This window comes from Mycobacterium sp. AMU20-3851 (genome assembly GCF_043974665.1).
Lineage (GTDB): Bacteria > Actinomycetota > Actinomycetes > Mycobacteriales > Mycobacteriaceae > Mycobacterium.
In genome coordinates this window covers 510,024-565,558 of sequence record NZ_CP146371.1, presented here as the reverse complement: position 1 = coordinate 565,558, position 55,535 = coordinate 510,024, and the positions used below count along the sequence as shown (strand labels likewise).

Sequence of the window (55,535 nt, the reverse complement as noted above, 5' to 3'; positions counted from 1 at the left end):
TTGAGCTTTCCGTCGGCCAATGTCACCGACGGGTTCTCCGGCAGGGATACGCCCGGCTCGTTCAACGCCGCGCTGAGGACCGCGCCCCCGCCGACATCGGCCAGGTAGCGGTCCTGCTGCGCCTCGGCGGCCAGCTCCAGCAGCGGAACCAGACCCAGCCCGAGGGTGGCGAGCGCCGGACCGACGGTGCCGTGTCGCCCGATCTCGGTCAGCGCGGTCGCCACCTCGGCCAGTCCCAGCCCGTCACCGCCGAGCCGTTCCGGCACGGCGAGTGCGGCAACGCCACCGGAAACCAGTGCATCCCAACTGTTTTCCCGCTCCAGCACCGATGTCACCACGTCGGCGACAGCCTGCTGCTCCGGGTTCGGAGTGAAGTCCACCCGAATCTCTCCTTGGTGTGAGTGCCGACTACTTGGCCGCGGCGCCGGTGTAATCCATCTGCCAGTGCTTGATGCCGTTGAGCCAGCCGGACTTCAACCGCTCCGGGTCGCCGACGGGCTTCAGGTCGGGCATCACGTCGGCGACCGCGTTGAAGATCAGGTTGATGGTCATCCGGGCCAGGTTGGCCCCGATGCAGTAGTGCGCACCGGTGCCGCCGAAGCCGACGTGCGGGTTCGGGTCACGCAGGATGTTGAACTCGTGCGGGTTCTCGAAGACCTCTTCGTCGAAGTTCGCGGAGCGATAGGACAGCACGACCCGCTCACCCTTCTTGATCTTCTGGCCGCCGAGTTCGGTGTCCATCAGCGCGGTGCGCTGGAATGCCGAAACCGGTGTCGCCCAACGGACGATCTCATCGGCCGCGGTGCCGGGGCGATCCTTCTTGTAGAGCTCCCACTGCTCGGGGTGCTGGGCGAAGGCGATCATGCCGTGGGTGGTGGAGTTACGGGTGGTCTCGTTACCGGCCACCGCGAGCATGACCACGAAGAACCCGAATTCGTCGTCGGAGAGCTTCTCGCCGTCCAGATCGGCCTCGATCAGCTTCGTCACGATGTCCTCGGTCGGGTTCTTGGACCGTTCCTCGGCCATCTTCATGGCGTAGGTGATCAGCTCGAAGGAGGACATCGCCGGGTCGATGTCGGCGTACTCGGGGTCCTCACCGGCGGTCATCTCGTTGGACCAGCGGAACAGCTTGTCGCGATCGTCCTGCGGCACACCGAGCAGCTCGGCGATGGCCTGCAACGGCAGCTCGCTGGCGACCTGCTCGACGAAGTCACCGGTGCCGGCGGCCAGCGCCGTCTCGGCGATCTTGCGGGCCCGGGCGCGCAGTTCGTCCTCGAGGCGCCCGACCGCGCGCGGGGTGAAGCCACGGGAAATGATCTTGCGCAGCCGGGTGTGCTGCGGGGCGTCCATGTTCAGCAGGACGGCCTTCTGCAGGTCGATCGCGTCGCGGGTCATCTCCTGCGGCCACACCGGAATGGCACCGTCGGGTGAGCTGCCGAAGATGTCGCTGTTCTTGGACACCTCCTTGACGTCGGCGTGCCGGGTGACGATCCAGTACCCCTTGTCGCCGAACCCACCGGTGCCGCCGGGCACGTCCACCCAGTGCACGGGCGAGGTCTTGCGAAGCTCCGCCAGTTCTTCAACGGGGACGCGTTCGAGGTTCAGGGTCGCGTCGAGCGGATCGAAGCCTTCAGGGAGGTTCGGGCTGGCCATGCAGGATCTCCTTGCGAAAGTCGGGGCACGGGTCGGGCGACAACAATTCCTTCTAGTGCCACTTGCGACCATTGAAACACGCCTCCACCGCAGATAAAAGGCACGGTGGCATCGTCGCTTGTCAGAGTAATGAAACGTGTTCTAGCCTGACGTCATGGGTAATCCTGTCATCGTCGAAGCCACCCGCAGCCCCATCGGCAAACGCAACGGATGGCTGTCCGGACTGCACGCGACCGAGCTGCTGGGCGCGGTGCAGAAGGCTCTCATCGAGAAGGCCGGCATCCCCGCCGGCGACGTGGAGCAGGTCATCGGCGGCTGCGTCACCCAGTACGGCGAACAGGCCAACAACGTCACCCGGCAGTCCTGGCTGGTCGCCGGCCTGCCCGAACATGTCGGCGCCACCAGCGTCGACTGCCAGTGCGGCAGCGCCCAGCAGGCCAACCATCTGATCGCCGGGTTGATCGCCACCGGCGCCATCGACATCGGCATCGCCTGCGGTATCGAGGCGATGAGCCGGGTGGGTCTGGGCCAGAACGGCGGCGGCTCGCGGGCAGCCTCGTGGGATATCGACATGCCCAACCAGTTCGAGGCCGCCGAGCGGATCGCCAAGCGCCGCGGCATCACCCGTGCCGACGTGGACGCCCTGGGCCTGGCCTCGCAGACCAAGGCCAAGCAGGCCTGGGCCGAGGGCCGGTTCGACCGGGAGATCTCGCCGATCTCCGCCCCAGTGCTCGACGAGAACAAGCAGCCGACCGCGGAGTTCGCGCCGGTGACCCGCGATCAGGGTCTGCGCGACACCACGGCCGAGGGCCTGGCCTCGTTGAAGCCGGTACTCGACGGCGGGATTCACACCGCCGGTACGTCCTCGCAGATCTCCGACGGCGCGGCCGCCGTGCTGTGGATGGATGAGGACAAGGCCAAGGCCCTGGGTTTCACGCCGCGCGCCCGCATCGTGGCGCAGGCCAACGTCGGCGCCGAGACCTACTACCACCTCGACGGCCCGGTGCAATCCACCGCGAAGGTGCTGGAGAAGGCCGGCATGAAGATGGGCGATATCGACCTCGTGGAGATCAACGAGGCGTTCGCGTCGGTGGTGTTGTCCTGGGCCCAGGTGCACGGCGCAGATCTGGACAAGGTGAACGTCAACGGCGGTGCGATCGCACTCGGACACCCGGTCGGATCCACCGGCGCCCGGCTGATCACGACCGCTCTGCACGAACTGGAGCGCACCGGCAAGAGCACCGCGCTGATCACCATGTGTGCCGGCGGAGCTCTATCCACCGGCACCATCATCGAGCGGATCTGAGTCTTGGCCACCGAAGCCGAGCGCATCGCCGCGGCACAGTCCTATATCGACGCCCTGGCCACCCATCGGGCCGACGCCGTCCCGTTCGCCCCGGACTGCATCCGCATCGAGATGGGACTCAAGACGGGGCGTTCCGGCGATCATCTGCGCCGCAGTCTCAACAACGGCCCGCAGTTCAAGCTGATCGAGGAGTGCACCGCGCCGGAGTACAGCGTCGACGGCGACCACATCCGGGCCCGCTTCGACGTGCTGACCAAGCCCCGACTGTTCGGCCGCCGGGTCTGCTCCCATGTCGACGAGACATTCCTGATCCCGGTTGCCGATACGACGGCCACCATCCGCCACATCAACGCCAAACTGTCGCCCTTCATCGGCCGTTAGGGTCAGGTCATGCCGGAGACTCCCCGCCCGCTCAACGCCAAACAGGTCGAACGACTCAACGCGTCGTCCACCGGGACCGTCATCAAGTGGATGTCGCGCGCCCAGACCTGGATCTTCAAGAAGTCGGGCGGCAAGCTCGGCAACAAATTCCTGCGCGGCGCCGAGGTCGGCATCCTGACCACCACCGGGCGCAAGTCCGGCGAGCCCCGCGACAGCCCCTTGCTGTTCCTGCAGGAGGGCAGGCGCATCGTGCTGGTCGCGTCGCAGGGCGGCCGGGCCACCAACCCGATGTGGTACCTGAACATCAAGGCCGACCCGCGGATCTCCTTCCAGACCAAGAAGGAACGTCTCGAGCTGGTGGCCCGCGAGGCGACCGACGCCGAGCGCGAGGAGTACTGGCCCAAGCTGGACGCGATGTACCCCGACTTCGCCAACTACCGCTCCTACACCGATCGCAAAATCCCGATCCTCATCTGCGATCCCGCTTAGCTCGCTAGGGTGATCCGATGGTCGTGGGATCACCTCGCAGACTGACGACGTCCCTGCTGGCGGTGCTCACCGCGGCGCTGTTGTGGGTGGCCGCAGCCATCCCCGCGGCGGCGTTGACGGTGACCTTCGTGCGGCACGCCGAATCCCAGGGCAACGCCTCCGGGATCATCGACACCTCGGTGCCCGGTCCGCACATCACCGAACTCGGTGTCCTGCAGGCGGATGCAGTGGCCGCCGCGCTGGCCGCCGACGGCAGACCCTATGACGCCATCTACACCTCGAACATGGTGCGCACCAGCGAGACCGCACAGCCGTTCGCCGCGCTCACCGGCCTGACCCCCGTCGCGCTGCCCGGCCTGCGCGAGATCGGTGCCGGCTTCTTCGAAGGCTCCTCGGAGAACTCGGGGTTGGGCCGCATCGGCTACGCATTGAGCCCGGCGTTGTGGACCCTCGGTGCCCGCTCGCTGCCGATCCTGGGCGGCGGCAACGGTAACGCGTTCGATGCCCGCGTGGACGGCGCGCTCAAGGTGATCGAGGACAGCGGCGCGCAGAACCCGGTGGTCTTCTCGCACGGCGCCACCATCATGTTCTGGACGATGATGAACGTCGACAATCCCGACCTCGGGCTGATGCTGCGCCACCGGCTGGACAACGCGCAGGCCGTCGTGGTCGAGGGCAGCGCCGAAGAGGGCTGGACACTCAAGAGCTGGGCCGGCATGCCGGTGGGACCGGCCTCGCTGAGCACGAAGTTGTTCGTCAACGTGCGCGACCTGGTGGTGGCACCGCAGACCGCGGTCTACAACGTGGTACGGGCCTTCGGCACCGGGGATATCGCCAAGATCGCCACCGCGATCCGCAACGGAGTGGGCGCGGTGGTGCAGGCGCCGATCAAGTTCACCGTGGCGGTGGTCCGCGATGTGGTGGACGCGCTGCGCCCGGCACCGGGCCCGGCCGCCCCGCAGCCCGCCGTCGGAGCCGACCTGTCCACGATGTCTGCCGCCGGGACCGAGTCCCGGCAGGCCAAGTCCGAGGTGACCGAATCCGCACAGGACGCCGCACCGGTGCAGGAACTCCGGACCAGCCGGACCGCGAAGAAGCCCGCCCGGCTCGGCTCGTCGACCACCGAAATCGACGGTGCCGTCGACGAACTCACCGACGATGCGACGGTGACCCGGCTGGACGTGCAGCGGGCCGGCCGACCCGGGCTCGAAACTGCCGAGAGCCGCGAGACGATCGACTCACCTGAGACCGGGGCCGAGGACACTGCCGAGACCGCCGGCTCCGACGACAAGGCAGCCGACGCCGTCGGTTCGGACAGTGCCGAGGGCACCGGCTCCGAGAAGGACGCGGCCTGACCCCGCATCCGCAGCGCCCACCATCCGGCTTCGGGGTGAGCGCGGGCATCGCGCGGGCCGTCGCCGCCATGCTCGGCGTGACATCCGCCCTGCTGTGGTCGATGTGTATGTACATCGTTGCGCGGTCCGGTTTCTCGTCCGATCCGGCCGCCGATCCGCATGGCTACGCGCTGATGTTCGGTACCGTCATCGGCATCATGGCCGGCCTGCTGTTCGCGGTGGCACTTCCGGCGGCTTTCCCGGATACCCGGCGTAAGCGGGTCTCGCGGGTATGCCTACTGCTGTTCGCCGGCCCGACCGTAGCGCTCTACCTGGCGCTGGCGCTTTCTTGATCCGTGCGGTCGAGTTTGTCCCGGACCGAATCGGGCAAACCTGGGCTGCATGGTCGACGTCCGAAATTCAGGGCTGCTGGCGTGGTCGATGAAGCACTTCGCCAAGGCCCACGTCTGGGTGTACCGGCGCACCCGCGGCCGTCTCGGCGCGCGCCTGCTCTGGCTGCCGGCGGCGCTCATCACCACCACCGGCCGCCGGACCGGACAGCCACGGGTGACCGCCACGCTGTGCCTGCGCGACGGTGAGCGGGTGGTTCTGCCCGCGTCGTTCGGCGGACGTGACCACGACCCGGCGTGGTACCTGAACATCCGATCCGATCCCCGGGTGCACGTGCAGTACGGCCCCGACCGCTGGGATATGACAGCCAGGGACGCCACACCCGCGGAGCGAAAACGGTACTGGCCCAGGCTGACCCGGATGTACCCGCCGTATCGCGGCTACCGCGAGGCCGCCGACCGCGTCATCCCGCTGGTGGTCTGCGAACCGCGCTGACCTTTGCGAGATCAGGCGCCGAAGACCGGCAGCGGTGCACGCGACTTGGCCAGCAGGTCGCGCACCACCGGGCCGAGTTCGGCCGGGTCCCACTTGGCGCCCTTGTCGATCTCGCCGCCGCGGTTCCAGCCCTCGGCCACCCGGATGATGCCGCCCTCGACCTCGAAGATCTGGCCGGTGACATCGCGGGATTCCACACTGCCCAACCAGACCACCAGCGGGGAGATGTTCTCCGGGGCCATCGCGTCGAACTCGGAGTCCTGGGTGGCCATCATGTCGGCGAACACCGTCTCGGTCATCCGGGTGCGGGCCGAGGGCGCGATGGCGTTGACGGACACCCCGATTCGGCCCATCTCGGCGGCGGCGACCAGCGTCAGCGCGGCGATGCCCGCCTTGGCGGCGCTGTAGGTGGCCTGCCCGACGCTGCCTTGCAGACCTGCACCGGAGCTGGTGTTGATGATGCGGGCATCGACCGGGTTGCCGGCCTTGGACTGGGCACGCCAGTACGCCCCAGCGTGCTTCATGGTGGCGAAGTGGCCCTTGAGATGCACGGCGGTGACCGCGTCGAACTCCTCCTCGGTGGCGTTGACGAACATCCGGTCCCGCACGATGCCGGCGTTGTTGACCAGCACGTCCAGCCCGCCGAACGCGTCGACAGCGGTCTGGATCAGCCCCTCGGCCTGGCTCCAGTCCGCGACATTGGCACCGCTGGTGACGGCTTCGCCACCGGCAGCGAGGATCTCGTCGACGACGCTCTGCGCGGCGCTGCCGCCACCCGCCGGCGAGCCGTCCAGGCCGACACCGATGTCGTTGACCACGACGCGTGCGCCCTCAGCCGCGAAGGCGAGCGCGTGTTCACGCCCGATACCGCCGCCGGCGCCCGTCACGATGACTACCCGACCGTCGAGCAAACCCATTGCTGTTTCTCCTTGTTCGTCACTTGATGTCGGCAGTGGTGGTGCTCAGGTAATGCGGCGGCTCACCGCCGCCGTGCACCTCCAACGAGGCACCACTGATGTAGGAAGCAGCCCCCGAGGCAAGGAACGCTGTCGCCCAGCCGATGTCGGCAGGCTTGGCCAGCCGTCCCAGCGGCACATTCTTGGAGATGGCCGCGATGGAGTCGGCGTCGCCGTAGAACAGTTCGGACTGTTCGGTCTCGACCATGCCGACGACCACCGAGTTCACCCGCACCTTGGGCGCCCATTCGACGGCGAGCGTCGCGGTCAGGTTGTCGATCCCGGCCTTGGCCGCCCCGTAGGCGGCGGTGCCCGGTGTCGGCCGGTGGCCGCTGACGCTGGAGATGTTGATGATCGCGCCGCCGGAATCCTGGTTCTGCATCACCGCGTTCGCGTGGGTGGACACCGACAGCGCACCGATGAGGTTCAGTTCGATGATCTTGGTGCTGAATTTGGCCGAAGCCTCCGCGGCCGGCACATACGGGGAGCCGCCGGCGTTGTTGACCACCACGTCGAGGCGACCGTGTTCGGCCACCACCGCGTCGATGAGGGCCTTCACCGAGTCGTCGTCACGGATGTCGCAGGAATGGAACTCGTACGGCGAACCCTCCACCGGGCGGCGCGCGCAGGTCACCACCGTGGCACCCTGACCGGCAAAGACGGCGCTGATACCGGCACCGACGCCGCGCACACCCCCGGTCACCAGGACCACCCGGCCACCCAGTTCCAGATTGATTCCAGCCGTGTCACTCACTGTGCTAGCGTACCAAGCAAGTGCTTGCTTAGGTAGCGACCCTCTCAGGAAGTGACTGATGATCACCACCACGACAGTCGAACCGGGCATCGTCTCGGTGACCGTGAACTACCCACCCGTCAACGCGATCCCGTCTCGGGGATGGTTCGAACTCGGCGATGCCATCACCGCCGCGGGCCGTGACCGCAGCACCCACGTGGTGATCCTGCGCGCCGAAGGACGCGGCTTCAACGCCGGCGTGGACATCAAGGAAATGCAGAACACCGAGGGCTTCACCGCCCTCATCGACGCCAACCGCGGCTGCTACCACGCCTTCAAGGCCGTCTACGAGTGTGAGGTTCCCGTCGTGGCCGCCGTGAACGGCTTCTGTGTCGGCGGCGGCATCGGTCTGGTCGGCAACGCCGACGTCATCGTCGCCTCCGACGACGCCAAATTCGGCCTGCCCGAGGTGGAACGCGGTGCCCTGGGCGCGGCGACCCACCTGTCCCGGCTGGTCCCCCAGCATCTGATGCGCCGGTTGTTCTTCACCGCGGCCACCGTCGACGCCGAGACCCTGCACCACTTCGGGTCCGTGCACGAGGTGGTGCCCCGTGCCGACCTCGACGAGTCCGCATTGCGGGTGGCGCGCGACATCGCCAGCAAGGACACCCGGGTGATCCGGGCCGCCAAGGAGGCGCTGAACTTCATCGACGTGCAGCCCGTCACCGCCCGGTACCGGATGGAACAGGGCTTCACCTTCGAATTGAACCTCGCAGGCGTCTCCGACGAGCACCGCGACGCGTTCGCCGGCACCGATAAGGGATCCAAATGACAGACAAGAGAACGACACTGGACGAGGCCGTCGCCTCGGTCGAGAGCGGGATGACCATCGGCATCGGCGGTTGGGGTTCGCGGCGCAAGCCCATGGCCTTCGTCCGCGCGCTGCTGCGCACCGACGTCAAGGATCTGACCGTGGTCACCTACGGCGGACCGGACCTGGGTCTGCTCTGCTCGGCCGACAAGGTCAAGCGCGTCTACTACGGCTTCGTCTCGCTGGATTCGCCGCCGTTCTACGACCCGTGGTTCGCCAAGGCCCGCACCACCGGCGCCATCGAGGCCCGCGAGATGGATGAGGGCATGCTGCGTTGCGGCCTGCAGGCCGCCGCCCAACGGCTGCCGTTCCTGCCGATCCGCGCCGGCCTGGGCAGCGATGTACGTACCTTCTGGGGTGACGAGCTCAAGACCGTCAAATCCCCCTACGACGACCAGGAACTCATCGCCATGCCGGCGCTGAATCTGGATGCGGCGTTCGTGCACATGAACCTCGGCGACGAACGCGGGAACGCCGCCTACACCGGTATCGACCCCTACTTCGACGATCTGTTCCTGATGTCCGCCGAAAAACGCTTCCTATCGGTCGAGAAGGTGGTGTCCACCGAGGAGCTGGTGAGCTCCGTTGTGCCCCAGCAACTGCTGATCAACCGGATGATGGTCGACACCGTCGTCGAGGCACCCAACGGCGCGCACTTCACCACCAACGAGCCGGATTACCGCCGTGACGAGAGGTTCCAGCGGCACTACGCCGAAGCCGCCGGTTCGGACGAGACCTGGGCCGAATTCGTCCAGACCTACCTGTCCGGCAGCGAAGCCGACTACCAGGCCGCCGTGCGCAAGTTCACCGAGGACGCCAAGGAGGCCGCAAAGTGATGTCCGTGACCCGTGCCGAGGTGTGCGCCGTCGCGTGCGCCGAATTGTTCCGTGACGCAGGCGAGATCATGGTCTCCCCGATGACGACCATCGTGCAGATCGGTGCCCGGCTGGCCCGCCTGACCTTCTCCCCCGACATCGTGCTGACCGACGGGGAGGCGCGCATCATCGCCGACACGCCGGCCATCGGCGCGCCGGCGGCCATCGAGGGCTGGATGCCGTTCAACCGGGTTTTCGAAACGCTGGCCTGGGGCCGACGCCATGTGGTGATGGGCGCCAACCAGATCGACCGTTACGGCAACCAGAACCTGTCCGCGTTCGGGCCCATCCAGCACCCGACCCGGCAGATGTTCGGTGTCCGTGGCGCCCCGGGTAACTCCATCAACCACCCCACCAGCTACTTCGTGGGCAACCACTCCAGGCGGGTGTTCACCGAGCAGGTGGACATCGTCTCCGGAATCGGCTGGGACAAGGTCGATCCCGCCAATCCGGCCTACCGGTTCGCCGACATTTTCCGGGTGGTCAGCAACCTGGGCGTGTTCGACTTCAACGGCCCCGACCATCAGATGCGGGCGCTGTCCCTGCACCCGGGGGTCGAGCCCGATCAGGTCGCCGAGAACACCTCCTTCGAGGTACACGGGCTGGATTCCGCAGAGACCACCCGGTTGCCCGACGCCGAGGAGCAGCGCCTGCTGCGCGAGGTGATCGACCCGAAGGCGCTGCGGGACAAAGAAGTCAAGGTCTAGACATGGCCAAGCTGGTTACGCCGCTGACCGAACTGGTCGGCATCGAGCACCCGGTCGTGCAGACCGGGATGGGTTGGGTTGCCGGAGCTCGGCTCGTTGCGGCGACCTCGAATGCGGGTGGGCTGGGCATCCTGGCCTCGGCGACGATGACGCTTGCCGAACTCCAGACCGCGGTCGCCAAGGTCAAGGCCGCCACCGACAAGCCGTTCGGCATCAACATCCGGGCCGACGCCGGGGACGCGATCGACCGCGTCGACCTGCTGATCCGCGAAGGGGTCAAGGTCGCATCCTTCGCGCTGGCCCCCAAGCCCGATCTGATCGCCAAGCTCAAGGACGCCGGCGTGGTGGTCATCCCATCCGTGGGGCTGGCCAAGCACGCCAAGAAGGTGGCGAGTTGGGGCGCGGACGCGGTGATCGTGCAGGGCGGTGAAGGCGGCGGTCACACCGGCCCGATCGCCACCACCCTGCTATTGCCCTCCGTCCTCGACGCCGTCAAGGACACCGGTATGCCGGTGGTGGCGGCCGGCGGGTTCTTCGACGGTCGCGGCCTGGCGGCCGCGCTGTCCTACGGCGCGGCCGGCGTCGCCATGGGAACCCGGTTCCTGCTCACCTCCGATTCGACGGTGCCCGACGCGGTCAAGCAGCGCTACCTGGACGCCGCGCTGGACGGCACCGTGGTCTCCACCCGGGTGGACGGTATGCCACACCGGGTGCTGCGGACCGGCTTGGTGGAGAAGCTGGAGAGCGGGTCCCCGGTGCGCGGATTCGCCGCCGCGGTGGGCAATGCGCAGAAGTTCAAGAAGCTGTCCGGGATGACCTGGAAGTCGATGATCACCGACGGTCTGGCCATGCGCCACGGTAAGGACCTGACCTGGTCGCAGGTCGTGATGGCGGCCAACACCCCGATGCTGCTCAAGGCCGGGCTGGTGGAGGGCAACACCGAGGCCGGTGTGCTGGCCTCGGGTCAGGTGGCGGGCATCCTGGACGATCTGCCCTCGTGCGCCGAACTCGTGCCGGCCATCGTGGCCGACGCGGTGGCGCAGCTGCGTTCGGCATCGGGTTATATCGCCGACTGAGGCAGTTCACCCGGCGTGTTTTTCGGGTATGGGAAACCCATGCCAGACCTCGACCTCGCGCAGTGGTTCCTCACCGCGCAGGAGCGCGGAAACACGTCCACCCGAATACCCGCCTGGAACACCGGCAATCTGGCCGAACCCCTGATCCACGGCGCGACGTACTTCGACCGGCTCGCGACGGAGGTCGAGGAGCTGCAGGCGGGCGACTACCTGTTCTTCACCGACTGGCGTGGTGATCCCGATCAGCTGCTGCGCGACCGGGGCCCGACCATCGCCGAGCTGTTCTGTCGCGCCGCCGAGCGCGGTGTCGTGGTCAAGGGGTTGGTGTGGCGGTCGCACCTGGACACGTTCGCCTACAGCGAGGAGGAGAACCAGCACCTCGGCGAGGCGATCGAGGCCGCCGGCGGCGAGGTGCTGCTCGACCAGCGGGTGCGATTCGGCGGTTCGCATCACCAGAAACTGGTGGTGCTGCGCCACCCCGCTGCCCCCGAACGCGACGTCGCATTCGCCGGCGGTATCGACCTGTGCCACTCCCGCCGGGATGATGCGTCGCATCGCGGGGACCGCCAGGCGGTGCGCATGGCGCAGAACTACGGTGAGCACCCGCCCTGGCACGACGTGCAACTGCAGGTGCGGGGACCGGCCGTCGGCGCGCTGGACACCTCGTTTCGGGAACGCTGGGACGACCCCGCCGCGCTCGACATGCTCAACCCGATCGCGTACCTGCGTGACCGACTGCGCGGCGCCGATCTGCAAGCCGGCGCGCTGCCCGACCAGCCACCGGACCCCCCACCGTGCGGACCGCATGCGGTGCAGGTATTGCGCACCTACCCCGACGGGCATTTCGAGTACGACTTCGCACCGAAAGGCGAACGCAGCATCGCCCGTGGTTACAGCAAGGCGCTGCGCCGCGCCCGGCAGTTGATCTATCTGGAAGACCAGTATCTGTGGTCCAAACGGGTCGCCAACCTCTTCGTCCGTGCGCTGGCAGACAATCCCGACCTGCACCTGGTGGCGGTGGTACCCCGCTACCCTGACGTGGACGGACGGCTGGCGCTGCCGCCGAACCAGATCGGTCGGCATGAGGCCATCGCGGCCTGCGCCGAGGTGAGCCCGGACCGGGTACACGTGTTCGATCTCGAAAACCATTCGGGTACACCGGTGTACGTGCACGCCAAGGTGTGCACGGTGGACGACACCTGGGCCAGCGTGGGTAGCGACAACTTCAACCGGCGCTCCTGGACGCATGACAGCGAGTTGTCGTGTGCGGTGATCGATTTCGAAGGTGTATTCGCCCGCGATCTGCGGATGCGGCTGTTGCGTGAGCATCTGGACCGCGCCGAGGACGGTAGCGAGGACGGCGGGCTGGCCGACCCGCTGACGGCGGTGGCCGAGATCGAACAGGCCGCCGCGGCGCTGGAGGCCTGGCACGCGTCGGGCCGCCGGGGAACGCGGCCACCGGGGCGGCTGCGTCCGCACCGTCCGGAGCAACTGGGCCGGCTCACCCGGCTGTGGGCGGCGCCGGCCTACCGGATGATCTATGACCCCGACGGGCGGAACGTCCGCGACCGGATCCGGGACCGTTGGTGATCGTCGCGAATCGGCCACGGTGGCTCTGCGGGGTTCCTACACTCGGGGCGCATGAAGACCAACGCGGCGATTCTATGGGAGTACGGCGGCGACTGGACGGTCGAGGAGATCGACCTCGATCCACCGGGTGACGGTGAGGTGCTGGTCTCCTGGGAGGCCACCGGTCTATGCCACTCCGATGAGCACATCCGCACCGGTGACCTGCCGGCCCCGCTGCCGCTGATCGGCGGGCACGAGGGTGCCGGCATCGTGCGCGAGGTCGGTGCCGGCGTGGTCGGCCTGGCCCCCGGCGACCATGTCGTCGCCTCCTTCCTGCCCGCCTGTGGCCGCTGCCGGTTCTGTTCCACCGGCCACCAGAACCTGTGCGATCTGGGCGCCATGATCATGGCGGGCACCCAACTCGACGGCACCTACCGTCGGCACATCAACGGCCAGGACGTCGGCGTGATGGCGCTGGTGGGCACCTTCTCCCAGTACGGCACGGTGCCCGAGGCGTCGATCGTCAAGATCGACGACGACATCCCGCTGGGCCGGGCCTGTCTGCTCGGCTGCGGTGTCACCACCGGGTGGGGTTCGGCGGTCAACACCGCCGACGTGGCGCCCGGTGACACCGTCGTCGTGATCGGCCTGGGTGGCATCGGCAGCGGCGCCGTCCAGGGAGCGCGGCTGGCCGGGGCCGAGAAGATCGTGGTCGTGGAGCCTGTAGAGTCCAAGCGGGACTTGGCTTTCCGGTTCGGCGCGACTCACTTCGCGACCTCGATGGAGGAGGCCACCGCCCTGGTCGCCGACCTCACCCGCGGAGTAATGGCCGATTCGGCCATCCTGACCGTCGGACTGCTGGAGGGCTCCATGCTGGAGGAGGCCGCGAACATCATCCGCAAGGGGGGCGCGGTGGTGATGACCGCGCTGTCCACGATGGCCGACAATCAGCCGACCCTCGGCATGATGATGTTCACCCTGTTCCAGAAGCGACTGCTGGGCAGCCTTTACGGAGAAGCCAATCCGCGTGCGGACATCCCGCGGCTGCTGTCGCTGTACCGCGAGGGCAAGCTGCTGCTCGACGAGACCGTCACCCACGAGTACAAACTCGCAGAGGTCAACGAGGGCTACGAGGACATGCGGGCGGGCCGCAACATCCGCGGCGTGATCGTGCACGACCACTGACTCACGGGCGGAACAGGATTCCGTCGTCCGACGCGGCCTTCATCAGCTGCGGGATGGTGAGCTCGCCGTAGCCGGTGTGCACCGGTCCCCGCCTCGAGCCCAGGAACGGGACCACGCCGGGATCGGATTTGACGTCCAGCTGATATGCCTGCACCCCGGGCAGGTGGTACTGGAAGAAGTTGCCCAGGAAGTCCAGCAGGAAGATAAGGTTGCCGATCAGCGTCCTGCCCCACAGCTTCGACGCGTTGTACAGCGGGATCGCGGCTGCCGGATCACCGATCAGGACGATCGGCCCGTAGTGCGGCTTGCTGCCGCCGCCGGGAACGTAGGGCGGCATGAAGGGCTGCAGATACGGCAGATCGGTGGCCATGGCGGTGGCGGAGCTGCCGTAGGTGCCGATGGTGACGAACATCGAATCGGCACCGTTGCCCGGGACCCGGGAGTTCATGCCCGGGGCCTCGAATCCGATGCCGGCCAAGCCGATCCGCTGCGCCACGAACTGAGCTTCCCATCCGCCGAGCGAATGCCCGGTGACGAAGATGTCATCGTCGGTGTAGCCCTGCAGCGCGGCCTCCGCGCGAACCCGTTCGGCGAATTCCAGGGCGTCGTAGAAGGCCGGTGGGGTGGTGCGGGTGAGGATCACCTGCACATCGGCGACGATCTGGGCGATGGTGATCAGCGGGTTGAACAGCAGGTTGGTGCCGCCCGTGGTGCCCTGGTAGGCGATGATCAGCTGTCCTGCCGGCGTCACCCAGGTGTTGGCGACCATGCCGGAGAAGAACCGGGAGGCCGAGAGCTGAAATCCGTTGACGGTGAACGGAACCAATCCACCGGGCGTGGTGCCGAGCCCGTAGGCCGCCGTGGACGCGTTGAGGAACTGTTCCACCGTGGGTGTCGGCCGGGTGGTCGGACCGGTGTAGGTCATGGTCGGCACGACGGGTTGGACGGCGGGGGTCCGGTGCAGCCCGATCAGTTTCTCGATCTCGCGGAAAACCCCGAAGATCAGATCGTTGACGACGTTGAGGCCGTTGGGCAGGCCGTGACTGTTGGCGGAGGTGGTCAGGCTGAACACCTGCAGTACCGCGTTGACCAGACGGCCGGGCAGTTGCAGCACCTTGGCGATGGGCGACAACGGTTTCGGCGGGGTGGGTGCCGTCGGGGTGGGCAGTGTCGGGGTGGGCAGCGTGGGGTCGATGGCGGTGGAAACGACGGCTGCGGCGGCGGTCGGCAGTGCGGGCGCGGGTGCGGTAGCCACCGCGAGGCTCGGAACCTCGAGCGTCAGCACCGCGCCCGCCGGTGCCGGCAGCCGTGCACTGCTGATGCCCGTGCGGTGGGCGCGGACGGATCTCAGCAGGGGGCGGTCGAGCGGCCGTGTTTCGGCGACGGGTGACTCGGGCGCCGCAACGTCGGTGACGGTCTCGGACACCTGTTCCGCACCGGCCCCACCGGCGGAGCCGGAATCAGCCTGCGGCTCCGCCGAGTTCGGCGCTTCGAGTTCCGGCTCGCCGCTGACGATCTCGACGGCACGGTCCCGGCCCGATCCTCGGGTGCCGGCCTTCTTGGGTGCGGTCCGGGGCGGTTTGGTGAGTTTCGGGCCCGCGTCGGCGCCGCCGTCCTGCGCATCCGTGCCCGCGGCAGCCGAGCCGGGCGCGGGACTCGCCGATTCCGAGGCTGCAGAATCGGTTTCGCCGGTGTCCGCCCACGCCGCGCCGTGCACCGGCGCGAACACCAGTCCCGCGGAGATGGCCACCGCAGCCGCTCCGTACCCGAACGGCCTGACCTTCGTCACACGCATCTCCTACCGGCTCCAGCGCCACCCAAGCTCTGACAATGCTTGATGTCAAAGTGAGAGTAGCGCTGGAACCGGTGCGGGATTGCGTTTTTCGGCTAGAGACGCTCGATGATGGTGACGTTGGCGGTGCCGCCGCCCTCACACATGGTCTGCAGGCCGTAGCGGCCGCCGGTGCGCTCCAGCGTGTTCAGCATGGTCGCGAACAGCTTGGCACCGGTCGCGCCGAGCGGGTGACCCAACGCGATGGCGCCGCCGCTGGGGTTGACCTTGGCCGGGTCCGCACCGGTCTCCTTGATCCAGGCCTGGACCACCGGGGCGAACGCCTCGTTGATCTCGACGGTGTCGATGTCGTCGATGGTCAGGCCGGTCTTCTCCAGCGCGTAGTGAGTGGCCGGGATCGGGCCGGTCAGCATGAACACCGGATCGGCGCCGCGGGCGCTGATGTGGTGAATACGGGCCCGCGGGGTGAGATTATGCGCCTTCACTGCGCTTTCGGAGGCCAGCAGCACCGCGCTGGCACCGTCGGAGATCTGGCTGGCCATCGCCGCCGTCAGGCGGCCGCCCTCGACGAGGGTCTTGAGCCCGGCCATCTTCTCCAGCGTGGTGTCGCGGGGGCCCTCGTCGATGGTGAACCCGGCCCCGTCGACCTGGACCGGGATGATCTCGTTCTCGAAATGCCCGGCGCGGATTGCCTCCTGCGCGCGCTGATGACTGGTCAGTGCGAACTGCTCCATGTCCTCACGGGAGAGGTTCCACTTCTCGGCGATCATCTCCGAGCCGCGGAACTGGGAGATCTCCTGGTCGCCGTAACGGTGCAGCCAGCTCTTGGATTCGTTGGTGGGCGAGGTGAACCCGAACTGCTCGCCGACGATCATCGCCGAGCTGATGGGGATCTGGCTCATGTTCTGCATGCCGCCGGCCACGATGACATCGGCGGTGCCGGACAGGATTGCCTGCGCGCCAAAGGAAATGGCCTGTTGGCTGGATCCGCACTGGCGATCCACTGTGACACCGGGGACCTCTTCGGGGTACCCGGCGGCCAGCCAGGACAGCCGGGCGATGTTGCCAGCCTGCCCGCCGATCGCGTCCACGCAGCCGGCGATGACGTCATCGACGGCACTCGGGTCCAGATCGGTGCGCTCGAAGAGCCCGCGCCAAGCCGCCGCCCCCAGGTCGACCGGGTGCAGCCCGCTCAGCGATCCGCCGCGCTTGCCGACCGCTGTACGGACGGCATCGATGACGTACGCCTCAGCCATGTGGTTCTCCTTAGTGGGATTCTGCTTTGTCGGATTCTGCGGTTATGCCACCGAGCACGATGGCCAGATACTGTGCGCCGACTTGTTCGGCGGTGAGGGGTCCGCCCGGCTGATACCAGCGGACCGACACCCAGGTGGTGTCGCGGATGAACCGGTAAACCAGGTCCACGTCCAGGTCGGGCCGGAACGAGCCGTCGGCGATGCCCTCGTGCAGCAGATCGATCCACATCTTGCGCTGCTCGCGGTTGCGGTCGTCGACGAACCCGAACTGGGGCAGATCGGACAGCCGCTTGGCCTCGTCCTGGTAGATGACCACCTGTGCATGCCGGTGTTCGATGGCCTCGAAGGAGGCCATGAACAGGCCGGTGAGCCGGTCCAGCGGGGTGGACTCGGCGGCCAGGATCTGCTGGTACCGCTCGAACAGCCAATCAAGGAAGTCCTGCAGAACTTCCAAGACCATTTCTTCCTTGGACTTGAAATGGTGGTACAGGCTGCCCGAGAGGATTCCCGCCGAATCCGCGATGTCGCGGACGGTGGTCGCCTTCAGTCCGCGCTCGGCGAACATCGTCGCGGCAAGCTTCAAGAGCTCGTCGCGACGGCTGGCCGGTTGCGTCATTCGGCCAGCTTACCAACCAAGCACTTGCTAGGTCGAGCGGTCCCCAGGTTTGCACGCCGCCCGGGCTCCAAGCCGCGCTCCACCGCTCGGCTGCGATGAAATGTGATTTGTGTCACAGTTTGCTGCGCCGCCCCCGCCGCGCCCGGCGATCGAGCGGTGGTCGACCCACCTCAACTCGCAACGAGCTTCACAGGACAGCAACGCAGCGGAAATATGTTCGAGCCCCACCGGTCCGCCACTACCGACGCGGCGGTACGACTCAGCTAAGAAGGGCCGCTCGGGCCGCCACATCGGGTCCGTCGAAGCATCCGGAGAACAGGCCGAAAAACGCATAGTCAGCTAACTCTTTGCGTTTGCGTGAATTTCAAGCTTTGGCAGATGAAGACGCCTATTGTGAGCGTGCTGCGAACCAACAGCGAACGATCGACCCCAGGGGGATCCATGGAAATTTCAGCCCGTTCCTATCTCACTGCCGGGGTGGCGTTCACGGCGGCAAGCGCGATCGCGCTGACACCGCTGGCCATCCCCACCGAGGGGCGCACCATTGCCCTGCCCAATGTCTCGACCGCCGAGGTCCAACTCAGCGCCGTCATCAACCCCGCTGCCGTCGATGCGCTGATCACCGCGCTGCGGAACGGGTTGGCCGAGGTCACGGTCGGTATCGACAACATCACCGCACAAACCGCGATCGGCCTGAACAATGTGCTCACCCGGACGCAGGCACTCAACACCGGTCTGTGGAACAGGCTCATCGAAGCGGCCGGCCCCGGCGCGTTGGGTGCCCTGGTCACGGCCCTGGGTAGCTACTCCGAGGCGAGTCTGGCGCTGACCGCGTCCAGCATCGAGGGTGCTGCCGGCTCGTTGCTCGTGCTGCCCGGCGATATCACCGACATCATCGGCAGCACGCTGATCGGTTCGCTGAACACTGCGCTGTACGCCATCACCGATGTGATCAACAATCCGCTGAGACTCGCGAGTTACACCGGCCTTCTGGCCGGCGTGGTCAACATCGTCGGCGACATCCTGGTGGCACAGGATCCGAATTACAGCACCGGACTGCTCCCCGGTCCGGGCGGATCCGGCCTCATCGGCACCGCTCTCACCTCCACCCTCGGAGCGGTCATCAATGTCGTGGGTCTGGGCAACAACGGACTGACCGGCCAGATCAATCTGGCGGTCAACTCGCTGTCCAGCGCGCTGGACAACCTCGCCCAGCAGAGCGGCAGCGGACTCGTCACCGGGCTCGTCGGCCTCATTCAGGGATTGGCGCTGAATCCGATCCAGATCATCAACAACGCCGCAGTCGTCGGCGGTCTGGTCAATATCGGCCTGCCGGTCTTCTCTGCGCTCAACCCGCTTCTGACCTCGGCCGCCGACGCGGTGGTCGGTGTCCAGACCGGTCTGAACATTGCGTTGAACGCCATCGGCAACGATCCGCTCGACCTGGAGAGCTACACCACCGCCCTGGGCGGGCTGTTCAACGGCGGATTCGACGTGACGAGTGCGGCCATCACCGCAGGCACCAGCCTGGCCGCCGTGCCCGTCAACGTCCTGGCGGGCGTCACCAACACCGCCGCCGCACTCATCACCCAATTGAGCACCAGCTTGACCCAGACGGTCGCCGGACTGCTCAGTCAGGTCGGCCTCGATGCCGCGGCAGAGATGGCCCTGTCGCTGGGAGTCCAGGTGAACGAGGCGGTGAACGGCATCGCCGGCTTCGTTGCCGGTGATGTGCTCGGCGGCATCTCGGGCCTGATCGACGACGCCAATACCAATCTCCAGGCGCTCAACACCGACGCCAGGAATGCGGTCAACGACCTGCTCGGCTACACCCCGCCGGTGACGCTGGGGGTTGAATCCGAAGCCGTCGACGACGGTCTCGACGATGTCGTTGTCACCGACGGCGAAACGACCACGCCGATCGAAACCGCGCTGGTCAGCGACAACTCCGCAGCGGAGCTCGAGACCGCGGCACCGGTTCGGTCCGACGATGAGCTCACGGTTTCGGGTGAGGAGGACAGTGACGACGCACTCGATGGTTCCGGTGAGGACGCGCTCGACGACGCGACCGACGACGGCTCGCTCGATGGTGTCGGCACGGACGAGGACGAGGACGAGGAGGGCTCCCTCGACGACGGCAGCCTCGATGAGGATGCGGCCGACGACAGCGGCAAGGCGGCCGACAACGAGGAATCCGGCAGCCCCAACGCCGGCGACAAGGGTGCCGACAAGGGTGCCGGTGACTCCGACGGTGGTGACGCCAACGGGGGCAGCGCCAACGGGGGCAGCGACAGCGGCACCGACTGATCACCGTAGACAATGACAAGTCGACAATGACAAAAGGGGCCCGCTCGGATGAGCGGGCCCCTTCCTATGTTCCGGCGGTCGGCCAGATCTCAGGCGCGCTGACTCGACACCGAGATGACTTCGCCGGTGAGGTAGCTGGAGTAGTCGCTGGCCAGGAACGCGATGGTGGCCGCGACCTCCCATGGTTCGGCGGCCCGGCCGAACGCCTCGTCACCGGCGAGCCGGTCGAGCAGTTCGGCCGAGGACGTCTTCTCCAGGAACTTGTGCCGGGCGATGCTCGGGGACACCGCGTTGATCCGCACCCCGTACTCGACGGCTTCGATTGCGCTGCAACGGGTCAGCGCCATCACCCCCGCCTTGGCGGCGGCGTAGTGCGACTGTGAGTGCTGTGCGCGCCAGCCCAGCACGCTGGCGTTGTTGACAATGACGCCGCCGTGCGGGGCCTCCCGGAAGTAGCGCAACGCGGCGCGGGTGGCCCGCATGACCGAGGTGAGGGTGACGTTCAGGACGCGGTCCCACTCGTCGTCGGTCATGTCGATGACCGGGGTCTGCCCGCCCAGGCCGGCGTTGTTGACCAGCACGTCCAACCGGCCGGCCTTGGCCACGGCCTCGGTGATCAGGTTGTCGACGGCCTCGGTGGAGGTCACATCGCACACCACCGAATCGACCTTGCCCAGCCCGAGTGCCGCCAGTTCCTCTCGGGTCTCACCGAGCCGGCGCTCGTGAAAGTCCGAGACCACCACATCGGCACCCTCCAGCAGTGCGCGGCGCGCGGTGGTGGAACCGATACCGGTCCCGGCGGCGGCGGTCACCAGGACCACCTTGCCCTTCAGAAGCCCGTGTCCGGCAATCTCTTCCGGCGCTACAGACAGATCGGTCATCAGCCTTTTGCCTCTCGGGGAAGGCCGAGCACCCGCTCGGCGATGATGTTGCGCTGGATCTCGTTGGAGCCGCCGTAGATGGTGTCCGAGCGGGAGAACAGAAACAGCCGCTGCCACTCGTCGAACTCACCGTCGGCGAGCGTCAGCCCGGCCATGCCCTGCACGTCCATGGCGATCTCGCCGAGCTCGCGATGCCAGTTGGCCCACAACAACTTCGAGACGTTATCTTGCCCCGGCTGCTCGACGTCCATGGTGGCCAGCGAGTACGAGCGCATGGCCTTCAGCCCGGTCCAGGACCGGGTCAGCCGCTCGCGGATCAGCGGATCGTCGGCGGCTCCGGTGCGCTTGGCCAGCTCGACCAGGTTGGAATGCTCACGGGCGTAACGGATCTGCTGACCGAGCGTGGACACGCCGCGCTCGAAGGTCAACGTACCCATGGCGACGCGCCAGCCGTCACCCGGTTCACCGACCACCAGCGAGGCCTCGGTGCGGGCGTCGTCGAAGAACACCTCGTTGAACTCGGAGTCACCGGTGAGCTGGATGATCGGGCGGATCTCGACGCCCGGCTGGTCGAGTGGCACCAGCAGATAGGACAGTCCGGCGTGCCGCTTGGAGCCCTTCTCGGTGCGGGCCACCACGAAGCACCACTGCGCCCAGTGCGCCAGTGAGGTCCACACCTTCTGGCCGTTGATCACCCATTCGTCGCCGACCAGTTCGGCGGCGGTGGAGACGTTGGCCAGATCGCTGCCGGCCCCGGGTTCGGAGTACCCCTGGCTCCACAATTCGGTGACGTTGAGGATGTTGGGCAGGAAGCGCTGCTGCTGCTCGGGGGTGCCGTAGGCGATCAGGGTGGGACCGAGCAGCTCCTCACCGAAGTGATTCACCTTGTCCGGGGCGTCGGCCTTGGCATATTCCTCGTAGAACGCCACCCGGTGGGCGACCGTCAGCCCGCGGCCACCGTGCTCTTCGGGCCAGCCCAGACAGGTCAGACCGGCCGCGGCCAGATGCTGGTTCCAGGCGCGTCTTTCCTCGAATGCCTCGTGCTCGCGACCGGGGCCACCGAGGCCTTTGAGCGCTGCGTATTCGCCGACCAGATTATCGGCCAGCCATTGCCGGACCTCGGCCCGGAAGTCCTCGACCTCTATCACCCTTGTAGGCTAACCTACCAAGCACTTGCTTTGTTAGAGGAGCGTCAATGACGAGCGAACCGCGGACCGTTCCAGCGGTGCTGGACCGGATTGCCGGGCAGCTGACCGAGCATGACGCCCTGGTCACGGCCGATAAACGGCTCAGCTACGGGCAGCTCCGCGAGGAGGTACGCCAGGCCGCGGCGGCGATGGTCGAGCTCGGCATCGGAGTCGGCGACCGAGTCGCGATCTGGTCGCCGAACACCTGGCACTGGGTGGTCGCGGCGTTGGCCACCCACTACGCCGGGGCTGTCATGGTGCCGTTGAACACCCGCTACACCGCCAGCGAGGCCGCCGACATCCTGGCCCGCACGGAGGCCCCGCTACTGATCGCGGCCGGAGAGTTCCTGGGCGCCGACCGCACCGCGCAGCTCGACCGCGAGGCCCTGCCGGCGCTTCGCCACATCGTGCGGGTACCCGTCGATGTCCAGGACGGCACCTGGGACGAATTCGTCGACCGGGGCGACAACGACAGCCTGCTGGCCGAGGTGGACGAGCGCGCCGCAGCGGTCTCCCCCGACGACGTGTCCGACATCCTGTTCACCTCCGGTACCACCGGCCGCAGCAAGGGTGTGCGCTGCGCGCACCGTCAATCGCTGGACGCGTCGGCGGCCTGGGCCGCCTGCGGTGAGGTCTCCAGCGCCGACCGCTATCTGTGCATCAATCCGTTCTTCCACAACTTCGGCTACAAGGCCGGCATCCTGGCCTGCCTGCAGACCGGTGCCACGCTGTATCCACTGCTCACCTTCGATCCCGAGCAGGCCATGAAAGCCGTTGCCGAACATCGGATCACGGTGCTTCCCGGCCCGCCGACCATCTACCAGACGCTGCTGGACCACCCGCGCCGCGCCGACCACGACCTGAGTTCGCTGCGTTTCGCGGTGACCGGCGCCGCGGTGGTTCCGGTGGTGCTGATCGAGCGGATGCAGTCCGAACTGGACATCGACATCGTGCTGACCGCATACGGCCTGACCGAGGCCGCCGGCTTCGGCACCATGTGCCGGGCCGACGACGATGCCGTCACCGTGGCCACCACCTGTGGACGTCCGATCGCCGACTTCGAACTGCGTCTCGACGACAACGGTGAGGTGCTGTTGCGCGGGCCCAACGTCATGCTGGGCTATCTGGACGATCCGGAAGCGACCGCCGCTGCCGTGGACGCCGACGGTTGGCTGCACACCGGCGACATCGGAACGCTGGACGCGGCAGGCAATCTCACCATCACCGACCGGCTCAAGGACATGTACATCTGCGGTGGGTTCAATGTGTACCCGGCCGAGATCGAGCAGGTGCTGGCCCGCCTCGACGGGGTGGCCGAGGCCGCGGTGATCGGTGTCCCCGATGAACGTCTCGGCGAGGTCGGCAAGGCGTTCGTCGTCGCCAAGGCGGGCGCGCAACTCGACGAGGCGACGGTGATCGCCTACACGCGTCAGCATCTGGCGAACTTCAAGGTGCCCCGGTCGGTGGCGTTCCTCGACGTTCTGCCGCGAAACCCAGGAGGCAAAGTGGTCAAACCGCAGCTGCGAGAGATGATCTAGATGGACCTGAATTTCGACGAGGGTACCGAGGATTTCCGGGCCGAGGTCCGCGAGTTCCTCGCCGCCAACCGGGATTCCTTCCCGACGAAGTCCTACGACACCCTCGAAGGCTTCGAACAGCACCGACGCTGGGACAAGGTGCTTTTCGACGCCGGACTGTCGGTCATCGCATGGCCCAAGGAGTACGGCGGCCGGGATGCCACACTGCTGGAGTGGGTGGCGTTCGAGGAGGAGTACTTCCGCGCCGGAGCGCCCGGGCGGGCCAGTGCCAACGGCACCTCCATGCTCGCACCCACCCTGTTCGCACACGGCACCAAGGAGCAGCTCGACCGGGTGCTACCGAAAATGGCCAGCGGCGAGGAGATCTGGGCGCAGGCCTGGTCCGAGCCCGAGTCCGGTAGCGACCTGGCCTCGCTGCGTTCCACGGCCACCAAGGTGGAGGGAGGCTGGAAGCTCAACGGCCAGAAGATCTGGAGCTCGCGAGCTCCGTTCGGGGAACGTGGCTTCGGCCTGTTCCGTTCCGACCCGTCCGCGCAGCGGCACAAGGGCCTGACCTACTTCATGTTCGACCTGAAGGCCGACGGCATCACCGTGCGTCCGATCGCTCAGCTCGGCGGGGACACCGGCTTCGGTGAGGTATTCCTCGACGACGTGTTCGTGCCGGACGAGGACGTCATCGGCGAGGTGCACGAGGGCTGGCGCGCGGCGATGAGCACCTCCAGCAACGAACGTGGCATGTCGCTGCGCAGCCCGGCACGCTTCCTCGCACCGGCCGAGCGGCTGGTGCAACAGTGGAAGCAGAACCCGGATCTGGTGTTCACCGACCGAGTCGCCGATGCCTGGATCAAGGCTCAGGCCTACCGGCTGCACACCTTCGGCACCGTCACGCGGCTCGCCAGAGGCGGTGAGCTGGGCGCCGAATCCTCGGTGACCAAGGTCTTCTGGTCGGACCTCGACGTCGCGCTGCACCAGACGGCGCTGGACCTGCAGGGTGCCGACGCCGAGCTCGTCGATCACTGGACCGAGGGCCTGCTGTTCGCGCTCGGCGGACCGATCTACGCCGGTACCAACGAGATTCAGCGAAACATCATCGCCGAGCGGCTGCTGGGACTGCCGAGGGAGCCGAAGTAATGAACCCCCGAAGGCGATCACGAGTGAGGATCGCAGCGAGGTACGAGCGAGGACCGGAGCGAGTGGGAGCCGAGGCATGAACCCCCGAAGGCGATCACGAGTGAGGATCGCAGCGAGGTACGAGCGAGGACCGGAGCGAGTGGGAGCCGAGGCATGAACTTCGAGATCGACGAACAGCAGCGCGATTTCGCGTCCAGCATCGATGCGGCCCTGGGTGCCGCCGATGTGCCCGCCGCGGTCCGGGCCTGGGCCGACGGCGACACCGCGCCGGGCCGCAAGGTATGGAACCAGCTCACCGAACTCGGCGTCCCCGCGCTGCTGGTGGGCGAGAAGTACGACGGCATCGACGCCCATCCGGTCGACCTCGTGGTCGCCGTGGAGCGCCTCGGCTACTGGGCGGTGCCCGGCCCGGTCACCGAGTCGATCGCCGTCGCCCCGATCCTGCTGGCCGATGACGAGCGGTCCGGCGCGCTGGCGGCCGGTGAATCGATCGCCACCGTCGCGCTGCCGCCGCAGGTTCCCTACGCGGTCAATGCGGATTTTGCCGATCTGGTGTTGCTGGCCGGCGACGGGCAGGTGTCGGATGCGAATGCAGGTGCCGCGCACGACTCCGTCGACCCGTCCCGGAAGCTGTTCGAGGTCGGCGCTTCCGGAACCACCCAGGCCGCCGATACCGCGCGCGCCTACGAGTTCGGGGTGCTGGCCACCGCGGCACAGCTGATCGGTGCCGGGCAGGCGATGCTCGACCAGTCGGTCGAATATGCCAAGCAGCGCACCCAATTCGGCCGGGTGATCGGTTCCTACCAGGCGATCAAGCACAAACTGGCCGATGTGCACATCGCTCTGGAGTTGGCTCGCCCGCTGGTCTACGGTGCGGCCCTCGCCCTGGCCGACGCCTCGGCCGACACCGCACGCGACGTCAGTGCGGCCAAGGTCGCCGCCGCCGATGCCGCGCTGCTGGCCGCCCGGTCCTCGTTGCAGACCCACGGCGCCATCGGGTTCACCCAGGAACACGATCTGTCCCTGCTGCTGCTGCGGGTGCAGGCACTGCGCTCGGCCTGGGGCGATCCCACTCTGCACCGCCGTCGGGTTCTGGAGGCCCTGTAGAACATGAGTGAAGAACGCGAACTGCTCCGCTCCACCGTCGCCGCCCTGGTCGACAAGCACGCCGGCCCCGAGGCCGTGCGCCGCGCGATGGAGTCCGAGCGGGGATACGACGAAGCGCTGTGGAAGCTGCTGTGCGAGCAGGTCGGCGCCGCAGCACTGGTGGTGCCCGAGGATCTCGGTGGCGCCGGTGGTGAACTCGCCGATGCCGCAGTGGTGTTGGAGGAGCTGGGCAAGGCGCTGGTGCCGACTCCGCTGCTCGGCACCATCCTGGCTGAGTTGGCACTGCTGGGTGTGCAAGACCACGAACCGCTCGAGGGCCTCGCCGAGGGCGTGTCCATCGGGACCGTGGTGTTCGATCCGGACTACGTGATCAACGGCGATATCGCCGATGTCGTGATCGCCACCGACGGTGCCGAACTCACCCGCTGGAGCGCGGTCACCGCGCAGCCCAAGCCGACCATGGACCTGACCCGGCGGTTGTCGTCCGTGAGCGCGACCGAGACCGCACCGCTGGGCGTCGACCCGGGTCTGGCGGACACGGCGGCGCTGCTGATGGCCGCCGAGCAGATCGGCGCCGCGGCGCGCGCCTTGGATCTGACGGTCGCCTACACCAAGGACCGGGTGCAGTTCGGCCGGCCGATCGGCAGTTTCCAGGCGCTCAAGCACCGGATGGCCGATCTGTACGTCAAGGTGCAATCCGCCCGCGCGGTCATCTACGACGCCATCGCCGAGCCCTCGGCCACGTCGGCCTCCCTGGCTCGGGTGTTCGCCAGCGAGGCGCTGACCGCGGTCGTCGGCGAAGCGGTGCAGATGCACGGCGGTATCGCCATCACGTGGGAGCACGACATCCAGCTGTATTTCAAGCGGGCACACGGCAGCGCCCAGCTGCTCGGTCCCCCGCGGGAGCACCTGCGCCGGCTCGAATCTCAGGTGTTCTAGCCTGGTTCAGGTGACCCCTCAGGTGGCGCTCCGCGCAGGCATCCCGCCGTTCTACGTGATGGATGTATGGCTCGCCGCGGCCGAACGCCAGCGCACCCACGGTGACCTGGTGAACCTATCCGCCGGTCAGCCCAGCGCGAAGGCGCCGGCTCCGGTACGCGCGGCGGCCGCGGCAGCGCTGGAGAACCACAATCTCGGCTACACCGTCGCGTTGGGGATCCCGGAGCTGCGGGAGGCGATCGCGGGGTCGTATCGGGACCGCCACGGCATCGATGTCGACCCGGACGCGGTGGTCATCACCACCGGCTCCACCGGCGGTTTCCTACTGGCGTTTCTGTCCTGTTTCGACGTCGGTGACCGGGTCGCGGTGACGAGCCCCGGCTATCCCTGCTACCGCAACATCCTGTCCGCCCTGGGTTGCGAGGTGGTGGAGCTGCCGTGCGAGGCGGACACCCGGTTCCAGCCGACGGTGCCGATGTTGGAGGCGCTGGACCCTCCGGTCAAGGGATTGATCATCGCCAGCCCGGCCAACCCCACCGGGACCATCATCCCGCCGGACGACCTGGCCGCCATCGTGAACTGGTGTGATGACCGCGGAGTTCAGCTGGTCAGCGACGAGCTCTATCACGGCCTGGTCTACCCGGGTGCCCCGGCCACCAGCTGCGCATGGGAGACCTCGCGTAATCCCATTGTGGTGAACAGCTTCTCGAAATACTTCGCCATGACCGGCTGGCGGTTGGGCTGGCTGTTGGTCCCTGAGCCACTGCGCCGCGCGGTGGATCGGTTGACCGGAAACTTCTCCATCTGCCCGCCCACGCTGCCGCAACTGGCCGCGGTCGCAGCCTTCGACCAGGAGTCCCTGGTCGAGGCCGACGCTCTGGTCGGCGAGTACACCGTCAACCGGGACCTGCTGCTCACCGGCCTGGTGGAGATCGGGCTGGACCGGCTCGCACCGGCCGACGGCGCCTTCTACGTGTACGCCGACATCTCCCGGTACTCCACCGACTCTCTCGGGTTCTGCGCAAAGCTGTTGGCCGACACCGGGGTTGCCATCGCACCCGGTGTCGACTTCGACACCGTGCACGGTGGATCCTTCGTCCGGTTGTCCTTTGCCGGCGCGGCGTCCGAGATCACCGAGGCACTGGCCCGGATGGGCCCGTGGCTCAGGACTGCAGGAACGCCAGCAGATCGGCGTTGATGGTGTCGGCTTGCGTGGTGGGCATGCCGTGCGGGAAGTCCTCGTAGGTGATCAGCGTCCCGTTCTGCAGGAGCTCGGCGGATTTCGGCCCGGAGGCGACGTACGGGACGATCTGGTCATCGCGGCTGTGCATCACCAGGGTGGGCACGGTGATCTTCTTCAGGTCCTCGGTGAAATCGGTCTGCGAGAACGCCACGATGCCGTCGTAGTGCGACAGCGCGTCACCCATCATGCCCTGGCGCCACCAGTTTTCGATGATCGCCTCATCTGCCTCGACACCGTCGCGGTTGAAACCGTAGAACGGGCCGGCGGGCAGAGCCCGGTAGAACACCGAACGGTTCGCCGCCAACTGGGCCTGCAGATCGTCGAACACCGATTTGGGCAGGCCCTCGGGATTGGCCTCGGTCTGCACCATCAGCGGCGGCACCGCACTGATCAACGCCGCCTTGGCCACCCGGTCTTCACCGTGCCGGGCGAGGTAGCGCACCACTTCGCCACCGCCGGTGGAATGTCCTACGTGTATGGCGTCGCGCAGATCCAGGTGCGCGGTCAGCGCCGCGAGATCATCGGCATAGTGGTCGAGATCATGTCCGTCCGGAGTCTGGGTGGAGCGTCCGTGGCCGCGCCGGTCGTGCGCGATCACCCGGTAGCCCCGGTTGAGGAAGAACAACATCTGGGTGTCCCAGTCGTCCGATGACAGTGGCCAGCCGTGGCTGAACACGATCGGCTGACCGGTTCCCCAGTCCTTGTAGAAGATCTCGGTGCCGTCGGTCGTGGTGAGAGTGCTCATGGCAGAAACTCTGCCCCGCCGATCGACCGATGTCGTTACCGCTAGCCGCCATTGTTTGTCGGACGGTAGGTGTAGCGTCGACGTCATGTTCGAAAGTTTGTTCGATATGGATCCGCGGGCCTCCGAGGAGGAGCTGCGGATTCAGGTCGAGCGCCTCGAACAGCTGAAGTCTGCTGCCGCGGCGGCACAGGCCCGGGCGACCGCACTGTGGTCGGCCAAGCGTCGCGCCGCCGAGGCCCTCGCCGGGGTGCCGGTCGCCAAGCGTGGACGCGGGCTGGCCGCCGAGGTGGGGTTGGCGCGCCGCGACTCGCCCAAGAAGGGAGATCGGCACCTCGGTCTCGCCAAGGCACTGGCGAACGAGATGCCGCACACCCTGGCCGCCCTGGAGGCCGGAGCACTCTCGGAATGGCGGGCCACGCTGATCGTGCGTGAATCGGCCTGTCTGAGTGTCCAACACCGTCGCGAACTCGATGCCGAGCTGTGTGCCGATCCGTCCCGGCTGGAGGGCTGGGGCGACAAACGGGTGGCCGCCGAGGCGAAGTCCATCGTGGCCCGTCTGGATGTCGAGGCCCTGGTCGCACGGTCGACCAAGGCCGCGGAGGACCGCTGTGTGACCATCCGGCCGGCGCCGGACACCATGACCTACCTGACGGTGTTACTTCCGGTAGCGCAGGGGGTCGCGGTCTACGCGTCGCTGAAACGTTCCGCCGACACCACTTTCGACGGCCGCACCCGTGGCCAGGTCATGGCCGACACATTGGTGGAGCGGGTGACCGGCCGGCCTGCCGAACAGCCCCTACCGGTCATGCTCAATCTGGTGATGGCCGACACCACCCTGGCCGGCGACGATGACGCACCCGCCTGGCTAGCCGATTTTGGACCGATTCCGGCCGGATTCGCCCGCGCCCTCATCGGCGACGCCGCCACCGACGAATCGGTACGGGCGATGCTGCGCCGCCTGTACCGGCACCCACAATCCGGCCAACTCGTGGCCATGGAATCGCGGGCCGGGATCTTCCCCAAGGGCCTGGGCACATTTCTGGAACTACGCGATCAAACCTGCCGAACGCCGTACTGCGATGCGCCGATTCGCCACCACGACCACGCCACACCGCGGCACCGCGGCGGGCCGACAAGCGCACTCAACGGGCTCGGCAAGTGCGAGGCGTGCAACTACGCCAAGGAGTCACCGGGTTGGTCGGTGCACACCGCAGATATCGGTGGCCGGCACGTGGCCGAGTACACCACGCCGACCGGGGCCGTCTACCGATCGACCGCCCCGCCACTGCCGGGACCACCGGTCAGATCGGTCAGCGTCATCGAGAGCGGGTTGAGCGTCGACCTGGTCAGGTTCAGCGCTGCGTGAGCGGCGCTCCGGTGGCGGCGCGAACGTCGTCCACCGAGACACCGGGCGCGGTCTCCACCAGCACCAGTTCTCCGTCGCCGACGACGTCGATGACGGCGAGGTCGGTGACGATACGGTGCACGACCCGCTCGCCGGTCAGTGGCAGTGAGCATTCCGACACGATCTTCGGATTGCCTTGTCGGTCCGTGTGTTCCATCAGCACGATGACCCGCGACGCACCGTGCACCAGGTCCATGGCACCGCCCATGCCCTTGACCATCTTGCCGGGGACCATCCAGTTCGCCAGATCGCCGAACCGGGACACCTCCATGCCACCGAGCACCGCGACATCGATGTGCCCGCCGCGGATCATCCCGAACGACAACGCCGAATCGAAGAACGCCGCACCGGGCAGCACCGTCACCGTTTCCTTGCCGGCGTTGATGAGGTTCGCGTCGACCTCGTCCTCGGAGGGATACGGGCCGGTGCCCAGGATTCCGTTCTCCGAGTGCAGCGTGACCCGGACCGAGGGGTCCAGGAAGCCCGGCACCAGGGTGGGCAGTCCGATGCCCAGGTTCACGTATTCGCCGTCGTGCAGTTCACGCGCCACCCGGGCGGCCATCTGCGGGCGGGTCCAGCCCTTGGCGGTCTGTGTCTCGGTCATGCGTTCTCCCCTGCATCGTCACGGACGGTGCGCTTCTCGATGCGGACGTCCTGAGGTCCTGTCTCGACGATCCGCTGCACGAACACACCGGGCAGGTGGATGCCCTCGGGGTCGAGTTCGCCGGGTTGCACCAGTCGTTCCACCTGCGCGATGGTCACCCGGCCGGCCATGCCCGCCAGCGGATTGAAGTTCATCGCGGTCTTGTCGAACACCAGATTGCCCTGGGTGTCGCCCACCGCGGCGTGCACCAGCGCGTAGTCGGCCCGGATGCCGGTCTCCAGTACATAGCGGCGGCCGTCGAACTCGCGGGTCTCCTTGGGCGGCGAGGCGATGGCGATCGAACCGTCCTCGGCGTACCGCCAGGGCAGCCCGCCGTCGGCGACCGGCGTGCCGACCCCGGCCGGGGTGTAGAACGCCGGGATGCCGGCGCCGCCGGCGCGCAGCCGTTCGGCCAGCGTGCCCTGCGGGGTCAGCTCGACCTCCAGTTCGCCGGACAGGTACTGCCGGGCGAACTCCTTGTTCTCGCCGACATAGGAGGCCGTGACCCGGCGGATGCGGCCGAGGCCGAGCAGCACGCCCAGCCCGACACCGTCCACACCGCAGTTGTTGGAGTAGACCTCCAGGTTGTCCACACCCGATTCGGCCAGCGCCTCGATGAGTGCATCGGGTATGCCGCACAGCCCGAAACCCCCCACCGCGAGGGTGGATCCGCTCGCGATGTCGGCGACGGCCTCGTGGACGTCCTTGACCTGCTTACTGGACATCAGCGTGACAACTTCCTGTCGTGGTCCTGCAAAAATTGATCGCACTGCGTTCGCTCACCGAACGCGGGCGCGGTGCCCCACCAGAACACCATCTTGCTGCTGTTATGCACAAGGTCTCGGCGCCCGGTTCGCCAAATTGTTCGCTCGGCGGGACGGCCCGACCCTCGGGCGTCCATTCAGTGAACGCTATTGTCGGGGCATGGCCGAGATCGCAGCAGGCACCCCGGTGATCACCCGGGTGGCCGCCATTCTGCGTGCGGTGGGCCGCGAACGCGGCGGGGCGACGACCACCGCGATCTCCCGCAGCACCGACATCCCCCGGGCCACCGCCCACCGCATGCTCACCGCGCTTGCCGAGCAGGGCCTGATAGACCGCGACCCCGCGACCGGGTTGTGGTTCCTCGGACCGGAGATCTATCTGCTCGGGTCGGTGTCCACCAGTCGGTACGACGCGGCACCGGTCGCCGACGACCTCCTGCGCGGGCTCGCCGACGACACCGGGGAAAGCGCCTTCCTGTCCGCCCGTCGCGGTTGGGAAACGGTGTGTGTGTCCGCCGTGGAGGGCAGCTTCCCGTTGCGGTCCCATGTGCTCTACCCGGGCAGCCGGTTCCCGCTCGGGATCGCCTCGGCCGGACTGGTGATCCTCGCGCACCTGCCGGACTCCGAAACTGCGGAATACCTGCAGCGCAACGCTCTGGAAAAGGAATGGGGCCAAGCACATTCGCGAACCGCAATCGAGGAACGGCTGCACCGCACCCGGATCGACGGTTATTCGGTGAATCCCGGACTGCTCGTCGAGGGCAGCTGGGGCATCGGCGCGGCGGTGTTCGACGCGCTCGGCCAGCCGCAGTGGGCACTGAGCCTGACCGGCGTCCAGGCGCGGATGGCCGGTGAACGCACGGCGCACCTCGGCGAGACACTGCTGCGCGCGGCTCACGAACTGACCAGGCGTCTGCGCCGCGGCGACCGGTAGATCACCGGGCGCTCCAACCCCCGTCCATCGTGTACGAGGCCCCCGTGACCATGCGCGCCGCCGGCGAGGCCAGCCAGCCCACCAGGGAGGCCACCTCGGCGGGCTCCACCAAGGCCTTGATGGCGCTCTCCTTCAACAGGACCTCCTCGACGACCTGCTGTTCGTCGATGCCGTGAGTATGTGCCTGATCGGCGATCTGCTTGTCCACCAACGGAGTTCGCACGTACCCCGGGTTCACGCAGTTGCTGGTCACCCCGTGCGGCCCGCCTTCCAGCGCGGTCACCTTGGAGAGCCCCTCCAGGGCATGTTTGGCGGTGACGTAGGCGACCTTGAACTCCGAGGCCCGCAGCCCGTGCACCGACGACAGGTTGATGATCCGGCCGAAGCCCTCGGCGTACATGTGCGGCAAGGCCGCGCGGATGAGCAGGAACGGGACCTCGGTCATCAGCGTCAGCATCGCGCGGAACGCCTCCGGCGCGAAATCGGTGATCGGTGCGACGCGCTGTATCCCGGCGTTGTTCACCAGGATGTCGGTGTGCAGCACCAATTCCTGCAGCGCGACCACATCGAGCAGGTCGACTGCCCATGCGGTCCCGCCGATCTCCTCGGCGAGTGCGGTCGCACCGGCTTCGTCGCGGTCCGCGACGGTGACATGCGCGCCGGCCGTGGCGAGTTCGCGCGCACAGGCGGCCCCGATGCCACTGGCGCCACCGGTGACCAGTGCCGTCCTTCCGGCGAGCCCGCTCATGCGCCCGATGGCTCGCGGGAGATCTTCGCGACGTCGCGGGCGTCGGCGTCATCGAGGGTCTTGAGGTCGATGCCCACGGTCTCGCGACTGATCACCGCCCCCAGCAGCGAGACACCGCAGGCGATGCCCAGGTAGACCGCGATCGGCACCGACGAGTTGTAGTCGTCGAGCAGCTTCACCGCGATGATCGGCGCCAGCGATCCGGCGACGATCGAGGTCACCTGATAACCAAGGGAGACACCGGAATAGCGCATCCGGGTGGGAAACATCTCCGACATGATCGCGGGCTGCGGCGCGTACATCATGGCGTGGATGACCAGGCCGATGGTGACCGAGGCGGTGACCACGACGTAGTTGCCGCTGTTCATCATCGGGAAGGCGAAGAACCCCCAGGATGCGCCGAGCAGGGCCCCGGCGATGTACACCGGACGCCGCCCGAAGCCGTCGGAGAGTCGACCGAAGAGCGGAATGGCGAGGAAGTGCACGGCGTGCGCGACCAGCAGGTACCAGAGGATGTCGCTGGTATCGGCCCCGACTTGCACCTTCAGATACGTGATCGAGAAGGTGACCACCAGGTAGTACATGATGTTCTCACCGAAGCGCATCCCCATGGCCGTGAAAACGCCGCGGGGATAACGCTTGAGGACCTCGACCCCGCTGTACGAACTCTCCTTGATGGCCTCGGCCTCCTGCTGCGCCTCGAGGAAGATCGGGGCGTCGGTCACCTTGGTGCGGATGTAGTAGCCGACCAGCACCACCACCGCCGACAGCCAGAACGCGACGCGCCAGCCCCAGGACAGGAAGGAAGCATCCGACAGCGTGGTGGTCAGCGCGAGCAGCACGATGGTGGCGAGCAGGTTGCCCGCGGGCACGCCGGCCTGGGGCCAGCTGGCCCAGAAACCGCGGCTGCGGTTGGGGCTGTGCTCGGCGACCAGCAGCACCGCACCGCCCCACTCGCCACCGACCGCGAAGCCCTGGATGAAGCGCAGCGCCACCAACAGCGCGGGCGCCCAGTAACCGATCTGGTCGTAGGTGGGCAGACAGCCCATCGCGAACGTCGCCGCACCGACCAGCAGCAGTGAGAACTGCAGCAGCTTCTTGCGGCCGTGCTTGTCCCCGAAGTGGCCGAATACGATGCCGCCGAGCGGGCGGGCGATGAAGCCGACGGCGTAGGTGACGAACGCCGCCAGGATCGCGTCGAGTTCACTGCCCGTCTGGGCGAAGAAAACCTTGCTGAACACCAGCGTGGCCGCGGTGCCGTACAGGAAGAACTCGTACCACTCCACGACCGTGCCGGCCATGGACGCGGCGACGACACGCTTCAGCCCGGTGGTCGACTGGTTGGGACTGTGATCGGCAGCACACATAGGGGTGAGTATTCATGCAGGTCAAGATCGAAACAATGGCGAGATCTGCAACCCGAGTCTGCAAAAATGCAGATATGGGTCTGCCGAGCGCCGATGATCTGCTGATCCTGCTCGCGGTCGGGCGCACCGGCCGCTACGTCCACGCCGCCGAGACCCTCGGCGTCAACCACACCACCATCTCCCGTCGCATCGCCGCTCTCGAGCAGGCCATCGGCGCGCGGGTACTGACCCGTGTCGGCGCGGTCTGGGAACTGACCGACCGGGGTCGTGAGGTACTGGCCGCGGCGGAAGCCGTCGACGCGGCGGTGCGGTCCCTGGTCGGCGTACCCGGCCAGCCGCGGTCTTTGCACGGTGTCGTGCGGATCTCGGCCACCGACGGGTTCAGCGCCCATATCGCCGCGCCCGCGGCCGCCCGGGTGCAGGTCGACCACCCCGGGGTGGTGGTGGAGATCGTCGCGACCACGCAGCGGGCCAGTCAGCAGCGCTCCAGCGTCGACCTTGAGATCGTGGTCGGCGAGCCGTCGGTGCAACGCGCACAGGCCATCCCGCTGGGGGACTACTGCCTGGGGTTGTACGGATCGTGGGACTATCTGGCCAGACACGGCACCCCCTCCGACATCGACGCTCTGAGCGCCCATCGGCTGGTCTACTTCATCGAATCGATGCTGCAGGTCGACGAACTGGACCTGGCCACCAGTTTCGCGCCGGGGATGCGGCAGTCGGTCTCCTCGACCAACGTCTTCGTCCACGTCGAGGCGACCCGGGCGGCCGCCGGCCTGGGCCTGTTGCCCTGCTTCCTGGCCGATCAGCACCCCGACCTGGTCCGGGTACTGCCCGAGCAGGTCACCGTGCAGCTGACCTACTGGCTGGTCGCGCGCGCCGAGACACTGCGCCGGCCCGAGGTGGCGGCCATCGTCGAGGCGATCGGTGCTCGGATGTCCGCTGAGCGGAAAGCTCTACTCGGAGAGCGCAGCTGAATATCGTGGGGCCATGCCCTTCCTGCAGACCGACCCCGCCCGGGCGTACTACCGGCACTGGCCGGCCCCCGACCCGCGCGCAGCCGTGGTGTTCCTCCACGGATTCGGCGAACACACCGGCCTCTACCACCGGTACGGCTTCGCACTGAACGCGGCCGGCATCGACCTGTGGGCCGTGGATCAACTCGGACACGGCCTCACGCCCGGTACCCGCGGTGACTTCGGCACGTTGGCCGACAGTTCGGCGCTGGCCGAGGCGCTGACCGTGACCGTCGAACGGGAACGCCCGGGCCTTCCGCTGATCGCCGCCGGGCATTCGTTCGGATCGGTGGTGACGCTGCTGCGGCTCGTCGAACAGCCGAAAAGGTATCGCGCCGGGGTCATCTCCGGGGCGCCGCTGGCGCCGATCGCCGATCTGCTGGACGCCGATACCTCCCTGGATCTCGATCCGTCCTGGCTGTCGACCGACCCGTTCTATCTGGACGCTCTGGAGAACGATCCGCTGGGCTTCACACAGGCGGACAGCGCTCCCCTGGCGCGGGCGCTGGATGCCGCCTGGGACCGGTTCGGCTCCGAACTCCCGACATTGGCGGTGCCAACGCTGGCGGTGCACGGCGTCAGCGATCCGATCGCGCCCGTCGGTCCGGTGCGGGCCTACTCCGAGCAGATCGCCACCCTGCAGATCGCCGAATTCCCCGGCGCCCTCCACGACGTCCTCAACGAATCCGTGCACCGCGAGGTCGCTGCGTCGGTGATTGACTTCATCGGGACGACCCTGGGATGGCATTCTTACCGCGATGGCACTCGGGCTGAATAAGAACACGAAGCGCACTCTGGTCAAACTGCTGGCCGCCGTGGCGCTGATCGCCGTGATCCTCGGCGGGTTCGCGGCCTGCCTGTTCACCGCCGGCTCGGCCAAAGAGGCGGCCGACGAGGCGAAGTCGGGACCGGCGCTGGACGGCAGCTTCAAGGTCGACGTCGGGCCCACCGCGACGCCGGACGGTAAGCCCGTCGCGGGTACCGCCCGCACCGAGACCTGGGTCGCGCGCTCGGAGTGCCGCGGCAGTGAATGTCTGGCGACCGTGGCGGTGGTCAACCCCCAGGATCCGTCCGGCCCGCCGGCATTGACCATGGTGTTCGACTACATCGGCGGTGACTGGCTCGCCGTGCGTGAGGCGCCGGACAAGTGCAAGGTCGGTGACGTCGAAGTCGACGCCACCGGCTGGACGGTCATCTCGCTGCGGCCCCGCCTGGACGGATCACTGGCCGGGGAATACACCTGGGCGACCACCCCGGCGCTGTGCGCCAACAAGCGGGCCATCAACCTGTCGCCCACCAGTGGGAGTGGGACCGGCACCGAGGCGCCGGATCCGGCGCAGGAACCGGCGTTGCGCCCCTCCCCCGGCGCGGCGCTGCGCGGTGTCTACACCTATACGCAGACCTATCCGGCCACCGGCGAGGTGTTCCCCCCGCACGACTACCGGGCCACCACGCACTGCCTGCGGACCGGGGAACGGTGTGTGACGCTGATGTCGACCGTCGACAGCAACAATCTCTACGTGATGCAGTACGGCGACGGACGTTTCACCGCATCCTTCCCGGAGGGGGACGCGCAGTGCACCGACGGTGTCGGCAAGGTACGCCAGTCCTCCCGCGACGACCTGCCGCTGCCGCAGGGACCCCAGGATCCCATCACGCTGCTCACCGGAACCTCCTTCCAGGACTACGTCGGTGACTGTCCCGCCCAGGTGGAACTGGACGTCAGACTCCAGCGCACCGGCGATTAGAAGAGAGGTCTGTCAGTTGTCCATCGGAATGCCCACCAGAACAGCGTTGGCGGCGCTGGCCGCGGTAGCGGCTGCACTCGCCATGGCCGGCCCCGTGCACGCCGACCCGGCGGACAATCCGTGCGAGCTGGCGATCACGTTCCTGTGCCAGTTCATGCCCATCGCACCGGAACTCGAGCACGACATCGATCTGACGGTGGACCAACCGCCGGCCGATCCGGCCGTCCCGCCGCCGCCCGTGGTGCTGCCGTAACTCAGAGCCAGGTGTCCGGGGTCGTCGCGGTGAGGAAGGCCTCCAGATCGTCGCGCCACCGGGCCGGGGTGTTCTTGTCCGGCTCGATACCGGTGTACTCGCCGCGGTAGAACAGCAGCGGGCGGGGCTTGATGGCCTGCGGTTCGGACATCGACCGGACCGCGCCGAACACCACGAAGTGATCGCCGCCGTCGACGACGGAGTGCACCGTGCAGTCGATGTGGGCCAGGCTGCCGTCGATCACCGGCGACCCCAGTCCGGAAGGGGTCCAGTCGATTCCGGCGAACTTGTCCGGCGCCTTGGACCCGAACTGCGCCGAGACATGCTGCTGGTTCTCGTGCAGCATGTTGACGCAGAACTTCCCGCTGGCCTCGATGGCCTGCCAGGCCCGCGACACCTTGGTGGGGCAGAACAGCACCAGGGGCGGATCCAGCGACAGCGCGGCGAAGGACTGGCAGGCGAAGCCGATCGGCGTCTCCTCGTGCACGGTGGTGATCACGGTGACGCCGGTGCAGAACTGCCCCAGCACATTCCGGAATGTCCGCGGGTCGATCTGCGGGGCACTCACTCCGATCTCCTCCCGCGCGGCTACTTGAAGCCCACGCTGAAGTCGTGGCCCCACAGCGACACCGCGGTACTCTCCCGGGCCACCCAGTTCTGGTCCTCGACTTCGAGTCCCTCACAACCGAATTCGACGTCGAACCCGCCCGGGGTCTTCATGTAGAAGGACAACATCTTGTCGTTGGTGTGCCGTCCGAGGGTGGCCGACATCTTCACGTTGCGGCGCAGCGCGCGGTCCAGGCACAGGCCGACGTCGTCGGAGTTCTCCACCTCGACCATCAGGTGCACGATGCCCGTCGGATTCGGCATCGGCATGAACGCCAGCGCGTGGTGGCGCGGGTTGCAGCCGTAGAACCGCAGCCAGATCGGGTCACCGTCGGCGGGCCGGCCGGCCAGCTGCGGCGGCAGGCTCATCGAGTCACGCAGCCGGAATCCCAGCACATCCTGGTAGAACGCCTGCGCGGCGGCGTCGTCGTCACAGGTGAGCACCACGTGCCCGAGACCCTGTTCGGCGGTGACGAACTTGTGGCCGTACGGGCTGACGAACCGGCGGCCGAGGTACTGGGCACCGTGGAAGGCCTCCAGCACGTTGCCGGCCGGGTCGTTGAAGCGGATCAGTCCTTCGACGCGGCGTTCGGACTTGTCCTCGCGGGTGCCCTCGACGTAATCGACACCGGCCTTGGACAGGGTCTCGCGCAGCGCCTGCAGCGCGGGCGCGTCGGCGACCTCCCAGCCGGAGACGAGCAGCCGGTCCTGCTCACCCGGGACGATCACCAGGCGGGCCGCCATCTCGTCCATCCGCAGGTAGAGCGCACCGGGGGTGGCGCCGTCGCCCTCGGCCATACCGAGCACCTTGAGCCCGAACTCGCGCCATGCCGCCACATCGGTCGCCTCGATGCGCATGTATCCCAATGCCTTGATGCTCATGGCTGCGTCCCTAACTCAGGAAATCGATGGTCAGCTTGTTGAATTCGTCGAACTTCTCGACCTGGGCCCAGTGTCCACACTGCCCGAAAACGTGCAACTGGACACGCGGAATCTGCTTCACCGCGACCAGCGCACCGTCGAGCGGGTTCACCCGGTCCTCCCGGCCCCAGATCAGCAGCACCGGCTGGCGCAGCTTGTACACCTCACGCCACATCATCCCCAGCTCGAAGTCCGCGCCCGCGAAGGACTTACCCATCGCGCGGGTGGCGGCCAGCGATTCCGGGGTGCTGGCGATGGCGAAGCGCTCGTCGACCAGCTCCGGGGTGACCAGCTTCTGGTCGAAGACCATGATCCGGATGAAGGCCTCGAGGTTCTCCCGGGTCGGCTCGTAGTTGAACTTGGCCAGTGCCTTGACGCCCTCGGTGGGGTCCGGCGCGAACAGGTTCACGCTCAGCCCGCCGGGGCCCATCAGCACCAGCTTGCCGGCCCGGTCCGGGTAGTCCAGCGCGAACCGGACCGCGGTGCCCCCGCCGAGCGAGTTCCCCAGCAGCGGGACCCGGCCGGTGATGCCGAGGTGATCCAGCAGACCGAGGACGGCCTTGGCGCTGTACCGGTTGTACTGCTCGTGTTCGGTGTGCTTGTCCGACAACCCATAACCGGGCTGATCGATGGCGAGCACGTGGAACTTCTCCGCCAGCACCGCGACGTTGCGCCCGAAGTTCGACCAGCTGGACGCACCCGGGCCGCCGCCGTGCAGCAGCACGATGGTCTGCCCGGCCGGATCGCCGGCCTCGTGGTAGTGCAACCGCATGGCCAGCTCGCCGGCCTGCACGTCGGCGTACCGCGAGGTGGATTCGAACGTGATGTCCTGAACGGCAGTCATCAGACCATCGTGTCCGCGGGCGGCAGACCGAACTCGTTGTTGCCGAAGATCAGGTAGGCCCGCTCGGGCTCGTTGGCGGCGTGCACCCGGCCGGCATGCGCATCACGCCAGAACCGTTGCAGCGGTGCGGTGTTGACCAGCGCGGTGGCACCGGCCGACTCGAACAGCAGATCGATCGAGGCGATGGCCCGCGCGGTGGCACGCACCTGGTCGCGACGGGCCCTGGCGCGGAGTTCGAACGGGATCTCCTTGCCTGCCTGCAGCAGCGCGTACTCGTCGCCGACGTTGCCGATCAGCTGACGCCAGGCGGCGTCGATATCGCTGGCGGCCTCGGCGATCCGCACCTTGGCGAATGGATCGTCCTTGGACTTCTCGCCGGCGAAGGCCGCCCGGACCCGCTTGCCCTGATGCTCGACGTGGGCGGCGTAGGCGCCGTAGGCCATACCCACGATCGGCGTGGAGATGGTGGTGGGATGCATGGTGCCCCAAGGCATCTTGTATACCGCAGCGGTGTTGTTCTCGTACCCGCCCGCGGTGCCGTCGTTCATCGCCTTGTAGGACAGGAAGCGGTGCGAGGGCACGAACACGTCCTTGACCACGATGGTGTTGCTGCCGGTGCCACGCAGACCGACCACATGCCACACGTCGTCGATGGTGTACTCGGTGCGGGGGATCAGGAAGCTGCCGAAGTCGACCGGGCGGCCGTCCTTGATCACCGGCCCGCCGAGGAACGCCCAGGTGGCGTGCTCGCTGCCGGAGGACCACTGCCAGGCGCCGCTGACCAGATAGCCGCCGTCGACCACGGTGCCGGCACCCATCGGGGCGTAGGAGGAGGACACCCGGACGGTCGGGTCCTCGCCCCACACCTCGTCCTGGGCCTGCTGATCGAACAGCGCGAGGTGCCAGTTGTGCACCCCGATGATCGAGCTGATCCAGCCGGTGGAACCGCAGGCGCTGGCCAGTCGCCGCACCGCCTCGTAGAAGACGGTCGGGTCGGCTTGCAGGCCGCCCCACTGCTCGGGCTGGAGCAGCTTGAAGAAGCCGATCTCGTCGAGTTCGTTGACCGTTTCGTAGGACACCTGGCGCCGATCCTCGGCCTCCTGGGCGCGTTCCCGTAGCTTCGGCAACAGATCATCGACGCCGGCGAGGACCGCCTGCACGTCACGCTGTTCAATGGACGTCACTGAATTGCCTCCCGGATCGAGATCAAGCACTAGACAGAGATTAGAACACGTTACGATTTGTGTCGAGTAGCGTGCTGAATCAACGGCTGGACCTGCACATGTTCAGTTTTGTAACATGTTCTAGTTATTGAACCAAGGAAGGGTCCGACAGTGTCTGATGAGCCGCGAAACGGCGGGACCGATGAGCCGCTCGGCAGCCATGTCCTGGAACTGCTGGTGACCGATGTCGTCGAGGAGACCTCCGACTCCCGCTCGCTGGTGTTCGGGGTACCAGAGGACAGCTCCATCGGAGCCGACCGGCTGCGCTACGCGCCGGGACAGTTCCTCACCCTGCGGGTGCCCAGTGAGCGCACCGGGTCCGTCGCGCGCTGCTACTCGCTGTCCAGTTCGCCGACGACCGATGATCAGCTGACCGTCACCGTCAAGCGCACAGCCGAGGGGTACGCATCGAACTGGTTGTGCGACAACGCCCATGCCGGGATGCGGATGCACGTGCTGGCGCCGTCGGGCACCTTCGTGCCCAAGACGCTGGACACCGATTTCCTGCTGCTTGCCGCAGGTAGCGGGATCACGCCGATGATGGCCATCTGCAAATCCGCACTCACCGAGGGCAGCGGCAAGGTGGTGCTGGTCTACGCCAACCGCGACGAGAACTCGGTCATCTTCGCCACCACACTGCGGGACCTGGCCGCCAAGTACCCGGACCGGTTGACCGTGATCCACTGGCTGGAGACGGTGCAGGGACTGCCCAGCAGCGCGGCGCTGGCCGCCCTGGTGCGGCCGTTCGCCGCGCATGACACCTTCATCTGCGGGCCCGGCCCGTTCATGACCGCGGCGGAGGCGGCCATGAAGGCGGTGGACGCCGCCCCGGAGAAAATCCACATCGAGGTGTTCAAATCGTTGGAGTCCGACCCGTTCGCCGCGGTGGTGATCGAGGCCGACGACGACGATGACGCGGGCCCGGCGCGGGCCGTCGTCGAACTGGACGGCACCACCCACGAAATCGACTGGCCACGCAAGGCCAAGCTGCTCGACGTCCTGCTGAACAAGGGACTGGACGCCCCGTTCTCCTGCCGCGAGGGTCACTGCGGGGCGTGCGCGGTGCTGATGCGCAACGGCGCCGTGGACATGGAGATCAACGATGTGCTCGAACCGTCCGATCTGGAGGAGGGCCTGATCCTGGCGTGCCAGGCGCTGCCTAAATCCGATTCGGTCGAAGTCACGTACGACGAATGAGGCGCGGGCTACCGTGCACGAGCAGACAACCGGAGGGATTTCGGCCGTGAAGAGGATTCTCGGGGCGCTGGCGGTCGCCGCCGGTGCCGCCGCGCTCACCGCTCCGACGGCATCCGCCGGGGTGAACACCGCGACGACATCGATACCCACCCCGCAGGGCATCCTGGAGATGCACGTCACCGCCGACTGCGCCGGTCCCGAGGGCCGGTGCTTCTTCAAGACCCAGGCGAACCTGCTCACCCCGAACGGCCCGATCGGTCTGCCGCAGGACACCTGGGCCCGGCAGACCATCACCCTGCGCAGCACCAACCGGTCGGTGTGGCAGGAAGCCTGGTTCAGCGCCCCGGCCGGAATGCCGCGAGAACTCAAGGGCGCCAACCACGACAATGTGCTGTCCAAGGGCTACCAGTCGCTGTCGGACTACCAGCTGTCGGTCACCTATTTCGGTGGTGGCCCGCTGCCGCGCTTCGCCGTCGACGGCGACTCCGTGCAGACCGACTGGGCCTCCGGGCGGCCGAACCTGGAGTCCGGCTTCATCGTCTGCTCGAACATCCAGGCGGTGTTCGGCGGGGTGAATCTGACCACCCCGTCCGCGTGCGCGCAGACCACGTTCGGCTGACCGCCGGCTAGCGCGGCAGGCCCAGCAGCCGCTCCCCCGCCACGGTCAGCAGGATCTGCTCGGTGCCGCCGGCGATGGTCAGGCAACGCGTGTTGAGGAACGTGTGCACGGCCTGGTTGGCCACCGCACCGCCGCCCTCGGACAGTTCCATCTGGAATTCCGCCAGTCCCTGGCGGTAGCGCACCCCGATCAGCTTGCGGGCGCTGGCCTGCGCGCCGGTGTCCTGGCCGTCGACGGCGAGTTGCGCGATGCGCTGGTCCAACAGCGAGCCGACCTGCGCGGTCAGGATCAGCCCGCCGAGCCGGTCCTGATCGGCCGGGTCGATGCCGTTGCGCTGCACCGCAGCGAGCAGTTCCTCCATCGGGTTGCCGAGCGCGGTACCGCCCGCCATCGCGACGCGCTCGTTGGTCAACGTCGTGCGGGCCAGCCGCCAGCCGTCGTTGACGGTGCCCACCACCATCTCGTCGGGCACGAAGACGTCGTCGAAGAAGACCTCGTTGAACAGTTCGTCACCGGTGATCTCGCGCAGCGGGCGGATGTCGATACCGGGTGAACGCATGTCGATCAGGAAGTAGGTGATGCCCTTGTGTTTTGGAGCGCTTTGATCCGTTCGCGCCAGGCACACGCCCCAGTGCGCCTGCTTTGCCGACGACGTCCACACCTTCTGCCCGGTCAGTTTCCAGCCCGGCTTGCCGTCCACCTCGGCGCGGACGGCCTTGGTGCGCAACGCCGCAAGGTCGGAGCCGGCACCGGGCTCGGAGAACAGCTGGCACCACTTGAGGTCACCACGCAGGGTGGCGGGCACGAACTGGTCGATCTGCTCGGGGCTGCCGTGTTCCAGGATGGTGGGTACCGCCCACCATCCGATCACCAGATCCGGGCGCTCCACCCCGGCAGCGGCGAGTTCCTGGTCTATGAGCAGCTGCTCGGCCGGGGATGCGTTGCGGCCGTGCGGCTTCGGCCAGTGCGGCGCCTGCAACCCGGCCTCGGCCAGCGCGACCTGGCGGTCCTGCGCGGGCCGCGCGGCCACCGCGGCGACGGCGGCGCTGATCTCGGGACGCAGATCGGCCACCGACTCCAGATCGATGTGCAGGTCCCGGCGCACCCCCTGCTGGGTCAGCTCGGCCACCCGGCGCAGCCAGCGCCGGCGCCCACCGAGAAAGTGCGAGATGCCGTATGCCCGGCGCAGATACAGGTGCGCATCGTGTTCCCAGGTGATACCGATGCCGCCCAGCACCTGGATGCAGTCCTTGGTATTGGCCTGTGCCGCATCGATCCCGGCGGCCACGGCAACCGCGGCCGCCACCGACAGCTGGTCGTCGGCATCCTCACCCGCCGCGCGCGCGGCGTCGGCGGCCGACACCGACACCTGTTCGGAGCGCAGCAGCATCTCGGCGCACATGTGCTTGATGGCCTGGAAACTGCCGATCGGCTTGCCGAACTGCTCGCGCACCTTGGCGTACTCGGTCGCGACGTCGAGAGCCCAGCGAGCCAGCCCGGCCGCCTCGGCCGCGAGCACCGTCGCGGCCACATCCTCGAACCGCTGCCGCGATACCGGCAGCACCCGGGCGGGCGCCGACTCCAGCGTCACCCGGGCCAGTGGCACCGAGAAATCGGTGGCCGACAGCAACTCCACCCCTACCCCGCCGGCGGCGGCATCGACCAGCAGCACCTGCTCGCCGGCCGGCAACAGCAGCACCCCGGCCGGGTCGGCGCCCAGGACCTGCTCGACCACGCCGGAAACCCGGTCGCCGTCGACGCTAAGTTCGGCGCGCAGCGCGGCGCCCGCGGTGCGTTCGCCGGCCACCAGAGCTTCCAACAGGTCGGCGTCGTCACCGGTCAGCAGGAGCGTCGCCAGCGCGGTGGTCGCGACCGGGCCCGGCACCAGGGCCGCGGCGGCCTCGTCGAGCATGCTGCACAGATCGGCGACGGTGCTGCCGGCTCCGCCGAACTCCTCGGCGACCGCCACGCCGAATATCCCTAGTTGCGCGAAACCGCCGTAGGGGGCCCGCCAGGCGTCGGGGTCACCCAGCTCGACGTTGCGCACCCCGGCGATCGATCCGGAGCTTGCTGCCCAGCTCCGGACCATTTCCCTGGCTGCGGACTGTTCATCTGTGATGGTCGCCGACACCGACTGCTCCTCGCCGTTGGGTGAGAAGGCGGCGCTTCCCACTAGAACGTGTTCTAATAGTGCCAGCGTCGGAACGTCAAGTCGACCTCGGTCATGGCCATACGCGCCGTGTGATCCGCAGCGGGGAAATGAGTGATCAGCGGTCGACATGCGTATCGTTTCCCTCGAAACGCGCATCACGAAGGAGCTGTCCGCCCATGTCATCGCCCGCACAACCCGGATCGGGTTCTGACTCACCCCGTCAGGTGATGGCCGTGGCCGTACTCTCCGAATCCGAACTCGGCTCCGAAGCGCAGCGGGAACGCCGCAAGCGCATCCTGGACGCCACGCTGGCCATCGCATCCAAGGGCGGTTACGAGGCCGTCCAGATGCGGGCCGTCGCCGAGCGCGCCGACGTGGCGGTCGGCACCCTGTACCGCTACTTCCCGTCCAAGGTGCACCTGCTCGTCTCCGCGCTGGGGCGCGAGTTCGAACGCATCGACGCCAAGATGGACCGGGCCACGCTCGCCGGCGGGACCCCCTACCAGCGGCTGAACATGATGGTCGGCAAGCTGAACCGGTCGATGCAGCGCAACCCGCTGCTCACCGAGGCCATGACGCGAGCGTTCGTCTTCGCCGACGCCTCCGCCGCCGGTGAGGTCGACCATGTCGGCAAGCTGATGGACTCGATGTTCGCCCGCGCGATGAGCGACGGCGAACCCACCGAGGACCAGTACCACATCGCCCGCGTCATCTCCGATGTGTGGCTGTCCAACCTGCTGGCCTGGCTGACCAGGCGCGCCTCGGCCACCGACGTGGCCAAACGACTCGATCTGGCGGTCCGGCTGCTCATCGGAGACGGCGAACAACCTAAGGTGTGAGCGTGCTCGAGCCCGGTCTGCAGCGCGCCCTCGCCGAACTCGCCGCGACACCGCGGCTGCTGGTCACGTCGGATTTCGACGGCACCATGGCGCCGATCGTGAACAATCCCGCTGATGCCCGGGCCCTGCCGGAGGCCGCCGCGGCGCTCGAGACGCTGGCATCCCTGCCGGAGACCACCGCCGCGCTGATCTCCGGACGGGCGCTGGCCGTCCTGCGTGAACTGTCCGGCGCGTCGGCGGCGGTGCAGGCGGTCGGCAGCCACGGCGCCGAGTTCGACACCGGCGGGCCCGAGCGCAGCGACTCGGGGAACGTGCCGGGTTTCGCGCACGACATCGACACCGCACTGCTGCAGACCATCACCGACACCCTGCGCGAGATCGCGGCCGACCGGCCCGGGGTGACGGTCGAGACCAAACCGGCCAGCGTGGCCCTGCACGTGCGCAACGCCTCGGAGTCCGACGGTGCCGCGGCGCTGGAGTTGGCCCGCACCGCCGCCCGGTCCTGGGATGCCCACGCCACCGCGGGCAAGGCGGTACTGGAGTTCGCGGTCATCGTCACCGACAAGGGCGAGGCCGTCGACATCCTGCGGGACCGGTGCCGGGCGACGGCGGTGCTGTTCCTGGGTGACGACGTCACCGACGAGAAGGCCTTCGCCCGGCTGCGCACCGGCGACGTCGGGGTCAAGGTCGGGCCGGGCGAGAGCCTGGCCGGCTACCGGGTCGACTCCCCCGGGGACGTCGCCGAGGTGCTGCAGTACCTGGCCGACGCCCGCTCGATTGCCTGATCGGCAACATCGTTTGCGCTTTGGGCCGCGGCCCGCACAGTCTGGAGGCATGACCGAAACTCCGCACACCGAGGCGCTTTTCGCCGAATGGGATGAGCGCTACACCGCGATCGTGGATCGACTGCCCGACTACCGGCCCAACGCGACGGTGGTCGACGAGATCGGGGGGCGGCCGCCGGGCCGGGCACTCGACATCGGATGCGGTACCGGCGCTGATGCGGTGTGGCTGGCAAGCCAGGGCTGGGACGTGACCGCCATCGACGTGTCCCAGGTGGCACTCGACCGAGCGGCGGAAGCCTCCACCGAGGTGACTTGGATCCGGACGCGCCTGGAGGATCTGGCGATGCCCGCCGGTGGCTTCGACCTGGTCACCGCGCACTACCCGGCACTACTGCACTCGCCGGGGCGGGACGCCGAACGGGCACTGTTGGCCGCCGTCGCACCGGGCGGACTGCTGCTGGTGGTCCACCACGCCGATATCGATGTCGAGCTGGCCAGATCGCACGGGTTCGACCCGGCGATCTATCTCCTGCACGACGATGTGCTCGGTCTGCTGGGTGCCGACTGGGACGTGACCGTCGACCGGCATCGGCTTCGCGATGTGCCCGCCGGCCTGGACGGCCAGCACACCCACGATGATGTGATCCTGGCCCGCCGGTCGCCCTAGCTCAGGCGGGCGGGCCGGAGGTGCGCCCGCGGACCACCTCGGTGGCCAGCACCTCGACCACCGGCAGACCCGAACGCGGCGGATTGTGCAGCAGATCCCCGGCGCGGCGGCCCTTCTCGACGCTCGGTTGGGTCACCGTTGTCAGCCCCCGCGCCAACGCCTCGGGCACCCCGTCGAACCCGGTGACCGTCAGCTGCCCGGGAACGAAGATGCCGTGGGCGCGTAGGTAGTCCATCGCTGAGAGCGCCAGCACGTCGGCGGTGCACATCAACGCGGTGATCCGCGGATTCGCGGCCAGGGCCACCTCGGCGGCCGCGCCGCCGGACTGCGGTAGATGTTCGTAGCTCTCCACGACGGTCACCGACGCCGGATCCAGCCCGGCGGCGCTCATCGCGTCGTAGACGCCGTGCACACGTTCGCGTTGCACGTGGAAATGCGGTGAGTTCAGCCGCTGCGGGTCGGCGACCATCGGTTTGGTGCTCTCGTGCGGCCACTCCCGGCCCAACCGCATGGTCAGCAATCCGATTTCACGATGACCAAGTCCCACAATGTATTCGGCCAGCTCACGCATGGCCGCGCGATCGTCGATGCTGACCCGCGAGGCGCCCGGCACATCCTTGGGCTGGTCGACGACGACGATCGGCAGTTGCCGTTGCACCAGCACCGGCAGGTAGGGATCGTCGTCGGAGGCCGAGTAGACGACGAACCCATCGACACCGGCCGAGAGCACCGCCGCCGACCCGTCGTCGACGGAGCGGTTGGGCCCGGCCGCCACCAGCAGCAGTCCCTGGCCGGCCTCTTCGCACGATTCAGCAAGCCCGGCAACAAAATCCAGAGCCGCCGGATCACTGAACGCATAGTTGAGCGGCTCGGTGATCATCAACCCGACCGCGCCTGCCCTGCGGGTGCGCAGCGACCGGGCCACCGGGTCGGGGCCGGGGTAGCCCAATTCCTTCGCCGCGGCCAGCACCCGTTCCCGCAAGTCGGCCGACAACTGGTCGGGCCGGTTGTAGGCATTGGAGATGGTGGTGCGCGAGACGTTGAGGTGGGCAGCCAGCGAGGCCAGCGTCGCGCGTCGTCGAGGCGCCGGACTTCTGGGCATGCCCAAGGAGGTTAGCGGACGGTGCCCCTGATTCGGCCACCCGACCACACCACCAGCCAGATCACGCACGCGATGGTGACGATGACGAAGCTCGGCGGCATGTTGAACAGCGCCGACACCACCAGTCCGGCCCATACCGAGACCAGGCTGACGAGCGTCGAGATCGCCATGGCCGCCAGCGGTTGCGCAGTCAGGATGATCGCCGTCGCGGCGGGGGTCACCACGAGGGCGAACAACAGCAGGGTGCCCACGGCCTGCACCGCCATCGTGATGGACAGACCAAGCAGCGCCATGAAGACCACCGACAGGGCACGCACCGGCACGCCCTTGGCCTCGGCGACCTGCTCGTTGACCGAGGCGAACAGCAGTGGGCGATAGACGATTACGACCGTCACTGCGATGACCGCCAGCAGCACGGCGAAGATGAGCAGCTGTTCGTGGGTGATGGCCAGCAGATTGCCGAACAGAACGTTGGTCAGGGTGGAGGAGTTCTTGGTACCCAACGAGTTGAAGAACAACCCGAAACCCGTTGCGAGCGCGAGCACCGTCCCGGTGGTCACCTCCCGGTCACCGGCGCGTTTACCCATGGCGCCGATCACCAGCGCACCGCCGATGCAGAACACTCCGAGCCCGAACACCACCGGCAGGCCCAGCAGCGCCGCACCGGTCGCGCCGGGCATGCCGATGTGGGCCAGTGCGTGCGCCGCGAACGCGGTGTTCCGCACGATGATGAAATAGCCGATCAGACCTGCCGCCAGCGCCACCAGCGTGCCGCCGATCAGTGCATTGCGCATGAAGCCGGACGTCAGGATCTGCCACCAGTTCTCCTGATAGCCGAGCGCGAGATAGACCTGGGCGGTGCCCCCGGGCATCTAGGTGGTCCTCATGTAGAGCTGTCCCTGCAGGGTATTGGCCACCGCGACGGTGGTGCCGTACAAGTGGGTCAGCAGATCGGTGTCCACGACCTGGTCGATCGCCGCGTGGTGGGCGTGCCCGTCGAGTAGGTAGACCGCGCTGTCGAGGACCGACAGCAGCGGGTTCAGGTCGTGGGCGACCACGAGAATGGTCACGTCGAACTCGGCCTTGAGCCGGGCCAGCAGTGCCACGATCTCGTTCTGATGGCGCAGATCCAGCGCTGCCAGCGGCTCGTCCAGGATCAGTAGGCGCGGCCGGGACACCAAGGCGTTGGCCAGCGCGATGCGTTGCCGCTGCCCGCCGGAGAGCTGGGACACCCGCCGGTCGGCGAATTCCTGCGCCTCGACGGCCGCCAGCGCCCGGTTCACCCGGGCCTTCTCCTCGCTGGTGGTGCGGCGCAGACCCCAGCGACGGCCGGTCAGCCCCAGCATCACCGCGTCGCGGGCGCGGATCGCCTCCCCGGCGCCGGCCACGTAGTCCTGGGGGACGTAGCCGATGGCCTCGTTGTTGGCCCCGGGCCGGCCGCCGAGCACCCGCACCGTTCCGGAGGCCGCCGGCAGCAGGCCGAGGACGACCTGCAACAACGTCGACTTGCCGGAGCCGTTGGAGCCGATCACGGCGACGATGTCACCGGACGGGATTGTGAAGTTTCCTTCCGACCAGATCAGGCGGCCGCCCCGGACGACGCTGACGTCGTCGAAGACCAGTGCGGGTTCGGGGTCCGGGGCGGACACTAGGCCTCGATGCCGAGAGCCGCGGCGAGGGCGGTGAGTTGGGCCACCTGCCAAGCCTCGAACGTCTGGGCATCCGGCGCAGGGCTTTCGGTGACATCCACGACCGGGACGCCGGCCTGTTCGGCGGCGGCACGCAGCTGTCGCGGTAGCGATCCCTCGGTCTGGGTGTTGTAGATCAGCACGTCGACGCCGCGATCCGACAGCAGCCGCAGGAACGCGTCGAGGTCGGCCGGCGAGGGGTCGGCGTGGTTGGAGGAGGCCACCTGGTAGCCCTGGGGGGTGCTGTTGGCCAGCCCGAGGGCGGCGGCCATGTCGTCGAACAGGCTCTCGGTCGCGGCGTAGGTCTTACCGGTCGCACCTGCCCCGATCTTCTCGATGAGCGCCCGGTAGGGCTGCAGCGCCGTGGTGAATTCGGTGTGCCGGGTGTCGAAGTATGCGCGGGCGTCGGGGGCGAGTTCGGTGAGCTTCGCGGTGACGGTGTCGGCCACGTCGGTCACCGCGACCGGGTTGTACCAGGCATGCGGGTTGGTGCCGTGATCGTCTCCCTCGTGATCGGGGTTGTCGTGATCGTGACCCTCGTGATCGTGGCCTTCATGGTCATGCCCCTCGTGGTCGCCGCCGAGCAGCGCCACCGCGTCCACCACGACGGCGTCCGGCGCGGTGCTCTGCGCGAGCTGGGCGGCCCACTCGTCGTAGTGCCCGCCGTTGATCACCACGAGCTGCGCGCCGGTGAACGCCGCCGCGTCGGCCGGGGACGGCTCGAAATCGTGCGGGTCCACCGAGGTGCCGCTCAGCACGGTGGTCACGTCGGCGCAGGCCCCGCCCAGCGCGGACACGATGGCGCCCCACTGGTCGACGCTGACCACCACGTCCACTGGGGTCGTCGGGCAGTCCCCCGCCGCGGTGTCGGCACGGTCATTTGACCCGCAGGCGGCGAGGACGAACGGTAGCGCCAGCGCAACGGCGGCGAACGTGCGGGGCAGCGGGTGGTTCACGCCGATAACGATAACCGTTTGCATTTACGGACGTCGAATCGCAGGATAATTTATTGATAATCATTTTCAATAAGGAGTCACATGGCAGCCCCGCTACCCGTCACCGTCCTGTCCGGCTTCCTCGGCGCCGGAAAGACCACCCTGCTCAATCACATCCTGGCCAACCGCGACGGGCGTCGCGTCGCGGTGATCGTCAACGACATGAGTGAGGTGAATATCGACGCTGCCCTGATTGCCGGGCAGGGCCACCTGGACCGCACCCAGGAGAAGCTGGTCGAGCTGACCAACGGCTGCATCTGCTGCACGCTGCGCGAGGACCTGGTCGAGGCCGTCGGTGCACTCGCCCGGCAGAACCGTTTCGACCAACTGGTGATCGAATCGACCGGCATCTCCGAACCCATGCCGGTCGCGGCGACCTTCGAATGGGAATTCGAGGACGGGTTCCAACTCGGCAAGCTGGCGAAACTGGACACCCTGGTGACAGTGGTCGACGCGTCGACATTTCTGGCCGGGATCGTCCGCGGCGAGGCGCTGGCCGACCGTGACATGTCGGCAGGTGAAGGCGACGCGCGCAGTATCGCCGATCTGTTGACCGATCAGGTGGAGTTCGCCGATGTGCTACTGCTCAACAAGATCGATCTGGTGAGCCCCGCACAACTGAACATGGTGGAGACCCTGCTACGGCGGCTGAACCCGACCGCGAAACTGATCAAGACCGACCGTGGAGTTGTCGAGATCGGTGAGGTGCTGGGCACCGGGCTCTACGACCCGCAGGCAGCAGCCCGGACGCCGGGCTGGGACGAGGAGATCGCCGACGGACACACCCCGGAGACCGAGGAGTACGGCATCAGCTCGATGACGTTCCGTTCCGACCGGCCATTTCATCCGCAACGGCTCGCCGATGCGCTGACCCAGACCACCAGGGTGTTGCGCAGCAAGGGGTTCTGCTGGATCGCCACCCGGCCGACCATCGCGGCCATCTGGTCGCAGGCCGGCCCCAACCTGGTGATCGAACCGGCCCAGTACTGGTCGACGACGGACATCACGCCCGGTCAGGAGATCGTGTTCATCGGCGTCAAGCTCGACCGCGCCAAGGTGTCTCGGCTGTTGTCCGCAGCGGTACTCACCGATGACGAGGTCGCCGAGGGCGAGCAGTCCTGGTTGAGCTACCCCGATCCGCTCCCGGCCTGGGGTGTGACACAACAACATTCACACTGAGCAGCCATTCAGGCCGGCGCAAACCGGTCCGATCCAGCCGGTTGGGGAGTAGAACGAAGGGGCGCATACCTTTTCAGGTATGCGCCCCTTCCATCAAGGGCTCAGTGGTCGTGGCCCACCGCGCCGCTGATCTCGTTGGGCGTCTGCTCCAGCGTCACCGAGTTGGCGACGTTGCCCGTCTGCAGATCGACCAGGTGGATCTGTTTGGTCGCCGGATCGGTCACGTACACCGCCTCCTCGCGGGTGAACACTGCCGGACGCGGCTCCTGCCAGTCATCGGGTTCGGTCCAGGGCGCCGTCACCTCGATCGCCTTCACCGGCTCACCGGTGACCGGATCGAAGACGTGCAGCTTGCCGTCGGTGCCCAGAATGAGCGCCTCGGCCTGCGGACCGCGGGCCAGCGACCGGAAGGTGTAGCTCACCCCCTGCGGCAGCTTGACGATCCGCATCTGGTCGGTGGTCGTGTCGATCAACGCGAACTGCTCGGGCCGTTCGAGCTCGGCATCGGGATCGATCTTCATGTCCGCGAGCACAACCGGAGAGTCGTCGTGGCCCTTGGTGGTGCCGATCCGACCGTACGGGGTGGGGCTGTCGATCTTGGTGAACATCCCGTTCGCGTACTCCAGCGCACCGTTCTCGCAGCCGAGGACGACAACCTCGTCAGCCGCCACGGTCTCACCGTGCACCCCCGGGCATTCCTCGTTGCGCGCGATTTCGCGGTCACCGTCGAACGCGACGGCGCCGACGCGGGTGTCCGGGTTCCCGATGGTCTGCAGCCGGGTACCGTCGGCCAGGATCACCGCTACGCCGTGATGCGGCTCGGCCGTCTTGAACTTCTGGGTCTCGGGCAAGCCGCCGGCCTCCAGCGCATGCGGGTCGAACGCGGTGATCTCACCCGTGCCGTCGGCGAACAGTACGGTGTGCTCACCGTGCGGGGTGACGTGGCCCGCCTCGACCGCGCCGAAGACGTCGTCGGTCAGCTGACCGCCCGCGGCGTCCAGGATGCGGAAGCCCTCCGTCGTCGTGACGAGCACATGGCCGTGATCGCCGGCCGGGTTCACGCGCAGGAAGCCATCCAGCGGGATGTCCTGCTCGACCTCCATAGTCTCGCCGTCGAGGACGTAGAGCCCGCCGTCGTAGGTGACGACCAGTGGTTCGGCGATGGGAGCACTCGGCGCCGCCGGTGCCGACGTCGGCCCGGATCCACTCGTCTCTGACGTGCCAGTGCTCTCGCCGCCGGACGAGCAGGCTGTGAGCGCCGCCGCCGCAAACGACAAGGCTCCGACGCGGTACAGCCACCTCGGATTGGACATTTTCGCTCCTTTTCTGGCCTGCGGCTATCGCAGACCGGTGACGATGGCGCCGGTATTGGCGCGCATCATGTCGAGATACGTCGCACCCGGAGTGCCGGGCGGACTGAGTGATTCGCTGTAGAGCGGGACGATCTGCACGTTGACGCCCTCCTGCTCGGCCAGCACTCGGGCCAGCTTCTCCGGCTGGGAGGAGTCGACGAAGATCGCCGGGACCCGCGCCGAGTCGATGGCGCCCACCAGGGATTGCAGATCAGAAGCGCTCGGTGCGGCCAGCGTGGTGCCACTGGGGACCACCGCGCCGATCACCGTGAAATCGAAGCGCTGGGCCAGGTATCCGAGCACGTGGTGGTTGGTGACCAGCTTGCGACGATCCGGGGCTATCGTGCCGAAGCCCTGTGTCATCTCGGCATCCAGTTCACCGAGTTGCCTGCGATACTCGTCGGCGTTGCGTGCTATCGCGGCGGTGTCGATGCCGTCGACTTCGGCGACGATCGTCTCCTCGATGATGTCGACGGCGGCGATCATGCGTTGCGGATCGGTCCAGAAATGGGGATCCGGTGTACCGGCGCTGTCGCCCTCGGCGTAGTCGATCGGATCGACGTGGTCGCCCACCGCCAGCGTCGGGACACCCTGGGAGGCCGCACTTTCGACGTTGCGGGTGATGTTCTCCTCCAGCCCGAGCCCGTTGTGGACGATCAGTCCGGCAGTACCCATCGCCGCGGCGTCCTGGGCGGAGACCCCGAACGAATGCGGGTCGGCGTTGGGTTGCATCAGTACCCGCACGCTCGCGGTCTCCCCGACCACGTTGCGCACGACATCACCGAGGATGTTGGTGGTGACCACGATCTCGCCGCCGCCGGGCCCTCCGGTGCCGGCACCACCGCACGCGGTGACCAGCAATCCGAGGAGCGCCACAATCCAGATCCGCATCCCGTTCATCGGCCGGCCTCGACCATCAGACCCGGTGTCACCTCGGTGCGCAGGGTCCGCGCGATGCGCAGCCCGTCGGCATAGTCGATCTCGTACACCTCTTTGGCCGCAGCATTGTTGACGTAGGCGCGGTCGGAGTCGATGTCGATCACCGGCGCGAATCCATCGGCCGGCACGCCACCCGCCATCAGAGGGACCCGGGCCGTCTCGGTTCGGGTGTTGACGTCGAAGGTGCCCAGGCTGCCATCCCGGCGCAAGACCAGGACGGATCCGTCCCCCGCGGTATTGGTCGCGACGGCGTCGGGAACCGGGATCAGGGTCCACGTTCGTTGCCGGCTGTCCAACACCCAGACGGTGCCCGCCGACAGCCCGGCGAAGACGTCGGCACGATCGCGGGACTCCATCCGTTCCGGTCGCTCGGCCGGCGCGTCCGGCGGGAAAGCCATTGCGGTGGCGGTCAGTTCCCCGGCTCCGCCGGTCACCCGGACGGCACCCGTCGCGCACCCGAACGACACCGCCCGCCGGGACGCCCTGGTCCACGAGACCTGCGGACACTCGCCGGCCACGTCGGTGGTACCGGATTCACCGGTGACCTGCAGACGCCCGTCCGCGGTCACGGTCACCAGCCTGCTGCCGTACGGTACGGCCGCGGCGACATCGGGTCCGACGCCCAGGTGCGCGGGTTGCTCTGCCGTCTTCTGACCGAGCTTCTCCCGATCGAGCAATTCCGTTGCCCCGGAGTCGGTCCGGATGGCGACGGTGGAGTTGCTCGCGGCAACGGCCGCGGCGGCGACGTGGAGTGTGGCGACCTCTGCGGGATCGGTGGCGAAGTAGTGGTAGTGATCTCCGTGGTCGAAGGTCCATGCCCCGGCAT

General features: G+C 67.7%; 56 protein-coding genes (2 of these 56 cut by a window edge). 30 read left to right on the top strand and 26 right to left on the bottom strand.

Annotated features, from left to right (window positions below; genetic code table 11):
- Window positions 1-380: the 5' end (the start) of an acyl-CoA dehydrogenase family protein gene (locus V4U86_RS02815; RefSeq protein ID WP_395309781.1), read on the bottom strand. Its footprint begins 619 nt before the window's first position; the window shows 380 of its 999 coding nt (coding positions 1-380); the start codon lies at window positions 378-380; the stop codon falls past the left edge of the window.
- Window positions 381-408: 28 nt separating this feature from the next.
- Entirely contained in the window at window positions 409-1,653 is a 1,245-nt protein-coding gene (locus tag V4U86_RS02810; RefSeq protein WP_395309780.1) for a cytochrome P450, read from the bottom strand.
- 154 nt (window positions 1,654-1,807) lie between these two features.
- Between V4U86_RS02810 and V4U86_RS02805 the strand changes: the two genes are divergently transcribed.
- The 6 genes from V4U86_RS02805 to V4U86_RS02780 are packed head-to-tail and all read left to right on the top strand — an operon-like array spanning window position 1,808 to window position 6,009.
- The gene (locus V4U86_RS02805; RefSeq protein WP_395309779.1) at window positions 1,808-2,959 is read left to right on the top strand and encodes a steroid 3-ketoacyl-CoA thiolase; all 1,152 of its coding nucleotides are present in this window, start codon (window positions 1,808-1,810) and stop codon (window positions 2,957-2,959) included.
- Window positions 2,960-2,962: 3 nt separating this feature from the next.
- Window positions 2,963-3,340 (top strand): hypothetical protein, encoded by a 378-nt coding sequence (locus V4U86_RS02800; RefSeq protein WP_395309778.1) that lies wholly within the window; start codon window positions 2,963-2,965, stop codon window positions 3,338-3,340.
- Window positions 3,341-3,349: 9 nt separating this feature from the next.
- Window positions 3,350-3,829 carry a nitroreductase family deazaflavin-dependent oxidoreductase gene (locus V4U86_RS02795; RefSeq protein ID WP_395309777.1) on the top strand — a complete coding sequence of 160 codons (480 nt, stop codon included), beginning with the start codon at window positions 3,350-3,352 and terminating at the stop codon, window positions 3,827-3,829.
- Window positions 3,830-3,846: 17 nt separating this feature from the next.
- On the top strand, window positions 3,847-5,184 hold the full coding sequence (locus V4U86_RS02790; RefSeq protein ID WP_395309776.1) for a histidine phosphatase family protein: 1,338 nt from the start codon (window positions 3,847-3,849) through the stop codon (window positions 5,182-5,184).
- Between the two features lie 35 nt (window positions 5,185-5,219).
- Entirely contained in the window at window positions 5,220-5,516 is a 297-nt protein-coding gene (locus tag V4U86_RS02785) for a hypothetical protein (RefSeq protein ID WP_395309775.1), read from the top strand.
- A gap of 49 nt (window positions 5,517-5,565) precedes the next feature.
- The gene (locus V4U86_RS02780; RefSeq protein ID WP_395309774.1) at window positions 5,566-6,009 is read left to right on the top strand and encodes a nitroreductase family deazaflavin-dependent oxidoreductase; all 444 of its coding nucleotides are present in this window, start codon (window positions 5,566-5,568) and stop codon (window positions 6,007-6,009) included.
- 11 nt (window positions 6,010-6,020) lie between these two features.
- Here the strand turns inward: V4U86_RS02780 and V4U86_RS02775 are convergent, their stop codons facing one another.
- Both V4U86_RS02775 and V4U86_RS02770 read right to left on the bottom strand, forming a co-directional pair.
- Window positions 6,021-6,926, bottom strand: a complete 906-nt coding sequence (locus V4U86_RS02775; RefSeq protein ID WP_395309773.1) for an SDR family oxidoreductase — start codon at window positions 6,924-6,926, stop codon at window positions 6,021-6,023.
- Window positions 6,927-6,945: 19 nt separating this feature from the next.
- Window positions 6,946-7,719, bottom strand: coding sequence for an SDR family oxidoreductase (locus tag V4U86_RS02770; protein WP_395309772.1), 774 nt, complete (start codon window positions 7,717-7,719; stop codon window positions 6,946-6,948).
- Between the two features lie 58 nt (window positions 7,720-7,777).
- Here V4U86_RS02770 and echA20 point away from each other — a divergent pair, with 58 nt between their 5' ends.
- The 6 genes from echA20 to V4U86_RS02740 are packed head-to-tail and all read left to right on the top strand — an operon-like array spanning window position 7,778 to window position 13,981.
- On the top strand, window positions 7,778-8,530 hold the full coding sequence (gene echA20 / locus V4U86_RS02765) for a (7aS)-7a-methyl-1,5-dioxo-2,3,5,6,7,7a-hexahydro-1H-indene-carboxyl-CoA hydrolase (RefSeq protein WP_395309771.1): 753 nt from the start codon (window positions 7,778-7,780) through the stop codon (window positions 8,528-8,530).
- On the top strand, window positions 8,527-9,405 hold the full coding sequence (gene ipdA, locus V4U86_RS02760; RefSeq protein ID WP_395309770.1) for a cholesterol ring-cleaving hydrolase subunit IpdA: 879 nt from the start codon (window positions 8,527-8,529) through the stop codon (window positions 9,403-9,405). Before echA20 ends, ipdA begins: the two co-directional genes overlap by 4 nt.
- A complete protein-coding gene (gene ipdB / locus V4U86_RS02755) occupies window positions 9,405-10,151 on the top strand; it encodes a cholesterol ring-cleaving hydrolase subunit IpdB (RefSeq protein ID WP_395309769.1) in 747 nt (248 codons plus the stop codon). Before ipdA ends, ipdB begins: the two co-directional genes overlap by 1 nt.
- Window positions 10,152-10,153: 2 nt before the next feature.
- The gene (gene ipdC / locus V4U86_RS02750) at window positions 10,154-11,227 is read left to right on the top strand and encodes a (3aS,4S,5R,7aS)-5-hydroxy-7a-methyl-1-oxo-octahydro-1H-indene-4-carboxyl-CoA dehydrogenase (protein ID WP_395309768.1); all 1,074 of its coding nucleotides are present in this window, start codon (window positions 10,154-10,156) and stop codon (window positions 11,225-11,227) included.
- Between the two features lie 39 nt (window positions 11,228-11,266).
- Window positions 11,267-12,817, top strand: a complete 1,551-nt coding sequence (locus V4U86_RS02745; protein ID WP_395309767.1) for a phospholipase D family protein — start codon at window positions 11,267-11,269, stop codon at window positions 12,815-12,817.
- Window positions 12,818-12,868: 51 nt separating this feature from the next.
- On the top strand, window positions 12,869-13,981 hold the full coding sequence (locus V4U86_RS02740; protein ID WP_395309766.1) for an NDMA-dependent alcohol dehydrogenase: 1,113 nt from the start codon (window positions 12,869-12,871) through the stop codon (window positions 13,979-13,981).
- A 1-nt stretch (window position 13,982) separates the two neighbouring features.
- On the opposite strand, the gene V4U86_RS02735 is transcribed toward V4U86_RS02740, so the two are convergent.
- The 3 genes from V4U86_RS02735 to kstR2 all read right to left on the bottom strand — a co-directional run bounded on the left by V4U86_RS02735 (window position 13,983) and on the right by kstR2 (window position 17,645).
- Window positions 13,983-15,770, bottom strand: a complete 1,788-nt coding sequence (locus V4U86_RS02735) for a hypothetical protein (protein WP_395309765.1) — start codon at window positions 15,768-15,770, stop codon at window positions 13,983-13,985.
- Between the two features lie 98 nt (window positions 15,771-15,868).
- Window positions 15,869-17,029: a steroid 3-ketoacyl-CoA thiolase FadA6 gene (fadA6, locus tag V4U86_RS02730; protein WP_395309764.1), complete on the bottom strand. Its 1,161-nt coding sequence runs from the start codon at window positions 17,027-17,029 to the stop codon at window positions 15,869-15,871.
- Window positions 17,030-17,039: 10 nt separating this feature from the next.
- Window positions 17,040-17,645: a TetR family transcriptional regulator KstR2 gene (gene kstR2, locus V4U86_RS02725; protein ID WP_395309763.1), complete on the bottom strand. Its 606-nt coding sequence runs from the start codon at window positions 17,643-17,645 to the stop codon at window positions 17,040-17,042.
- A 441-nt stretch (window positions 17,646-18,086) separates the two neighbouring features.
- Between kstR2 and V4U86_RS02720 the strand changes: the two genes are divergently transcribed.
- Window positions 18,087-19,952, top strand: coding sequence for a hypothetical protein (locus tag V4U86_RS02720; RefSeq protein WP_395309762.1), 1,866 nt, complete (start codon window positions 18,087-18,089; stop codon window positions 19,950-19,952).
- An 89-nt stretch (window positions 19,953-20,041) separates the two neighbouring features.
- On the opposite strand, the gene ipdF is transcribed toward V4U86_RS02720, so the two are convergent.
- Entirely contained in the window at window positions 20,042-20,833 is a 792-nt protein-coding gene (gene ipdF / locus V4U86_RS02715) for a (5R,7aS)-5-hydroxy-7a-methyl-1-oxo-2,3,5,6,7,7a-hexahydro-1H-indene-carboxyl-CoA reductase (RefSeq protein WP_395309761.1), read from the bottom strand.
- On the bottom strand, window positions 20,833-21,981 hold the full coding sequence (gene ipdE1 / locus V4U86_RS02710) for an acyl-CoA dehydrogenase IpdE1 (protein ID WP_395309760.1): 1,149 nt from the start codon (window positions 21,979-21,981) through the stop codon (window positions 20,833-20,835). Before ipdE1 ends, ipdF begins: the two co-directional genes overlap by 1 nt.
- Before the next feature lie 47 nt (window positions 21,982-22,028).
- On the opposite strand from ipdE1, the gene fadD3 reads away from it, so the two are divergent.
- From fadD3 to V4U86_RS02685, 5 genes are all read left to right on the top strand, one after another.
- Window positions 22,029-23,558 (top strand): 3-((3aS,4S,7aS)-7a-methyl-1,5-dioxo-octahydro-1H-inden-4-yl)propanoate--CoA ligase FadD3, encoded by a 1,530-nt coding sequence (fadD3, locus tag V4U86_RS02705; protein WP_395309759.1) that lies wholly within the window; start codon window positions 22,029-22,031, stop codon window positions 23,556-23,558.
- Complete coding sequence (locus tag V4U86_RS02700) at window positions 23,559-24,689, top strand: acyl-CoA dehydrogenase family protein (protein WP_395309758.1); 1,131 nt, start codon at window positions 23,559-23,561, stop codon at window positions 24,687-24,689.
- 153 nt (window positions 24,690-24,842) lie between these two features.
- Window positions 24,843-25,796, top strand: coding sequence for an acyl-CoA dehydrogenase family protein (locus V4U86_RS02695; RefSeq protein WP_395309757.1), 954 nt, complete (start codon window positions 24,843-24,845; stop codon window positions 25,794-25,796).
- A gap of 3 nt (window positions 25,797-25,799) precedes the next feature.
- Window positions 25,800-26,735, top strand: coding sequence for an acyl-CoA dehydrogenase IpdE2 (ipdE2, locus tag V4U86_RS02690; protein ID WP_395309756.1), 936 nt, complete (start codon window positions 25,800-25,802; stop codon window positions 26,733-26,735).
- A gap of 10 nt (window positions 26,736-26,745) precedes the next feature.
- On the top strand, window positions 26,746-27,933 hold the full coding sequence (locus V4U86_RS02685; RefSeq protein ID WP_395309755.1) for a pyridoxal phosphate-dependent aminotransferase: 1,188 nt from the start codon (window positions 26,746-26,748) through the stop codon (window positions 27,931-27,933).
- Here V4U86_RS02685 and V4U86_RS02680 read toward each other — a convergent pair.
- Window positions 27,899-28,723: an alpha/beta fold hydrolase gene (locus V4U86_RS02680; protein WP_395309754.1), complete on the bottom strand. Its 825-nt coding sequence runs from the start codon at window positions 28,721-28,723 to the stop codon at window positions 27,899-27,901. The two genes, V4U86_RS02685 and V4U86_RS02680, sit on opposite strands and share 35 nt — an antisense overlap.
- Before the next feature lie 85 nt (window positions 28,724-28,808).
- Between V4U86_RS02680 and V4U86_RS02675 the strand changes: the two genes are divergently transcribed.
- The gene (locus V4U86_RS02675; RefSeq protein WP_395309753.1) at window positions 28,809-30,089 is read left to right on the top strand and encodes an HNH endonuclease; all 1,281 of its coding nucleotides are present in this window, start codon (window positions 28,809-28,811) and stop codon (window positions 30,087-30,089) included.
- On the opposite strand, the gene V4U86_RS02670 is transcribed toward V4U86_RS02675, so the two are convergent.
- Window positions 30,076-30,732 (bottom strand): CoA transferase subunit B, encoded by a 657-nt coding sequence (locus tag V4U86_RS02670; protein ID WP_395309752.1) that lies wholly within the window; start codon window positions 30,730-30,732, stop codon window positions 30,076-30,078. The two genes, V4U86_RS02675 and V4U86_RS02670, sit on opposite strands and share 14 nt — an antisense overlap.
- Window positions 30,729-31,496, bottom strand: a complete 768-nt coding sequence (locus V4U86_RS02665) for a CoA transferase subunit A (RefSeq protein ID WP_395309751.1) — start codon at window positions 31,494-31,496, stop codon at window positions 30,729-30,731. The genes V4U86_RS02670 and V4U86_RS02665 overlap by 4 nt, the downstream gene beginning before the upstream one ends.
- Before the next feature lie 199 nt (window positions 31,497-31,695).
- Between V4U86_RS02665 and V4U86_RS02660 the strand changes: the two genes are divergently transcribed.
- Window positions 31,696-32,469 (top strand): IclR family transcriptional regulator, encoded by a 774-nt coding sequence (locus V4U86_RS02660; protein WP_395309750.1) that lies wholly within the window; start codon window positions 31,696-31,698, stop codon window positions 32,467-32,469.
- A 1-nt stretch (window position 32,470) separates the two neighbouring features.
- Here V4U86_RS02660 and V4U86_RS02655 read toward each other — a convergent pair whose 3' ends face one another.
- The gene (locus tag V4U86_RS02655) at window positions 32,471-33,217 is read right to left on the bottom strand and encodes a 3-hydroxybutyrate dehydrogenase (RefSeq protein WP_395309749.1); all 747 of its coding nucleotides are present in this window, start codon (window positions 33,215-33,217) and stop codon (window positions 32,471-32,473) included.
- Entirely contained in the window at window positions 33,214-34,584 is a 1,371-nt protein-coding gene (locus V4U86_RS02650) for an MFS transporter (protein WP_395309748.1), read from the bottom strand. Before V4U86_RS02650 ends, V4U86_RS02655 begins: the two co-directional genes overlap by 4 nt.
- 35 nt (window positions 34,585-34,619) lie before the next feature.
- Between V4U86_RS02650 and V4U86_RS02645 the strand changes: the two genes are divergently transcribed.
- From V4U86_RS02645 to V4U86_RS02630, 4 genes are read left to right on the top strand one after another with little or no spacing between them, the layout of a single operon-like run.
- Complete coding sequence (locus V4U86_RS02645) at window positions 34,620-35,561, top strand: LysR family transcriptional regulator (RefSeq protein WP_395309747.1); 942 nt, start codon at window positions 34,620-34,622, stop codon at window positions 35,559-35,561.
- Between the two features lie 13 nt (window positions 35,562-35,574).
- Window positions 35,575-36,378: an alpha/beta fold hydrolase gene (locus V4U86_RS02640; protein WP_395309746.1), complete on the top strand. Its 804-nt coding sequence runs from the start codon at window positions 35,575-35,577 to the stop codon at window positions 36,376-36,378.
- On the top strand, window positions 36,359-37,348 hold the full coding sequence (locus V4U86_RS02635; RefSeq protein WP_395309745.1) for a hypothetical protein: 990 nt from the start codon (window positions 36,359-36,361) through the stop codon (window positions 37,346-37,348). Before V4U86_RS02640 ends, V4U86_RS02635 begins: the two co-directional genes overlap by 20 nt.
- 28 nt (window positions 37,349-37,376) lie before the next feature.
- Entirely contained in the window at window positions 37,377-37,601 is a 225-nt protein-coding gene (locus V4U86_RS02630; protein ID WP_395309744.1) for a fibronectin-binding protein, read from the top strand.
- Between the two features lies 1 nt (window position 37,602).
- On the opposite strand, the gene hsaB is transcribed toward V4U86_RS02630, so the two are convergent.
- Genes hsaB through hsaA form a run of 4 tightly spaced genes read right to left on the bottom strand, consistent with a single transcriptional unit; the run spans window position 37,603 to window position 41,156 of the window.
- Window positions 37,603-38,169 (bottom strand): 3-hydroxy-9,10-secoandrosta-1,3,5(10)-triene-9,17-dione monooxygenase reductase subunit, encoded by a 567-nt coding sequence (hsaB, locus tag V4U86_RS02625; protein WP_395309743.1) that lies wholly within the window; start codon window positions 38,167-38,169, stop codon window positions 37,603-37,605.
- A gap of 20 nt (window positions 38,170-38,189) precedes the next feature.
- Window positions 38,190-39,089, bottom strand: coding sequence for an iron-dependent extradiol dioxygenase HsaC (gene hsaC / locus V4U86_RS02620; protein ID WP_395309742.1), 900 nt, complete (start codon window positions 39,087-39,089; stop codon window positions 38,190-38,192).
- 10 nt (window positions 39,090-39,099) lie between these two features.
- Complete coding sequence (hsaD, locus tag V4U86_RS02615; protein ID WP_395309741.1) at window positions 39,100-39,972, bottom strand: 4,5:9,10-diseco-3-hydroxy-5,9,17-trioxoandrosta-1(10),2-diene-4-oate hydrolase; 873 nt, start codon at window positions 39,970-39,972, stop codon at window positions 39,100-39,102.
- Window positions 39,972-41,156 carry a 3-hydroxy-9,10-secoandrosta-1,3,5(10)-triene-9,17-dione monooxygenase oxygenase subunit gene (gene hsaA / locus V4U86_RS02610; RefSeq protein ID WP_395309740.1) on the bottom strand — a complete coding sequence of 395 codons (1,185 nt, stop codon included), beginning with the start codon at window positions 41,154-41,156 and terminating at the stop codon, window positions 39,972-39,974. The genes hsaD and hsaA overlap by 1 nt, the downstream gene beginning before the upstream one ends.
- 150 nt (window positions 41,157-41,306) lie before the next feature.
- Between hsaA and V4U86_RS02605 the strand changes: the two genes are divergently transcribed.
- Together V4U86_RS02605 and V4U86_RS02600 are read left to right on the top strand one after the other, a co-directional pair.
- A complete protein-coding gene (locus V4U86_RS02605) occupies window positions 41,307-42,392 on the top strand; it encodes a 2Fe-2S iron-sulfur cluster-binding protein (protein WP_395309739.1) in 1,086 nt (361 codons plus the stop codon).
- Between the two features lie 46 nt (window positions 42,393-42,438).
- On the top strand, window positions 42,439-43,011 hold the full coding sequence (locus tag V4U86_RS02600; RefSeq protein ID WP_395309738.1) for a hypothetical protein: 573 nt from the start codon (window positions 42,439-42,441) through the stop codon (window positions 43,009-43,011).
- 7 nt (window positions 43,012-43,018) lie between these two features.
- Here V4U86_RS02600 and V4U86_RS02595 read toward each other — a convergent pair whose 3' ends face one another.
- Window positions 43,019-45,142, bottom strand: a complete 2,124-nt coding sequence (locus V4U86_RS02595) for an acyl-CoA dehydrogenase family protein (RefSeq protein WP_395311894.1) — start codon at window positions 45,140-45,142, stop codon at window positions 43,019-43,021.
- 254 nt (window positions 45,143-45,396) lie between these two features.
- On the opposite strand from V4U86_RS02595, the gene kstR reads away from it, so the two are divergent.
- The 3 genes from kstR to V4U86_RS02580 are packed head-to-tail and all read left to right on the top strand — an operon-like array spanning window position 45,397 to window position 47,454.
- Window positions 45,397-46,002, top strand: coding sequence for a cholesterol catabolism transcriptional regulator KstR (kstR, locus tag V4U86_RS02590; RefSeq protein WP_395309737.1), 606 nt, complete (start codon window positions 45,397-45,399; stop codon window positions 46,000-46,002).
- Window positions 45,999-46,787 (top strand): trehalose-phosphatase, encoded by a 789-nt coding sequence (gene otsB / locus V4U86_RS02585; RefSeq protein WP_395309736.1) that lies wholly within the window; start codon window positions 45,999-46,001, stop codon window positions 46,785-46,787. Before kstR ends, otsB begins: the two co-directional genes overlap by 4 nt.
- 49 nt (window positions 46,788-46,836) lie before the next feature.
- The gene (locus tag V4U86_RS02580; RefSeq protein WP_395309735.1) at window positions 46,837-47,454 is read left to right on the top strand and encodes a class I SAM-dependent methyltransferase; all 618 of its coding nucleotides are present in this window, start codon (window positions 46,837-46,839) and stop codon (window positions 47,452-47,454) included.
- Between the two features lies 1 nt (window position 47,455).
- On the opposite strand, the gene V4U86_RS02575 is transcribed toward V4U86_RS02580, so the two are convergent.
- From V4U86_RS02575 to V4U86_RS02560, 4 genes are read right to left on the bottom strand one after another with little or no spacing between them, the layout of a single operon-like run.
- Window positions 47,456-48,556, bottom strand: coding sequence for a LacI family DNA-binding transcriptional regulator (locus V4U86_RS02575; RefSeq protein ID WP_395309734.1), 1,101 nt, complete (start codon window positions 48,554-48,556; stop codon window positions 47,456-47,458).
- An 11-nt stretch (window positions 48,557-48,567) separates the two neighbouring features.
- Complete coding sequence (locus V4U86_RS02570; protein ID WP_395309733.1) at window positions 48,568-49,428, bottom strand: metal ABC transporter permease; 861 nt, start codon at window positions 49,426-49,428, stop codon at window positions 48,568-48,570.
- The gene (locus tag V4U86_RS02565) at window positions 49,429-50,205 is read right to left on the bottom strand and encodes a metal ABC transporter ATP-binding protein (RefSeq protein ID WP_395309732.1); all 777 of its coding nucleotides are present in this window, start codon (window positions 50,203-50,205) and stop codon (window positions 49,429-49,431) included.
- The gene (locus V4U86_RS02560; RefSeq protein ID WP_395309731.1) at window positions 50,205-51,224 is read right to left on the bottom strand and encodes a metal ABC transporter solute-binding protein, Zn/Mn family; all 1,020 of its coding nucleotides are present in this window, start codon (window positions 51,222-51,224) and stop codon (window positions 50,205-50,207) included. Before V4U86_RS02560 ends, V4U86_RS02565 begins: the two co-directional genes overlap by 1 nt.
- Before the next feature lie 57 nt (window positions 51,225-51,281).
- Here V4U86_RS02560 and V4U86_RS02555 point away from each other — a divergent pair, with 57 nt between their 5' ends.
- Window positions 51,282-52,418, top strand: coding sequence for a GTP-binding protein (locus V4U86_RS02555; protein ID WP_395309730.1), 1,137 nt, complete (start codon window positions 51,282-51,284; stop codon window positions 52,416-52,418).
- 101 nt (window positions 52,419-52,519) lie between these two features.
- Here the strand turns inward: V4U86_RS02555 and aztD are convergent, their stop codons facing one another.
- The 3 genes in view from aztD to aztB are tightly spaced (at most 24 nt apart) and all read right to left on the bottom strand, a layout consistent with a single transcriptional unit that may run on beyond the window.
- Entirely contained in the window at window positions 52,520-53,731 is a 1,212-nt protein-coding gene (aztD, locus tag V4U86_RS02550; protein ID WP_395309729.1) for a zinc metallochaperone AztD, read from the bottom strand.
- Window positions 53,732-53,755: 24 nt separating this feature from the next.
- On the bottom strand, window positions 53,756-54,661 hold the full coding sequence (gene aztC / locus V4U86_RS02545) for a zinc ABC transporter substrate-binding protein AztC (RefSeq protein ID WP_395309728.1): 906 nt from the start codon (window positions 54,659-54,661) through the stop codon (window positions 53,756-53,758).
- Window positions 54,662-54,666: 5 nt separating this feature from the next.
- Window positions 54,667-55,535, bottom strand: partial view of a zinc ABC transporter permease AztB gene (gene aztB, locus V4U86_RS02540; protein WP_395309727.1) — the final stretch only. The gene runs 1,132 nt beyond the window's last position; only the last 869 of its 2,001 coding nucleotides appear in the window; its start codon lies beyond the right edge, outside the window; it ends in the stop codon at window positions 54,667-54,669.

Excerpts from the sequence above, each read along its gene's own strand:
- V4U86_RS02675 (WP_395309753.1), top strand. The coding sequence starts at position 28,809 with ATGTTCGAAAGTTTGTTCGATATGGATCCGCGGGCCTCCGAGGAGGAG.
- V4U86_RS02775 (WP_395309773.1), bottom strand. The coding sequence starts at position 6,926 with ATGGGTTTGCTCGACGGTCGGGTAGTCATCGTGACGGGCGCCGGCGGC.
- hsaD (WP_395309741.1), bottom strand. The coding sequence starts at position 39,972 with ATGACTGCCGTTCAGGACATCACGTTCGAATCCACCTCGCGGTACGCC.
- ipdA (WP_395309770.1), top strand. The coding sequence starts at position 8,527 with ATGACAGACAAGAGAACGACACTGGACGAGGCCGTCGCCTCGGTCGAG.
- V4U86_RS02635 (WP_395309745.1), top strand. The coding sequence starts at position 36,359 with ATGGCACTCGGGCTGAATAAGAACACGAAGCGCACTCTGGTCAAACTG.
- V4U86_RS02660 (WP_395309750.1), top strand. The coding sequence starts at position 31,696 with ATGGCCGAGATCGCAGCAGGCACCCCGGTGATCACCCGGGTGGCCGCC.
- kstR2 (WP_395309763.1), bottom strand. The coding sequence starts at position 17,645 with ATGACGCAACCGGCCAGCCGTCGCGACGAGCTCTTGAAGCTTGCCGCG.
- V4U86_RS02670 (WP_395309752.1), bottom strand. The coding sequence starts at position 30,732 with ATGACCGAGACACAGACCGCCAAGGGCTGGACCCGCCCGCAGATGGCC.
- V4U86_RS02640 (WP_395309746.1), top strand. The coding sequence starts at position 35,575 with ATGCCCTTCCTGCAGACCGACCCCGCCCGGGCGTACTACCGGCACTGG.
- V4U86_RS02740 (WP_395309766.1), top strand. The coding sequence starts at position 12,869 with ATGAAGACCAACGCGGCGATTCTATGGGAGTACGGCGGCGACTGGACG.
- V4U86_RS02780 (WP_395309774.1), top strand. The coding sequence starts at position 5,566 with ATGGTCGACGTCCGAAATTCAGGGCTGCTGGCGTGGTCGATGAAGCAC.
- ipdB (WP_395309769.1), top strand. The coding sequence starts at position 9,405 with ATGTCCGTGACCCGTGCCGAGGTGTGCGCCGTCGCGTGCGCCGAATTG.
- V4U86_RS02630 (WP_395309744.1), top strand. The coding sequence starts at position 37,377 with ATGCCCACCAGAACAGCGTTGGCGGCGCTGGCCGCGGTAGCGGCTGCA.
- V4U86_RS02790 (WP_395309776.1), top strand. The coding sequence starts at position 3,847 with ATGGTCGTGGGATCACCTCGCAGACTGACGACGTCCCTGCTGGCGGTG.
- V4U86_RS02645 (WP_395309747.1), top strand. The coding sequence starts at position 34,620 with ATGGCGAGATCTGCAACCCGAGTCTGCAAAAATGCAGATATGGGTCTG.
- V4U86_RS02700 (WP_395309758.1), top strand. The coding sequence starts at position 23,559 with ATGGACCTGAATTTCGACGAGGGTACCGAGGATTTCCGGGCCGAGGTC.
- V4U86_RS02575 (WP_395309734.1), bottom strand. The coding sequence starts at position 48,556 with ATGCCCAGAAGTCCGGCGCCTCGACGACGCGCGACGCTGGCCTCGCTG.
- V4U86_RS02680 (WP_395309754.1), bottom strand. The coding sequence starts at position 28,723 with ATGAGCACTCTCACCACGACCGACGGCACCGAGATCTTCTACAAGGAC.
- ipdE2 (WP_395309756.1), top strand. The coding sequence starts at position 25,800 with ATGAGTGAAGAACGCGAACTGCTCCGCTCCACCGTCGCCGCCCTGGTC.
- V4U86_RS02795 (WP_395309777.1), top strand. The coding sequence starts at position 3,350 with ATGCCGGAGACTCCCCGCCCGCTCAACGCCAAACAGGTCGAACGACTC.
- V4U86_RS02555 (WP_395309730.1), top strand. The coding sequence starts at position 51,282 with ATGGCAGCCCCGCTACCCGTCACCGTCCTGTCCGGCTTCCTCGGCGCC.
- V4U86_RS02560 (WP_395309731.1), bottom strand. The coding sequence starts at position 51,224 with ATGCAAACGGTTATCGTTATCGGCGTGAACCACCCGCTGCCCCGCACG.
- V4U86_RS02570 (WP_395309733.1), bottom strand. The coding sequence starts at position 49,428 with ATGCCCGGGGGCACCGCCCAGGTCTATCTCGCGCTCGGCTATCAGGAG.
- V4U86_RS02720 (WP_395309762.1), top strand. The coding sequence starts at position 18,087 with ATGGAAATTTCAGCCCGTTCCTATCTCACTGCCGGGGTGGCGTTCACG.
- ipdC (WP_395309768.1), top strand. The coding sequence starts at position 10,154 with ATGGCCAAGCTGGTTACGCCGCTGACCGAACTGGTCGGCATCGAGCAC.
- aztC (WP_395309728.1), bottom strand. The coding sequence starts at position 54,661 with ATGCGGATCTGGATTGTGGCGCTCCTCGGATTGCTGGTCACCGCGTGC.
- fadA6 (WP_395309764.1), bottom strand. The coding sequence starts at position 17,029 with ATGGCTGAGGCGTACGTCATCGATGCCGTCCGTACAGCGGTCGGCAAG.
- V4U86_RS02805 (WP_395309779.1), top strand. The coding sequence starts at position 1,808 with ATGGGTAATCCTGTCATCGTCGAAGCCACCCGCAGCCCCATCGGCAAA.
- aztD (WP_395309729.1), bottom strand. The coding sequence starts at position 53,731 with ATGTCCAATCCGAGGTGGCTGTACCGCGTCGGAGCCTTGTCGTTTGCG.
- V4U86_RS02665 (WP_395309751.1), bottom strand. The coding sequence starts at position 31,496 with ATGTCCAGTAAGCAGGTCAAGGACGTCCACGAGGCCGTCGCCGACATC.
- fadD3 (WP_395309759.1), top strand. The coding sequence starts at position 22,029 with ATGACGAGCGAACCGCGGACCGTTCCAGCGGTGCTGGACCGGATTGCC.
- V4U86_RS02580 (WP_395309735.1), top strand. The coding sequence starts at position 46,837 with ATGACCGAAACTCCGCACACCGAGGCGCTTTTCGCCGAATGGGATGAG.
- V4U86_RS02650 (WP_395309748.1), bottom strand. The coding sequence starts at position 34,584 with ATGTGTGCTGCCGATCACAGTCCCAACCAGTCGACCACCGGGCTGAAG.
- V4U86_RS02655 (WP_395309749.1), bottom strand. The coding sequence starts at position 33,217 with ATGAGCGGGCTCGCCGGAAGGACGGCACTGGTCACCGGTGGCGCCAGT.
- ipdF (WP_395309761.1), bottom strand. The coding sequence starts at position 20,833 with ATGACCGATCTGTCTGTAGCGCCGGAAGAGATTGCCGGACACGGGCTT.
- V4U86_RS02695 (WP_395309757.1), top strand. The coding sequence starts at position 24,843 with ATGAACTTCGAGATCGACGAACAGCAGCGCGATTTCGCGTCCAGCATC.
- hsaC (WP_395309742.1), bottom strand. The coding sequence starts at position 39,089 with ATGAGCATCAAGGCATTGGGATACATGCGCATCGAGGCGACCGATGTG.
- V4U86_RS02810 (WP_395309780.1), bottom strand. The coding sequence starts at position 1,653 with ATGGCCAGCCCGAACCTCCCTGAAGGCTTCGATCCGCTCGACGCGACC.
- V4U86_RS02745 (WP_395309767.1), top strand. The coding sequence starts at position 11,267 with ATGCCAGACCTCGACCTCGCGCAGTGGTTCCTCACCGCGCAGGAGCGC.
- echA20 (WP_395309771.1), top strand. The coding sequence starts at position 7,778 with ATGATCACCACCACGACAGTCGAACCGGGCATCGTCTCGGTGACCGTG.